We start from the raw sequence: 57,671 nt of genomic DNA, 5'->3' as shown, positions 1-57,671 counted from the left end.
CGACCTTTAATCTGATCGACAATGTAGCACCGCTTGCGGAACGTGGCATTGCCTGTGTTCTGGCAGTTGAGGGAGCAGTGGATATGTTTGATCCTGCACGTTTTGCATTCCGTCCGCTGAAACCAGAACTTTTCATGACATCGGTACTTGCTTGGAAGAAGCTGAGCCCATATGCAGGTGCGGCAGGCAAATTCCTTGAATACATCAAAAGTATACATTCCGAGCATACCAAAGTATGAAATATAAGCATTTTACATATTGAGAAATATATGTTATACTGAGTACAGGACATAAACCTGTACTCTTTTGTTTTTTGCGGAGGTGATCAAATGAAGGTGACAATACCCGAAATAACCAATAAGGAGCTTGCCGACTTACTGAAAAGCTCAGGTATGACAGATGAAGAGGTTGAGTCATTCCTCAAACGCTGTGAGAACAACTGTTGCTGTGCCGAAAAGGTTCGTATCCTGCGTAAAACACGGAAAGCTCTGCTCGATACGATACACAAGGAACAGACTGTGCTTGATAAGCTCGATAACCTCATATGGAACATAGAACACGGAGGTGCTTTATGAATAAGTTGATTTCTATACTTGCATCAACAGTTATCGCTGTATCAGCTATGATGACAACAAGCGGTACGATAAAAACATCAGCAGATGCCGACGCTTTTTCAGCTGCGACAGAAAAGATTACATATACGCTTCATGATGTACGAAATTTGCAGGATTTTATTCTTGCTAAGCCTGTGGAAGAAGATCTGACAGGAAAGCCTTATGATTTGAACGGTGATGACCGCTGGGACGTATATGACCTCTGCATAATGAGGCGTGAAGTCCTGAAAAATCCGAATACCGCTTCTGACAATGATACACTTGTTATCTACTTCTCGCGTACCGGAAACACTGAGAAAATCGCTGAATACCTGATAGACATTACAAATGCAGACAGCTATGTTATCGAGGCGGCTGTGCCTTACAGCGATGCGGACATAAAATATCAGGACGATAACTGCCGCGCCAACAAAGAACAGAACGACAAGTCGGTTCGTCCTGAGATAGCAAACCCGATAGCTTCTATCGACAGCTATGATACTATTTTCCTCGGTTATCCAATTTGGTGGGGACAGGAGCCTCGCATTATTGATACATTCCTTGAAAGTTATGATTTCTCGGATAAGACCGTTATTCCGTTCTGTACATCTGCAAGCAGTGGAATTGCCACAAGTGAGAAAAATATCAAGGCACTTGTGCCAATAGGCAATCAGCTTGAAGGCAGGCGTTTCTCTTCGGGTGCTACAAAAGAAGATGTAAAATCGTGGTATGACACTCTTCATCTGAACAAAGAAAAGTCTGACAATAAGCTGAAAATATCAGTAAATGGTACGGAGCTTACAGCAACTCTTGAAGATAACAGCTCGGCTCAGGCTTTGACAGAACTTTTGAAGCAAGGCAATATTACCGTAGATATGAGCGATTACGGCAATTTTGAAAAGGTCGGTGATCTTCCTCAAAGTTTACCGAAAAATGATGAAAAGATCACAACAGTACCGGGTGACATTATTCTGTATCAGGGCAACAAGATCACAATATATTACGCCGAGAATACATGGGATTTCACAAAGCTTGGTCACATCAATAATATCACACAGGAAGAACTGAAGGCAATATTGGGCGATGGCAATATTACCGTCACGCTCTCAAATTAAAAAAACGGAGGTATTCATCATGTTAGGAAATTTCAGTTATCACAATCCCACAAAGCTCTATTTCGGAGAAGAATCTCTCAATTATCTCAAAGATGAGATGAAAAACTACGGACAGAACGTACTTCTCGTTTATGGAGGCGGTTCTATCAAGAAGAACGGTCTGTATGACGAGATAATAGCAATTCTGAACGAGTGCGGCAAGAATGTTGCAGAGGTATCGGGCGTTATGCCGAACCCGACTTCCGACAAGCTGAACGAGGGCGTAGCTATCGCCCGTGAGAACAAAGCTGATTTTATCCTTGCTGTCGGTGGTGGTTCTGTATGCGACTATTCAAAGGCAGTTTCAGTTTCCGTTAACTGCAACGATGATCCGTGGGAGAAATACTTTATACGCTTTGAAGAGCCCGACTGTGACATCATTCCTGTAGGTTGTGTACTGACTATGACAGGTACAGGCTCGGAAATGAACGGCGGCTCAGTAATCACAAACCACCACACCAAGCAGAAGATCGGTCATGTGTTCGGTGATAATGTGATGCCGAAGTTCTCTATTCTCAATCCTAAATACACCATGACACTTCCGAAATATCAGATGGTCGCAGGCATTTATGATATTTTCAATCACATTTGCGAGCAGTATTTCTCAGGAGAGGACGACAACACCTCCGACTATATCAGCGAGGGACTGATGAGAGGTCTTATACACGCAAGTCGTATCGCTGTGGAGAATCCGCAGAATTATGAAGCACGTTCCAACATTATGTGGACAGCTACATGGGCGCTGAATACGCTTGTCGGCAAAGGCAAGTCCGAGGACTGGATGGTGCATATGCTCGGTCAGGCAGTTGGTGCTTATACAGACGCTACGCACGGTATGACTTTGGCTGCGGTATCTTTGCCGTATTACAGATATATCATGCCTTACGGTATGAAGAAATTCGCACGTTTTGCAACAGAAGTATGGGGCATAATCCGAGAAGGCAAGACAGATGAACAACTTGCAAATGAGGGCCTTTATGCAATGGAAAATTGGATGAAGGAGATAGGGCTCGTGATGAACTTGAAAGACCTCGGTGCAACCGAGAATATGATCGAGGGCATCGCAGATGCAACATTCATTCTCAACGGCGGATATAAGGTTCTTGACCATGATGAAGTGATTCAGATACTGAAAGCAAGTATGGGTTAATAAACGATAATTCTATAAAACGGAGGTAATCACTATGAGTAAAAAATTAGTAGCATATTTCTCAGCAAGCGGCGTTACCGCTAAACTGGCAAAAAATCTCGCAGAAGCAGCAGGGGCAGACATTTATGAAATACGTCCTGAACCCCCCTACACAAACGCTGATCTCAACTGGCAAGACAAGAACAGCAGAAGCTCTGTCGAGATGAAAGACAAGTCCTTCCGTCCTGCTATCGCTGATACAGATACAAATATCGCTGACTACGATACTATCTTCGTTGGTTTCCCGATATGGTGGTATGTTGCGCCTACTATTATCAACACATTCCTTGAAGCCTATGATTTTTCTGGCAAGACGATCATTTTATTTGCAACATCCGGCGGAAGCGGTATGGGCAATTCTGCAAAGGAGCTTCGCCCCAGTGTGTCCGACAGTGCTGTTATCAAGGACGGCAAGCGTTTCAGCGCAAATGCTTCTGTAAGTGAACTGAAAGATTGGGTCAATTCGCTTGGCATCTGATAAAAGGAGCATACAATGAGTATTGTAGTAAATCTAAGATACACAGGCAAAAGCGGCTCTGCCAGAGCTTTTGCAGAGGAGATGACTTCAAGCGGAACAGTTGATGTGATCAGAAATGAGAACGGCAATCTGCGGTATGAATATTATCTTTCATTTGATGATCCGGAAACTGTTCTGCTGAAAGATGAATGGACAGATCAGGCGGCTATCGACCGTCACCACGCATCGCCCATGATGCAGAAGATGGCAGAGCTTCGGGACAAATACGATCTTCACATGACGGTGGAGCGATATGTCAGTGATGAGGGCGGCATACCTGACAAGGACGAGGAATTCATAAGGAAGTAGGTGTCACAATGACTGAAAAGATAGTGCAGACAGCAGGAAGAGAGGCTCTCGGTGAGTTCGCTCACGACTTTGCACATTTCAACGATGATATCCTGTTTGGTGAGAATTGGAACAATACCGATATTGACCTGAAAACGCGGTCTATTATCACAGTGGTAGCCCTCATGTCTCAGGGCGTGACGGATAATTCTATCCGCTATCATATCCAGAACGCTAAGAATCACGGCGTATCGCAGAGAGAAATGGCAGCAGTCATTACTCACACTGCTTTTTATGCTGGCTGGCCTCACGCATGGGCGGTGTTCAATATCGCTAAGGAAGTTTATGCGGATAACGCTCCTGCCGTTTCCGATAAGAACAAGTTCCAAAACGAGATAATATTTCCCATAGGCGAACCGAATCCCTATGGCGATTACTTTGTGGGACAAAGCTATCTTGCGCCTGTTTCCACGGAACAAATACCGATCTACAACGTGACCTTTGAGCCTGCCTGCCGCAATAATTGGCATATCCACCACGCAAAAAGCGGCGGCGGTCAGATGCTGATCTGTGTCGGCGGTCGTGGCTGGTATCAAGAGTATGGCAAGGAAGCAAGAGAATTAAATCCGGGCGATATTGTGAATATCCCTGCCGAGGTCAAGCACTGGCATGGTGCGGCTAAGGACAGTTGGTTTGCACATCTTGCGGTTGAGATTCAGGGCGAGGATTGCAGTACGGAATGGTGCGAGACAGTTTCCGAACAGGATTACAATAAACTGAAATAGTATATGTGAAGGCAGCCGATGGCTGCCTTACTCTTTATAGAAAACAAAAACGAAGCATCAATTTAAGCATTCCTTGTGCTTTTGCTCTTTCAACCCATTCCTTAATACAAGTATAGCTAACGCCATATTTCATTGCTAAAGAGCGAAAGCTACCTTTTCCATCTAAATATTCTTGCACTGCAGCTATTCTTTCTTCATCTGAAAGCTTAACTTTTCTTGTCATAAAAATACCCCCCTTTATTTAGAACACGATTTTTGATATTTTGCGTGTCTACTCTAAGGGGATTATATCAGTTTTGGCTGTGAGGACTCATTGTTATACTCAGATAAACACATTGACGTGAATATCAGAAAACAGCATGCTTTAATTTCTCAAATAGATAAGTAACCTTTTCACGCTAACCGTTACATATGTAACCGTTTAAATGAAACTGCCCGTTGAATTATCAGAATAAATATGCTACAATAAGCACATAAGGAACAGGAGTTACCTAAATCGCAAAGGAGGAACTAATATGAACGCTATCGTTATTTATTTTTCAAGAGCAGATGAAAACTATTTCGGAGGTTCGATGAAGTATGTGGAGGTTGGCAACACTGAGATCGCAGTACAGCACATCACCGAGCTGACAGGCTATGACAGCTTCAAGCTCGAAATGGTGCAGCCTTACTCCGCTGACTATATGACCTGTATCGAAGAAGCAAAGGCTCATCTGAGAGAAAAAGCTCGCCCCGAGCTGAAAGAGATGCCCGATGTTTCCGGCTATGACACGATCATTCTCGCTTATCCCAACTACTGGGGAACGATGCCGATGGCGGTGTTCACGTTCCTCGATAACGCTGATCTGAACGGCAAGACGGTCTACCCGCTCTGCACCAACGAGGGCAGCGGACTTGGCAAAAGCGTTTCGGACATAAAGAAATATGCAAATGTCGGCGAGGGACTTTCTCTCACGGGCAGTGGCGTAAAAGGCGCAAAGTCCACTATTGAAAAGTGGCTTAAAAACAACAAACTTATCTGAGGAGGTATAATTATGCAGACTTACATCACTTTGAATGACGGTACGAAGATCCCGCAGTTCGGACTTGGCGTTTATCAGATTCCGGAGGGAGAAGCTGCTTACAATGCGGTGCTTGACGCGCTGAAAATTGGCGTCCGCCACATCGACACGGCTCACGCTTATCAGAACGAGCGCAGCGTCGGCAAGGCAGTCAGGAACAGCGGCGTTCCCCGTGAAGAAGTGTGGATCACCACAAAGCTCTGGCCGCACGAATACGGCGCGGGCAAGACCGCTGCAGCTATCGACAAGATGCTTGACAGGCTCGGTACCGACTATATCGACCTTCTCCTGCTGCATCAGCAGTTCGGCGATTATCTCGGTGCCTGGAAGGACATGGAGAAGGCTGTTAAGGCAGACAAGGTAAAGTCTATCGGTATCAGCAACTTTGAGAGCGAACGCCTTGAGGAGATCTGCGAAGCGGCTGATATCAAGCCCTCTGTTCTGCAAGTGGAGTGCCACCCTTACTATCAGCAGAACGCATTGAAAAAGCGTATCGAAAAGCACGGTACCGTCATCGAAAGCTGGTATCCGATCGGTCACGGCGATAAGGGGCTTATCGGTGAGGCTGTATTCACGAAACTGGCTCGGAAATATGGCAAGACCAATGTGCAGATAATTTTACGCTGGCATATCCAGGAGGGTACTATCGTATTCCCCAGAACAACAAATCCTCAGCATATGAAAGAGAACTTCGATATTTTTGACTTTGAGCTGACCGCCGATGAAATGGCTGAGATCAGAACACTTGACTGCGGAAAGCGTTTCTTCAACATGACGCTTGAACAGCAGGAGGCAAACCTCGGAGCATGGCATCCGGCTGACTAAAACGGGAGGACTACTATGATACTGACAGGCAGCGAAGATCTCAGAGTACGCAGGACAATAGACTCTATCAAAAGCGTGTTTGAGCAGATGATATGTGAAATGGACTACGGCAAGATCAGGGTAACAGAACTTTGCAGCCGTGCGATGATAAACAAAAAGACCTTTTACGTTTACTATCCCACGCTTGATGATCTGCTTGCAGAACTGCAGTCGGAGTATGCTGCGGAGTACATCGAGCGTATCAAGAATTTCAGGCTGCCTGATGAGCTTGACAAGGTGAACCGTGAGTTTTTCCTGTTTTCAGAGGAAAAAGGATTTGCCTATGAGAAGATCACCTGTGCAGGCAGCGAGTCCTATCACTATATCCGCAGCGGTATGATAAAAGAGGTCAATCACGCAGGCTGGAGCAGTTCAAAGAAATACGGTGCTTTGCCCGAATATCAGCAAAGTATGCTGCTGAACTTTGTCAACAACTCGGTTCTCGGCATTTACAGGCAGTGGGTAGAAGAAGGCAAACAGCAGTCGGTCGAGGAGATCATAGAACTGACGAACAAGCTCGTGCTTGGCGGCGTCAAGGGATTTTTCAAATGAGGCGAGCGTATGAAGACAAGAATACTGCGTGATATTGAAGTTTCTGCTGTTGGAATGGGCTGTATGGCTTTTTCTCACGGCTACGGTAAAATACCGTCCGAGGAATACAGCATTGAAGCAATACAAAACGCTTACCGCCACGGCTGTACCTTTTTTGATACGGCAGAGGTCTACAGCCCAGATCTTTCGGGAATCGGGCATAATGAGCTGATTGTCGGAAAGGCGCTTGAAGATGTGCGTAACTGGGTGCCGCAGCTCTCACGCCGAAACTTGAGAGCAATATGCCAATCGTGGAAATGCTGAGAGAATTTGCAAATAAGAAAAACTCAACGCCTGCACAAATATCTCTTGCGTGGATGCTGCATAAGTATCCGAATGTCGTTCCGATACCGGGTTCAAAGAACAAGGAGCGTATCATTGAGAATCTGACTGCCTCACAGGTTGAGCTGACGGATGATGAATTCACCGCACTTGAAACCGAACTGAACAAGTGCAGGGTTTACGGTCACAGAGGGCTTGGCGGTTTTTAAATCATTATCACAAGACAAAAAAGTCCTCACAGCCGAAACTGTGAAGACTCTGTTGTTTTATTCAGATAGAAATCTTATCATTCTTCATAAAGACTATTAAGACGGATTCCGATTCTTAAACCTTTTCAGTATATCTACTATTTTCAGATACAGATATCCGACTATCAGCAGTACTACAAAAAGGGAAATTATCCACCACGCACAGCCCATGAACGGCAGCTCGTCGGTGAAGCCGAATGCTCCGGCAGAACTTCCCCAGTTGAGGAAGAAGTACGGATAATTATAACCTTCCGCAAACTGCCAGTTTTCGACATATCCAATGCCAGCGTAGACAGCATACAGAATTGGCGGAACTATCACCCAGAACGTGTTACTCTTCTTGATATTGCTGCTGACTCCGACTACAAAAAAGTCAATTATCGCAGCGACAGGAACGACAACGTGAGTCAGTATGTTTTGCAGATTCCACGCCGCATTCCCAAGTGTTGGAGCCAATACAAAACAGAAGACTGCTCCCGTAAGAGTGATTGAAACTGTTCCTACGAATTTTATTACCCACCACAGGTCACTGATGGATTTGTTCCTGAACAGTCCTTTCAGACCTGCCGCACATATTATGGCGATGGCAATATTGGACTGTATCGTGAAGTACATGAAAACACGGCTGCCGCCCATAAAAGAATGCCGTCCTGCATAAGCACTCAGAAAAGTACCAAGTATCGCTGAAAAGATCACTACAATTTTCAGAACACATGAGACTGCCTTTTGTTTCGGCGTAAACGTATTCATAGTTTCACTTCCTTCAGAGCTTTAAAAGTGCCTCTACCTGTGCTTTCTTTTCGTAAAGAACGCAGCCTCCGTCGTGATCGTCAAGCAGGATATCGCCACTTCTGAGAGCTGTAAACAGCGGAGAATGCAAAGCCTCACGAAGTGATGTATCCTTCACATTGATATCAGAATACGGCGAGAACGGACAGGGCTCAGCTCCGCCATGAGAATTGATGTGGAAGAAGCCTCGGCCGGCTGCAACACAGCCTCCCGAACTTTTTTCATCTCCCGGGAATGAGATATAAACCATTTCGGGACGTTCCTCACGCAGATGCTGTATCTTGTTCATCAGGTACTCTCTCTGTACATCGCCCGGAGCAAGCTCGCGACTTTCATCGGTTACAGGAACATACTCCACAAATATGACCGCTTTGCAGCCTTTTTCAGAAAGACTGGCTATAAAAGCATCAGAAGTCACTTCTTTATAGTTATGCGTTGTAACAGTAACAGATGCTCCGAAAACAAGTCCGTGTTTTCTGAACTCGTCCATATTGGAGATAAGTTTATCATAAATTCCGGAGCCGCGCCGTGAATCGGTCTGCTCACGGTTGCCTTCAATGCTCATGACAGGGATAAGGTTGCGGCATTTATCGAAAAGCTCTAAATAGCGTTCGTCCATGAAAGCGCCGTTAGTAAAGATCGGAAAGAGTATATTCTGCTTCTGCCCTGCGGTTTCGATGATATCCCGCCGTAGCATAGGTTCACCGCCTGCGAGAAGGATGAAGCTTATACCCATTTCGTCTGCCTCATCGAATATCCTCAGCCATTCCGCGTCTGTGAGCTGTTTCACAGGCTCGGAATCAACAGTGGCATGATTGCACCGTGAATAACAGCCTGCACAATGAAGATTGCATTTACTTGTGATACTTGCGATGAGGAACGGGGGGATGTGCTCGCCATTATCTTCGGCTTTCCTGCGGCGTTTGGAGGCAACTCGGCTCGCTGCTGCAAATTTCAGCATAAAAGCACTTTCCCTTGGGTTTTTCAGCGTTGCCCTGACAGCTTCGCCTACTATCCGCTCAACACCCTTTGTCAGATATTCCTGAAGTTCAAATTTTTCATTCATAGTCTCACCCAAGCAATTCTTTAACAGACTTGCGCACCTCTGCCATATCAGTTGTAGGCTCAAAGCGTGCGATAACCTTACCTGTTCTGTCAACGAGGAATTTTGTAAAGTTCCACTTGATATACGCTTTATCTCCGAACTTCTTATTATTCATATCAGCAAACTTATTTAGCATTGCATTCTTAATCCCCTTGCCAAAGCCAGCAAATGGCTTTTCTGTGGCAAGATAGGCGAAAAGCGGATCAGCGCTGTCGCCGTTAACATCTATCTTTGCGAACTGTGGGAACTCCGTACCGAATTTGAGCGTGCAGAATTGATGTATCTCGTCCTCGCTGCCGGGAGCCTGATTTGCGAACTGATTGCAAGGAAAATCGAGTATCTCGAAGCCTTTGTCTCGTAATTCCTTGTACATAGTTTCAAGCGGCTCATAATGCGGTGTAAATCCGCATCCCGTAGCTGTATTCACGATAAGCAGCACCTTACCATTATAATCACTGAGACTTACGTCGTTGCCTGCGCGGTCTTTCACCATAAAATCGTACACTGTTTTCATACTTCATGCTCCTTTCAGATAGTCAGATATCATTTTCTTCCAATAATTCATACAGCAGCGAATAGAGCTGCTTTGCCTTTTCGGGACTGAGTTTTACGCACTTTCCAACCTTCACAGGGATATCCTTTGCCTGTTCCTGCAAGGCTCTGCCCTGTTCGGTCAGATAAATGAGGACTGCACGTTCATCGTCCTTACTGTGTATCCTTTCGAGATATCCGAGAGTGCTCATCTTTTTAAGAAGAGGCGAAACCGTACCGTTGTCAAGCATGAGTTTTTTGCATATTTCTCCGACAGTAACGCCGTCCTTCTCCCACAGAACAAGCATGACTATATACTGCGTGTAGGTCAGATTCATCTCCTTCAGATACGGCGTATATAAGCTCGTTACAGTTCTTGCCGCAGCATATAGCGGAAAACAGAGCTGGTTTTCTATCTTCATAGCTTCCTTGTAGTTGTATTCCATTGTTCTGCCTCCTCAATTTATGTTGTTTACAATTATATTGTATCAAATATAAATCTGTTTGTCAAGTACCCTTGCTTTATTTTTGATATTTAACTTCAGACAAAAAAGTCCTCACAGCCAAAACTGTGAGGACTCATTGTTTTTAATCAGATAAACACATTAACGTGAATATCACGCCAACTTAGTATCCTACGCTTCGTAGACTTTGCGTAAAGGTATTCTTTAGCATCGTCCAGATCCAGCGTAAAATAGCCAATCTGAGTATATTTCCGAATTACTTATTTTCGCTTATTGCAGCCTGTGTCGCAACCAGTGAAAAGTGAAGTATCAACAGTAATTGTCTGCTATATTTTTCCTACAGTTAGACAATTTTTTCTGCAAAGGCATTACAAGACAAATCTGCTCAAGCCCTCGAAATATAGGCTCAAAACAGTATTCTGATAAAACCACCAAAACTGTGGAATATCCGTCAGCATAGGCTTGTGGTCCCGAAGACCGTGGGTTCGAATCCCACTACCCACCCTCATGAAATAGGCACTTTCGAGAAATCGGAAGTGCTTTTTTCGTTGCTGTCTAATACAAAAGTCCCCTCAGCTAAGGGGACTTTCTTTATTGTTTTTCTGAACTGACATGAAACTTCGCATTTGAGAGCCCACAGTAGCCCATTTTCACAAATGCCTATAAATAACCAATGCAACCGTGCTTAACAGGATTGTTAACGTCCGTTGACGGATTTCCAGCCACAGTTGGTAGACTTATACGAGCAAAAATGATACTATGGATTCATCAAAGGAACTATCGCTCAGCGATAGAGGGAGGAATCATTTATGAAAAAAAGTATCGTATTGAACCAAAGCTCGGTTGGTCAGAAAAACATCGGAGCATTAAAAACATTCTTAAAAAATATCAGTCCTTTCAATAACAGAACTGATATGCCGTCGGTACTGCTGGTACTGAAAAAAGTGTTCGCTTTCTACCTTTGCTATTGGACAGGTATCTTTCTTGCAGAGGGACTCGTTATCGGCGGACTCTTTGCCTGCGGCAAAAACTTTTTACACGGAGAGATGTTCAGCGACGACATAATGATGCTCATTAAGCTCTACGGCATGATAGTTGTTATCGCCGCAAGCGTCCTCTACTGGAAGCTGATAGAAAAAAGAAAGCTCTCCGAAATGGGCGTCACCAAGAATATCAGCGGCTGGTTCATAGGCGCAGTCGTGGGTATACTGTTGCTTATTGTCTCGGTTTCTGCTATAATGGTAACAGGTACTATAAAGTTCGACGGTGTTTCAACGGATCTCGATATAACAATGCCGCTCATGTTCGGCGGATATGCCGTACAGGGTGCGGCTGAGGAGTTCCTTTCCCGAGGAGTAGTCTTCCACGGACTTAAAGGCAAGGTCTCCATGCCCGTTGCTGTCGGCGCAAACGCCCTTGTGTTCACTCTTCCCCACCTCAGCACACTTGGCGGTTCGGAGCCGCAGTTTATCATCTCAGGAGTGATAAATTTAGCAGTTATTTCATGCTTGTTCTCGTTCATTACACTCCGCACCAAGAGCATATGGGCAGCCTGCGGACTTCATTCGCACTGGAATTTCTGCCTGAGCTGCGTTCTCGGACTTAACCTCAGCGGCAGCGAGGGTACGACATCTGTCATCAATATGCACGCAGAGGCAGCAAATCTCCTTAACGGCGGCATATACGGCATAGAAGCAAGCATTATCACCAACGCAGCAATAGCTGCTGGAGCTGTACTGCTGTGGTATTCATATAAAAAAGACAATACAGAAAGGCAGGCGTGAATTATGGAATTCAATAACAAGCTTTATGAGCTCAGAAAGCAAAAGGGCTTTTCACAGGAGGAGCTCGCCAACCGTCTGAACGTATCGCGTCAGACCGTATCAAAATGGGAAGTCGGCGATTCTACGCCCGATATGGAGAAGCTCGTCGCTATCAGTGACCTTTTCGGCATATCCCTTGACGAGCTTGTTCTGGACAAGGCTCCCGAGCCTGCTCCTGCCCCTCAGACTGCAAAGTCGGAGCTGTATACCGATATAAAAGAGAAAGTCCTTACGGACAAAAACAGAAAAAAAGCCAAAAAAGGCTTGAAAATAGGCGCAATTGCTCTTGGAATATTCCTTGCGATAGATTTGATATCATTCATAATATACGTTGCCCTGAACGGCTTTCCGAAGTAAGCATACAACTTAATAATAAAGCTGAGCCCCTGCAAATCGCAGGGGCTTTCATATTGATATCCAAAACCTATGCTTTTCTTTTTCTGCTCAAAGCAGAAACCGTCGCTGTGCACTAATCGGAGCAGCCTGTTTTGTCTGATATGCCGAAAAATTAACTGCCGTGCAGCAATTCTGCCGTTTTCTGACACTTATTAAGTACAAACCCACGCAAAGGAACTGCGTATTCTTAGTGCTAAGTTACCGAATTTTAATTTAATTGTTATGATATATTCGTTGACTCAGTATAAAAAAAGTGGTATGATATATAAAAACCACGAAAAAAGGAGGCACCTTCCATGAAAAAAACACTATTAGCAGCCGCTCTCGCAAGCACTCTCCTGCTTTCAGCCTGCGGCAGCAAGGCAGAAAACAATACAATATCAGCACTCGACAGAGCTCCGCGCAACGCCGAGGCAGGCGAATACTACAAGAGCGACGACAATGCCGAGCTTGAAACCAATGCTCCGTCCGAGCTTGAAGAGCCTGAGCTTCTCAACGTAGATTACAAGCAGTCCGACGTCAAGGTAATCAACACACAAATGCTGGTCTACTCCTGCAATATGAGCATTGACGTTCTCGACTTCAATAAGGCAGTTGACCAGATACACGAATATATCAAAAGCTACGGCGGTTTTATTGAAAACGAGAGCTACTCAGACGGCGGCGACACAAGCCAGTGGCTCTACAACGACGAGCAGAAATGGAAGAACTTCCATGCTACAATAAGAGTCCCCAGTGCGAAATACGATGATTTCTGCAAATCAGCCGAATCCGTAGGCGATATGCGAAAGAAAAACGCCTCTGTAGACAATCTGACCACGGAATACTCCGACCTCAAGACAACTCTCAGCATTTATGAAGCAAAAGAGGACCGCTACCTCGAAATGCTCAAAGAGATAAAGGACCAGAACAAGGCTATATCCGTCGAGGAGGAGCTCACCAACATACAGATAGAGATAGCAAGGATAAAAACTCGCATGAACAACATCGAAAACGACGTTGCTTATTCATATGTAGACCTCACCCTTAACGAGGTCCGCGAGTATACCGATAAACCTGTTGTGAAAAAGACCGATACCTTCGGTCAGAGACTGAGCAACACCCTTTCAAGCACGTGGAGCACCTTCCTCAGCTTCCTCGAGGGCGCACTCTTTGTAATTATCAGGATACTGCCATATCTGCTTCTCATCGGTATAATCACATTCATCATCGTGAAGATAGTGAAGTTCATCGTAAAGGCAAGCGAAAAGTCCAAGAAAAAGCGCTATGAGGAAATGGTAAAGAGCGGCAAAATAAGCAGCGCTCCCCTCTTCCCAAACGGAAACAATATGCCTATGCAGGGCAATCCGCCTGCTCCCATACCGCCTGCACCTATGCCGAACAATCAGCCGATGCAGGGCGGCGCACCAGCGGCAAATCAGCCTGTGAAGCCAAACAATGCTCCGTCGGCAGCTCCAAACAGCGCACCAAATAATGCTCCTGCGCAGAACAATAACCCCAACCCCAACGAAAACAAGAAATAAATACTGAAAAAGGCGTGACAAAAGTCACGCCTTTTTGCATTATTTCGATAAAAGCTCCTTAACCTTGCCAAGGAGGAATTCCTGTATCCTGAGAGCGTCATTTGATGTGATACCCTCTGTGGACTTATCAACGTCGCCGTTTATCCAGCCCTGCTCTGTTATAGCCTTTTCATCTGTTCCGCCTATACCATATTTATTCGGATTAGCCAGAGCCTGCATGATAAGAACTACGTCAGACATATCAACATTGCCGTCGTTATTTGCGTCGCCTGCCTTTGTAACTGCAGGCTGCGGAGCTGTTGTAGTAGTGGTCTCGGGAGTTGTTGTCGCTGTCGATGTAGTAGTCGATGTTGTGGAGGTAGTTGTAGGAGTCGTAGTCGTTGTGGTGCTTGTTGTAGTTGTGGTGGTGGTGGTAGTAGTAGTTGTTGTTGTGGTAGTTGTAGTGGTCGTAACTACAGGTGCAGAAGCAGCAACATATTTGTCGATAGTATCTGCCCAGAATGTGCCCATTTTCTTATAGCCTGTTCCATTGGGGTGGAGCTTGTCACTGCCGATATCATTCATGCCGTCGAGACAGCCGTGAACGTCCGCAAACTTGACATTCTTGCCCTGACTTGCATAGGACTCAGCCACTTTCTTGACTGTGCTGTTATAGTTTGCAGTTCTTGTGGGATTTCCGCCGTATTCTGTAAACTCAGGGATAGAGCCCATGAACACCACGCTGCCCTCGGGGATATCATTGAGGATATAATCCATGAGAGTGTGGAGGTCCTTCTCGCAGTCGCTCATAGAACGGTTAGCCGTCATATCATTCGTACCGATGATAAGGAGAACGATGTCAGGCTGAGCCTTTTTAACAGCATCCAGATTCTTGAGCTTTTCATAAAGTCCGCTGTCGTTGCTCCAGCTGTTGCGCTGCTGCTTGATAGTAAAGCCGCTGTAGCCTGCGTTATTGTCATCATAGGACATACCGTTGAAGTTAGCGCTGTTCTGTCCCTGAGGACCTACCATGTCTATCTTGGTGTAGCCCTTCTGCTTGAGGTCGTTGTACAGGTACTTTCTGTAGCCGCCTGTTTCGCCCATGCCAAAGGTGATAGAATCGCCGATAGGCATTATCTTTATGGTATCGGTCTTGGAAAGAGCAGTTCCGCCTGTGCTTGAAGTATCGGTGTATACAATCTTATCAGTAACCGTACCCTGTCCCGTTACAACAGCAGAGCTCTTACCTTTCTCTGATACCTGAACTGCGTCGATATAGAAATCGCAGAATTCATCTGAACCCTCGGGAGTTTCGATATAAAGCAGCATATCGCCGCTGTTGTCGGGGATAGTGAACTCAGTATTTTCCAGCTTTGTCCACTCGCCGCTCTTTGCGGTGCAGTCGGCTATCTTAGTGTAGGCAGCACTGTTTCCGTCGCCTTGCTGGAGCGACATCTGCATAGTAACATCATGTCCCGATTTCTGAAGCACAGCCGTACTGAAGCTATATGTAGCGCCGGGTGCAAATGCGGCTGTATCAAGTAAGATACCACAGCCATGCCAATCATTCGCTCTCTCCGAAACATAAAGCGACTTGCTGCCTTCATAGAAGTCTGTAGAAACTATTTCAGCAGAATTTGAACCTCTTGATCCCCAGCCGCCTGCGCCGTTCTCAAATGTGCTTGTTAAATAATCTCCGTTCTGATCGGGCTCTACAGTCTTAACAGGAGTAGTATCGTCTGTCTGCTCACTTGGATCAAACATTCTTCCGTCGGCGTATACTCTTACGCTCTTTACGTTCGCCGAGCCGTTTGACCTGTAGCCCTCGATATTGAGGGATACCTCATAAAGAGTTCCGCTCATGTCAAGACCTGCGTTTGACCATGCGTCAAAGTGCCTGCCGACATGGACAGTACCCTTCATATTATTCTGAGTATTGTTCCTCGAACCGCTGGTCTGACGGACGCTCCAGTACTGCGGGAATGTCTGTGTACCGTCAAGTGACGGCTGATTGTAGCGCATACTCTTGCAGATATCATACTTATTGCCGTCAAGAGTAACTGTTCCCTTTGACTCTACGCCGTTATTTCCCGGCGGACGCCAGTCGCCCCAGCCCTCTACGATGTAGTATTCCATGAGAGGATTCCTTGTCCAGCCGTAAACGCACATATAGGAATTGCCTCTTGGGGTATACTCAACGTCATAGGTCAGAGTTATATCCTCTCCTATCTGCTTGTACCTCTTTTTCTGGCTGTCATAGTTCTTGCCCATACGAGCGAGAAAGTTCTCGATGTTGCTCCACGAGCAGGTAAAGGAACCTGCCGACGGCTTCATGGACACCTGTCCCTGACCGTTCTGGTTCCACATCTCGTAATCATAGCCGCCTATGTTGCCGCGCTCCTGAGCGTCGGCAGCATTTACAGCAGGAACCGAGGGTACGCCTGCTGCCAGCAGCATCGCCGAGATAGTCGTGCTGATAACACGTTTGAAGCCTTTTAAGCCCATAGTATCACTCCTTGCTTGATTTTTTGCCTATTTTTGTTTTGGTTCGGTCTCACGGTGCAGGAGACCTTTCTGCCTATTATGTCGCCTGCCGAATGTTTACAATTATAATATACACCATTTGCAAAGATTTGTAAAGATTATACAGCAAAAAAGTTGAAAAAAACCGCATAATAAAACAAAATGCAAGCGCTCCCGATATCACGGAAGCGCTCACACAGGTTTTACACTTATTTGATCCGCATAGATCACTTATAATTAATCGCAGGATCGGGATAAACTCGGTATGCAGGGCCGTTTTCGCACTTATAGCCGTCTCCTGCCCATATCTCCACCTTGGATGGATCATCGAGCCTATAGACTACCAGCCAGCGTATCAGCTTCAGGCTGCCGCCGTCCTCACGCTTACGGTAAGGCATTTTGACCGGAAAATCGCCATCATTCTTCAAACCCATTTTCATATTAAGATCTTTGCACATTGCATCTACAAAGGTCTTGTATCTCCGGTCAGAATAATTCCATGTTCTGAAAACATTAGTTATGTCATGAGGATTGCTCCAGTCGCCGCCTGTATCATGATTGTAACCGTCAACTCTTGCAACCACGGTAAAGCGATAATTTCCTTCCTGCTCAAGGGGAGATTTGAGATTTGTTATTTTCTTTGAATATGTACTTGAAACACCTTTGTACTCAGTAGTTGTATTCACTATACAACCGTCCTCAGTAGCTTCGTATGCCACCCAGTTGTTCTGCGGAGTATAGAACGACTCCCATGCAGCTTCGTCGGTAGTCAGTGCAAGCATTGCCGACATATAGATAGTTTTTCCGTTCTGAACTGTAGCTTTCTTCTTTGCATTTTCGACATATCCCATTAAAGAAGGTAAGAGCATGGCACCAAGAACGCCGATTATTGCCAGAATAACTATTAATTCTATCAATGTAAAGCCTTTTCTTTTCATCATACTCTTCACCTCCTTTAACAGTTGACCGATTCCGATCTATCAAGTGCCTTTTCGCCCGGCACCTGAATCACTTTCAGATCTATCCTTTTCTATAGTTATATAATACCACAATTTTCAACAAAAATGATGTATATTTTATGAACATTCAACTGTGAAGGTGCTATTTCGGAGTTTTAAACAATCAGAAGCATTACTATTTGTAAAACGTAACAAGTGCCGCAGCATATGTTTTATACATATTGGAATGATATTTCAGCTATAAAAATTATGTATAAATATGCTTGACAGGAAAAACTCTTATCTGCATTGCATCAGCTGTTAATCATATCATAAAGCTCTCCGTAGTGCCTGCCCTCAAACTGTTGAACGTTATCAATACGCCAGTCATTAAATTCAGGATCAAGTATAAGCTTTACTTCCATGCAGACGCAGTTTTCAAAATTATCGACTTCAATATACCACTCAGGAAAATATGCAGTACATGATGTCTCGGTTTTATCAGCGATTATAACAGGATAACTGTCGGAAAAAACGACAGGCAGCTTTCCCCAGCCTCCGTATGGACAATATTGATACAGCTTTCCTCTGTATTCTATCCATTGTTTCATATGCTCCTTGTCTAAAACTTCGTTTTGTTCCAGCTCGTCAAAGCCCGAAGCCATTGAATCTCCAAACAGCCGTTCATAGAGTCCTTCAGACAATACAGACCGCAGATAGCGCCTGATATCCTCAAGGCAGCTGAATCGGCTGTCGGTAACATGAATATAATACGCTATACCTTTTTCTCCTTGATGAGTATCATAACAAGTGCTCCAGATCTCTACTTCGGGATCGGCAGCGAATCTAAGACCGTCTTGAGTATCGACTTCAACGCCCGCTGCGTTTCGCAGCAGATCTATTTCGTCATATTCTTTGAACAGTTCAAGGGCTATATCCCCCAGCTCATTGTCAACATATATATCCTCCGCCGCAGGGGCAACAAACGGCACTGTAGTATACAGCGTAGTTTCAGCAGTTGTCTCTGTTGTCGTCTGAGTTGTCGAAGCTGTATTTGTCACGGAAGTACCTGTACCTGTTGTCGTGATTTCCGTTATATCGGCAGTTGTTGCCGTTACCGCAGGCTGGTCCACACCGCTGCCGTTTCCGCTTTTTGCCTGCCTGTTCAGCATTATTACGCTGCCCAGAACTATCCCTGCCACAAGAACTACCGAAGCCGCTGTTGCTATGGGCGTCAGCCATGCAGGACGTCTTACACGCTCAACTCCGCTGACCTCGTTTTCGGACATAGTTATATCATTATCTTTCTCTGCTCTGTCTTTATCTTTCTTTTTCATTTTGTATTTCCTTTCTGTCACCGCAAGGAGCCTGTCAAGCTCTGCGTCTGTAATCTCGGGACACATATCGGTAAGAATATCCATAGTATCGTCCTCTGCATTGACAAGCTTGTCAAAAATCTCTTTTTCTTTCACAGCTGCTCCCCCTTTCACTCAGTAATACCTATCTCGGCAAGCTTCACCCGAAGCTTTTCCATAGCCCTTGTACATCTCGACCTCACCGACGAAGCCGTCATGGAGACATTTCCGGCTATTTCCTCCGATTTCAGGTTATAATAGTATTTCTGTATCAGGATAGTGGCGTCAGGCTCGCCCAGCTCCCGTATCTTGCTCAGGAGCAGCCTGCGGAGTTCTGAACCCTCGGCATGAGCCTCAACGCTGATATCCGAGGCAAGCCTCTCCATATCCTCATCATCTGTGCTTATAATGTGCTTCTGTGCGGCAGTAAGGCTTCGGAATCTGTCGATAGCGGTGCGCTTTGCCACAGTGCCTATGAGAGCCTTTATGTCGCCCTCCATAAGCTCATTGTCGTCCAGCTTTATGAATATATCGGCAAAAACGTCGCTGAAGCATTCCTCTATATCCTCACGGGTGCCGCAGAGCCTGAGCTTATTGAAAACGATAGAATAGACATATCTGCCGTATTCCTGCATGAGCGCTCTGTGACAGTCTGAAACAGAGGCGTTGTAAAGCGCTTTAAGCTCGCTGCCGTTCATGTTCATTCCCCCTTTGGTTTATGTGATAAGATCGACCTTTCATAAACAACATTCGTGACAGAAAGCGAAAGTGCTGCAAGGTCTGAGAAAATTTTTTCATTTACTATAATATTACCACATTTTTCATTATCCGCCAAGTCCCTATAAAAGTAAAAACGGCTGAAATTTCAGCCGTTTTTACCATGAACACACTTTCTTATATTTCCTTTTCAATCGTAACCTGTTTTAATGCAGACGATATTAATATTCATCAGCCGTTTGCCATTTGAATAATATATTCGTCCATTGTGAGCGGAACTGACTTTATCTTGCCAAGTATGTACTTTCTGAGCACGAGCACGTCAGCAGATGTTACAGCTCCGTCTTTAAGGATATCCGCACTTTCAAGCTGGAGGTCATTGAGCTTAACCTTGCCTGCCAGATACTTGTTGATAGTGATAAGGTCAAAGGAATTTATCTCCTGATCGCCGTTTATATCGCCTGTATCCACGGGCTTGGTCTTATATCTTTCGGGGATATACTCGCCTGAGAGGACTCCGCTCCTGCCGCCGTCGATAGTTACGAAGAGCTGACACCAGTAATACTTATACTGGGTATTGTCATCATAACCGCCGCCAACGCCTATGTGTGTATATTCAGGATTCATTATTGCAGCCCAGTGTGCGGGAGAATTTTTCCACTGTGCAAATGTCTCTTCCGCAGTCGGGAAACCGCCTGCCAGATTCTCGCCAACAACAGCATACGGTACAAGATTGTCGTCTATGATAGTAGCGAAGATGTTATCATTATCGTCGGGCTTGCCGTCCCATCTCGGACGCCAGTGGCTGAACTTAGTCATAGCTTCTCTTGCACGCTCACGCGCCTTGTCATTAAGGTAAGGGAGCGCTGTCATAGGCTCAAGACCTTCTTCCGCTCTTGCTTCATTAACAAGAACTATTATCCTGTCGGATACTTCCTTGATCTCATCGTCTGATAATCTTTTTGCGGCATGAGCTCTGCCAGGATAGCTAAGCAAAGAGCAGCATACCATGACTGCAGCAAGCAATACAGCTGTCAGTTCACACCAGAATTTCTTAACATTACTCATACCTGTACCCCCTTTAAAATGGATTTCTTCTGTAATTATATTTTAGCACAAGTAAATATAAATTTAAAGGGGGTTTAGGGCAAATTAGCAAATTTCACAATGAAATTCTACGTTTTGTACAACAAAAATTATACCGCTCGTATTTTCAGCCTTTGCTTATCCGAAAAATAATTAAGTTTTTTGGCTATATATTGTTAATCTTTATAAATGTTCGCAATTACTTAGCAATTTTATCAGCTATCTGTCCGTAATATTTATCAGTTGCAAGGATATTTATCTTGAGATACTCCTCGATGAGCTCGCATACATCGTCCTTTTTGATGATAGCATTTGTGAGCACGTCAATGTGTCCCTCGGGCTCAACGAACATCTTGCAGGCAAAATTTGCAGGATCGGCGTTGAAGTCGTTTACTAACTTATAAATGTCGGGATCGCCCTGTATAAATGTAGCGATACCTGTGAGAGCAAGGCTGAGTGCTCCGTTCTCCTCGTTGTAATGGATAATGACATAAGGAGTAACTCCCTCAAAGCTCGGGAGCTGTGTGCGGAATCTTATCATATTTCCGTCGTTCTGGTTAAGGTCGTAAGATATTCCGCGCTTGTCAAGTATTTCGCGGAAAGCTGCAATTGCCTTGTTTGTGATCTCGATATTGTTTTCCATGGTTATTTCCTCCAATCATGCATTTTTTGTTTAAAATGCTATAGTAATTATATCATAAAAATATAGAAAAAGCAACATACGCGGAGAAATCTTTCCTTTTGTACGTATAACAGCGCGAAAAAGGGTGCGGCGGCTCGCCGCTTATAGCATATATTTTCAAAAACAGCAAGGAACGCGGCAAAAAACTGCAATTTATTTTTCACGCGAAAAAGTGTCCTGAAAAGGGAAAAAGCGCCCGAATCCGAGCGCTTTGACCTTTAGGGTGGTTTATATGAAAAATGAAGATGTCTTGAACACTATTTTTTCCCTTTTCTGCTGTCCTGACTGTATTATAGAATATGGATATGTGCGTTTTGTGATAGAAAGCTGAATTAAAGAAAAAAACCTCACGGAAAACCAGTGAGATTATGCTTCTGCCATATTATGCTGTAGGGGCTGATGCCCACATCAGCCCGTTAAATTTCTCCAAGACCACGCGGTGCGATGTAGACATCGCATCCTGCACAATAATTCCATGAGCCGCCAATTCTCAATAAAAAAAGCGCACAGTGTGCGCTTTTTTCACTCCAGTCCTGAAACGGAGAAATTTACTTCTACATTTTTCCACTCCGAGAAATCGTCTCTGCTGACTATCTGTGCGGAGTAGCCGCCGTCGTTTATATCGCTGGGAGAGGCATTGTTCCCGTCCTTGAAGAGAGCTCCCTCGGCACATTTTGCGTCCGCAGGCAGACCGTCGTCGCTTACCCATTCGTTGAAGATATTGGCGCGTACAGAGCCGCTTTCCGTGTTGGTGTAGCTCTTCTTTTTCAGCTCGATATCCTTGCCGTCCACCTTGATACCCTTGACAGTGATAACTGCGTTGGGCATGGTCTTTTCCGCGTCGTCGATGATGACAGCCGCAAAGCCAAGTCCCTTAACGACAAATTCGCCGTTTATATCGCCTGTTGTATCATATCTGAAGCCGTTGGTATCTGCGGTAACGCTTACGATGTAGTCGCCGTTGCCCTTGATATGGGCGATACCTGCGTCATATGAGAGCTGATTGCTCTTGTTGTCATCCTTGTCGCCGAGATACTGCACGGTGAAGCCCTCGTCTGCTATAGCAAGGTAGGCGTCTCCCGATACAGCGTCCACAGCGTCGTTGGCGTCAACACCCTCAACGGACTCCGAAACAGTTTCGGAAGCCGCTTTCGGAGTGTTATTAGTGCTGCTTTTCTTTTCCTCTGAGCTGCATGAGGCTGCCGTGCAGAGCATTGCTAAAGCCGCCGCAGCCGCCGTTATTTTTCTGATATCCATGTTTTTCCCCTTCGTATATCATCAGGACAGCTCAAACATTCCCGTGTAGAGCTGATAGTACTTTCCGTGCTGAGCAATGAGCTCGTTGTGGTTTCCGCGCTCGATTATCCTGCCGTGCTCCAGAACCATGATAGCGTGTGAATTGCGTACCGTGGACAGTCTGTGAGCGATAACGAATACCGTTCTGCCCTCCATAAGGGAGTCCATACCCTTTTCAATAAGAGCCTCTGTACGGGTATCGATAGAGCTTGTAGCCTCGTCGAGAATGAGCACGGGCGGATCTGCCACTGCCGCTCTTGCAATTGCAAGGAGCTGTCTCTGTCCCTGCGAGAGATTTGCACCGTCGGCGGTGAGCATGGTGTCATAGCCGTTTTCAAGGTGCCTGATGAAGCTGTCTGCGTTGGCAAGCTTAGCTGCTGCGTAGACCTCCTCGTCGGTAGCGTCCAGTTTACCGTAGCGGATATTGTCCATAACCGTACCTGTAAACAGGTGGGTATCCTGCAATACTATGGACTGTGAACGGCGCAGGTCGTCCTTCTTTATCTTGTTGATGTTTATGCCGTCGTAGCGTATCTTGCCCTCGGGAACATCGTAGAATCGGTTGATAAGATTGATGATAGTGGTCTTTCCCGCACCTGTGGAGCCTACAAAGGCTACCTTCTGTCCCGAATGTGCATAGAGCGAAATGCCGTTGAGAACAGTCTTGTTTGGCTCATAGCCGAATACAACGTCGTCGAACTCCACATTGCCGCGGACTTCCGTATAGGTAACGGTGCCGTCAGCCTTGTGTGGGTGTCTCCATGCCCAGCGGCCTGTGCGCTTGTCGGTCTCCTTTATCTTGCCATTGCGTGATATCTCCGCATTTACAAGAGTTACATAGCCCTCGTCGGACTCGGGCTCCTCGTCAATGACCTTGAAGATACGCTCGGCACCTGCAAGAGCAGTGAGAACTGAGTTGAACTGCTGAGAAACAGTTGTTATGGGGTGAGAGAATGAACGTGTGAATTGCAAATATGATACCACAGTACCTACGGTCATGCCGCCTATGCCCTTTACCGCCATGATACCGCCTGCAATAGCCGTAGCGGCATAGTGGATATAGGACAGGTTGTTCATAATAGGCATGAGAATGTTTGCAAAGGTATTAGCGTGGGTAGCCGCTTTGCAAAGCTCCTCGTTGAGAGCGTCGAACTCCTCGTTTGCCTTGTCCTCGTGGCAGAAGACCTTGACGACCTTCTGTCCGTCTATCATTTCCTCGATGTAGCCGTTTACACTGCCGAGAGCTCTCTGCTGAGCGATGAAGCCCTTGCCGCTCCTTGAGCCTACAAAGCCGATAACTCTGAATATTATGAACAGCATAACTACCACAAGGATAGTGAGTCTCCAGCTGTAGATGACCATGGCGATGAACACGCCGATTATGGTTATAGCGGAGCTTATGAACTGTGAGATACTGTTGCTGAGCATTTCGCGGATAGCGTCGGTATCGTTGGTGTAAAGGCTCATGAGCTCGCCGTGGGTGTGCTTGTCAAAGAAGCGTATAGGAAGCATTTCCATTTTGCAGAAAAGGTCGTTTCTTATACGCATGAGTGTAGTGGTGGATATCTTCATCATCAGGCGCATATACAGGAACGATGACAGCGCACCGCAGGCGTATATGATGACCATTGTCATGAGTATGCCGATGAATTTTCCGTACTTCCAGTCCCCTGTTTTAAGGGCGTCCTCGATGTTGTCGATTATGGGCTTCAGCAGGTAGTTTCCTGCGATGCCTGCTCCCGAGCTGATAAGAATAGCTATGACCACGAATATGAACTGTATCCTGAAGCCGTGCATATAGCTGAATATGCGCTTCAGCGTACCGAAGGTATCCTGCGGCTTAGCCATTGGTCTCTGCGATCCTTTAGGCGGCATTATTCATCAGCTCCTTTCTGCTGTGAGTCGTATACCTCACGGTATATCTCACTTTTCACCATGAGCTCGTCATGTGTGCCCACATCTGTTATCTTTCCGCCGTCCATTACTATAATGCGGTCAGCGTCCATAACAGAGGAGATACGCTGAGCGATGATAATTGTGGTGGTATCGGCAAGATTTTCGCGGAAAGCCTTGCGGATACTGCTGTCCGTAGCCGTATCGACAGCGCTTGTAGAGTCGTCGAGAATGATTATCTTAGGCTTTTTCAGAAGAGCTCTTGCGATACAGAGTCTCTGCTTCTGACCGCCCGATACGTTTACGCCGCCCTGTCCCAGGTCGGTATCGTAGCCGTCGGGGAAGCTCATGATAAAGTCGTGAGCGCAGGCTGATTTGCAAGCCTTTATCATCTCCTCGTCTGTGGCGTTTTCGTCGCCCCAGCGGAGATTATCCCTGATAGTTCCCGAAAAGAGCACGTTCTTCTGCAAAACCATAGCTACCTGGTCACGGAGAGTTTTCAGCGGATAGCTCTTTACGTCTCGTCCGCCTACAAGAACTCTTCCTGCCGTTGCGTCGTAAAGACGTGGGATAAGCTGTACCAGCGAGGTCTTTGACGAGCCCGTACCGCCGATGATACCGATAGTCTCGCCTGACTCGATGCTGAGATTTATGTTGTCGAGGGCGAGGTTGTTCATATCGTCATAGTAGCTGAAGCTTACGTCCTCGAAGATTATAGAGCCGTCATTTGCGGATACCTCGGAATCGTCATTGTCCTTTATGGCAGGCTCTTCAACCAGCACTTCATGGATACGCTGTATGGAAGCTCTCGAAACCACGAACATGATAAAGAGCATCGAAAGCATCATAAGCGACATAAGTATCTGTGTTACATAGGAGATGAAGCTTGAAAGCTGACCTGTAGCGATATCGTGGTTTACAGCCATATTTCCTCCGAAATAGAGGATAGCCGCAATGCTGATGTACATTACCAGCTGCATGATAGGCATACCCATGATGACCAGCTTTTCAGCGGCAAACTGAGCCTTGCGGACTGCCTCGGTGTTCTCCTCGAAGCGCTTCTTCTCGTATTCCTCACGGGCAAAAGCCTTTACTACGCGGATACCTACGAGGTTTTCCTGCACCTTGCCGTTCATGGCGTCGTACTGCTTGAGCATTTTCTCAAAGCGCGGATGTGCCTTTGAGATTATGAATATTATCGACGCGCCAAGAACAGGTATGGCAAACAGGAACACTATGGAGAGCTTTGCGTTCTGCTTTACCGCCATAATAGTGGCGCAGACCAGCATTATGGGTGAACGGAAAGCCATTCGTATGAACATCATGAATGCGTTCTGTACATTTGTAACGTCTGTTGTAAGTCTCGTTGTCAGCGAAGCCGTTGAGAACTTATCCACATTTGCAAAGGAAAAGTCCTGTACTCTGCGGAAAAGTGCGCTTCTGAGATTCTTCGCAAAGCCCATAGCCGCAACTGCGCTGAAACGCGCCGCAAGAGCTCCGAAGCAAAGGGAAAATACGGACATAAGCACCATAAGTCCGCCCATTTTCGCAACATAGCCGATATCTCCCTTTTTGATACCGTTGTCGATTATCAGAGCCATGACCGCAGGTATAAGTACCTCCATAGCGACCTCTCCGATAATGGTCACAGGGCATAATATTGCCTGTTTCTTGTACTTTCCGACGTGTGACAAAACTGTTTTATACATCGGCATTACCCCTTTCTTTCCTTTAAAAATAATCCAACTTCAATTATATCATCTCTGCCCTGCCGTGTCAAATGAGAAGACAGCGAAAATAACGGTATTTCCGACAATTTTTTTAGTTGTTTTTCATACGCCGAGCCTGCACTTTATCCGAAACGAGTCCGCTCAATACTCACGTGAAACAGGAGCCTTCATTCTCCATCCCAAATTAAAGATCAGGCACTTGACAACAATAAGTTACTATAGTAAAATTAATAACGGAGGTGTTCAAAATGCTGAATTACAGACCTAAGATGTTCGACGAAGCCTCAAAATCCCACGCTTCAAAGAATATCTTCATAATTATCCTTATTTTTATAGCAGTTTTTATCATTATAGCCATTCTCGAATCTATAATCCCCGCAGTCGTGAGCGTCAAGCCCCTGCTTGAGGAAATTGCAAAGTCCGACCTTGAAGATACTTCCTCACTGCTTGATCCGTCTGCTACCATGGAATTAGCTACAAAGGTAGCCTCAAAGCCTGCAGTAATGATACCTACCATGTATTCAACAGTGCTCGGCACTATCTGCTCGCTGATATACTGCCGCTGTATCGAGGTAAGAAAAGTAAGCTCCATGGGCGTAAAAAAGGCTAAGTTCTTCCAGAATTATCTCCCAGGAGTCGCTATCGGTCTCGTTCTTATGACCGCCGCTGTGCTTCTCGGAGCATTATTCGGAATCCACACCGTCAAGCTCTCAGACAACATCAATATCGGATTTATAGTCCTTTATTTCATCGGATACATCATACAGGGAATGAGCGAGGAATTCATCTTCCGCGGCTATTTCATGACGACAATAGGCGGAAGCGGCAAGCATACTCTTGTGGCTGTGGTTATAAGCTCCGTTGCATTTTCACTTGCACACGCAACAAATCCCGGCTTCGGACCTCTTCCGTTCTTCAATATCGCTCTTTTCGGAGCATTTGCTGCTCTTTATATGATATTATTCGACAATATCTGGGGAGTATGCGCTATACACTCCATATGGAACTTCATGCAGGGCAATTTCTACGGTATCAGCGTCAGCGGAACAGGCGATACTACGTCGATTTTCCGCACTACAGCAAAGAGCTCATCTTCATTCCTCACTGGAGGTAAGTTCGGTATCGAGGGCAGTATCCTCACAACTATAGTCCTGCTTATTGCTACGGCAGCCGTAGTTTACGGCATATCCAAAAAAGCCGCAGCTCAGCCCGCGGAAGCAGTGGTCAGCGAATAGTTATCAGTGCTCTCAGTAATTAACGGAGTTATTCAATATGCTAAAATACAGACCCAAAATGTTTGAAGAGGCATCAGATATCAATACTTCAAGAGAGCTCATCTTCATACTTATAAGCTTTGTGATAGTATTTATGATAATATTGGCTGTTGAATCCTTTATCCCGTCAGCAGTAAGCGCCAAAACAACGCTCAAAGAATTTATTGACTTAGATACGCTTAACAGCTCGGGGAACAAAAAAATCAACAGTGCGATATACATATACCAAAGCACAGCCGCAAGACCTGCGGTAATGCTGTCTGCCCTTTATTCCACCATATTCGGCACTATCTGCTCGCTGATATACTGCCGCTTTGTCGAAGCGAGACCTGTAAGCTCCATGGGCGTAAAAAAGGCAAAGCTCCTGCCCAATTACATCTTAGGACTTATAGTCGGCATGATACTTATGACCACTATCTCACTTCTCAGCGTATTACTCGGCATAAACAGCATAAAGTTCAGCGGAACTATAAATGCAGGGCTCATAGCCCTGTATTTCTTCGGATTCGTCATACAGGGAATGAGCGAGGAATTCATTTTCCGCGGTTATTTCATGACAACTATAGGCGGAAGCGGCAAGCATACCCTTGTTGCCGTAGGTATAAGCTCCTTAGCCTTTGGTATTGCTCACTCATGCAACACAGGCTTTGGATTCCTGCCATTCCTGAATGTTGTACTTTTCGGCGTATTTGCGGCTTTTTACATGATATTATCCGAGAATATCTGGGGAGTATGCGCGATACACTCAATATGGAACTTCACACAGGGCAATTTCTACGGTATAAGCGTAAGCGGAACAGGCGCCAATCCGTCAGTATTCCGTACAACTGCAAATAACTCCTCCGTGTTATTCACAGGCGGAGAATTCGGCATCGAGGGCAGTATCCTCACAACTATAGTCCTGCTTATTGCTACGGCAGCCGTAGTTTACGGCATATCCAAAAAATCAGCCGCTCAGCAGTCAGAAGCAGCGGTCAGTGAAGTGGTCAATGAATAAGTAGGGGGCGATGCCCACATCGCCCCGCAATTTTTATCGGGCTGATGTAGACATCAGCCCCTACAATTTTAATCGTTAAGCTAAAAACAGGCGTGATAAGATCACGCCTGTTTTTTCTAATCACTAACCACTAATAACTAAAAATTCTTACTCCTTTGTAGTCAATATAAGCAGCACAAGATATATCAGCTGTGCCGAAAATGCAATTATTATTCCCACCGATGTCTTCGCAATGGCGATGCCGCGTCTGGACTGGGCAGGTGTTGAAACAGGCAGCTTGCAGCCCTTTCTGAACATCAGCAGCATTACAAAGCCGATTATGCCGAATGCGATTATCAGAAGCGAAAGCATTCCCATTACCACTTCGTTTTCATTGAATGCAGATATCACAGACACCATAGTGTTTATGAAGATATGCACCACTACCGACGGCACTATGGAGTTGTGCTTCATGTCGATATGTCCCATGAATACGCCGATGAGAAAAGCAAGCATGAACTGCGGAAGATTTCCGTGGGCAAGTCCGAAGAAAACTGCCGAAGCCACGATACCGAAGCGCTGATTGGATTTCGAGAATATCTTCATAAGTGCGCCGCGGAAGAAAAATTCCTCGGTGACAGGCGCGATAATACAGGTGTAAATGGTCAGTATCGCAAATCCGAGCCCCGTTTTGCCGTAATCGTCGTCCATGACCTCAGTCGTGAAGCCGTACTGCGAAACGATGTCCTCGATACCTGTGGAAATATAAGCTGCAGTCACCCATATGAACAGTCCTGCGAGACAGTGCATGACCGCGTCCGAGAAGTGATAATCCCGAGTCTTTATAAGTGACGAGGGCTTTATTTTCGCCCATTTCAGTCCGATAAAGCCGAAGCCCACATTTGCTGTGAGAAAAGTGAGCATATTTATCGCAACAAATATAGCGCCCTTGGTCATGTAATGTGAGATAGCTCCCGAGGAAACGCCCGTGTTCATACCGCTTAGAATAGCGGTCATCAGCAGTATCAGCAGAGTCGCCAGCACATTTGAGCCGAGAAACTGGAACAGCGCCGTAAAGCCGCCGATGTTGTAGAACTTCCTGATAGTGTTCTTTTCCACCTTTGCAGGCTCGAAAGGCACTGAAAACTCGGGCATAGTTATCCACGGCAGTATCTCCGAGTAGTCGTCCCTGTACCAGCGGAATTCCGTAGGATTATCAAAGGGATCGTAGCTGTCCGTCTTTGTGGACTCCCTGAACTCCCGCTCCTTTGCTTCAAGCTGCTTGGTGAGGTTATATATTTCATGGTTGAGCGCGGCATATTCCGCACTGTAGCCCTGTGTTTCGTTCATAAAGGTCTGTTATCCCTGCCTTTCCGAGTATACTTTCCTATTATTTTACCACAAAACTGCCCGAAAGTAAAGAGAAAAGCACAATATTTCATCAGACGGACAAAATAGCCAAGCCCTGAGCACTTTCGGCGGTATAGGACTTATCCGTGCCCGTAACGGAAAGTTTTATCTGTTTTCCGCTGCGTACAGCCTTTATTTTCGCTTCAGCAGCGCCGTTTCTGCCGTATACCACAGTCTCTGCGGTGCAGCCGTCCTCGATGCCATATATAACTATCTTCATGCCGTCGGCGTAGTCGTAGTCCGCAGTATCTCTGAATCTGCCGAAAACTATGACGGAATTGGGCTTTGCATAGAGGGGCAGCCCAAAGTAATCGTACTTTTTCGTGTACCAGCTTCCGCCTGCAAGGCTCTCCCCTGTCTGTATATCCGTCCATGAGCCGCCTGTGGGCAGATAGAAGCTGCATTCGCCGTCCTCGCTGAAAACAGGAGCCACAAGGAGAGAGTCTCCCAGCATATACTGAGTATCCACGGTAAGGGCGCTGCGGTCATAGCCGAAGTCCACAGCCATAGCCCTCATCACGGGGACTCCCGTAAGGTGAGCCTTTACTGCATTTGCCCAGATATAGGGCATGAGCCTGCCCTTGAGCTCCACGAAATGCTTTGCAACCTCGCAGCTCTCCTCGTCGAAATGCCACGGTACGCGGTAGGAAGAGTTGCCGTGATAGCGCGAATGAGTGGACATAAGTCCGAATGCCGTCCAGTGCTTGTACAGGTCGGGAGTTCCCGTCGCTTCAAAACCGCTGATATCGTGGGAGAAAAAGCCGAAGCCCGACATACACAGGGACAGTCCGCCGCGGAGAGTCTCTCCCATTGATTCATATGAGGAGAAGCAGTCTCCGCCCCAGTGTACGGGGAACTGCTGACAGCCTGCCGTTGCCGCACGGGCAAAGAGACAAGCACTGCCGTTGGCAGCTTTAAGAGCCTCAAAAACCGTCTTATTGTAGATATAGGCGTAGTAATTGTGCATTTTATAGGGATCGGAGCCGTCAAAATACTTCACATCTGTGGGGATACGCTCGCCGAAGTCGGTTTTTATGGCGTCCACGCCCATTTTTGCAAGGTGCTGTATCTTATCCGCGAACCAGCTTCGCGCCTTGGGATTTGTGAAGTCGATTATGCCCATGCCCGGCTGCCACATATCGCACTGGAACACCGAGCCGTCCTTATTTTTCAGCAGATAGCCCCTGTCAAGGCACTCCCTGAACGCAGGTGAACGCTGTCCGATATAAGGGTTTATCCAAACGCATATCCTTACGCCCTTGGCTTTCAGACGCTCTATCATTGCCTTGGGCTCGGCGAATTTCCTGTCGTCCCATTCAAAGCCGCACCACTGGAATTCCTTCATCCAGAAGCAGTCGAAATGGAAAACGTCAAGTGGGATATTTCTCTGCTTCATCTCGTCAATGAAGAAGCTGACTGTCTTTTCGTCATATTCCGTGGTGAACGACGTGGACAGCCACAGTCCGAATGACCACGGGGGCGGCAGAGCAGGTCTGCCTGTGAGGGCGGTGTACCGCTCGATGACCTCCGCTATAGACTCGCCGCCGAAGAGGAAGTATTCAAGGCGCTCGCCCTGTACCGAAAAGGCTGTTTTCGACACAGTCTCGCTGCCTACCTCGAAGCTGACGCGCTCGGGGTGATTGACAAAAACGCCGTAATTGCGCGACGAAACAAAGAACGGAACGGACTTGTAGCTCTGCTCGGTGCAGGTGCCGCCGTCGTTGTTCCAGACCTCAACGGTCTGCCCGTTTTTCACAAATGAGGTGAACTTTTCGCCGAAGCCGTAGATGTACTCCCCTACTGCAAGGTTGAGCATTTCGCGGATATAGGTATTGCCGCCGTTGTCCCACTTATCGAAGAAACGGCGGTCAGCCTCTGCGGACTCACGGGCTTTTCTGTGCCACCGCTCCTCCTCGATGATAGAGGTGGTGCGCCAGCCCGACTTAGTGAGGAGCCTGTCCCCGTAATGGTAGGAGATGTCCCACTCCTTTTTGCTTTTGCCGATACGCACTGATGTTTTGCCCGAGATAAGCTCCCAGCCACTGCGGTGCTTCTTTATCACGGGCTTGAAGCCCTTGTCCTCGTTGAGAGCGAAGGCAGGGCTGCTCTTTCTTTCGCCGCTGAAATGCTCTATAGTGACCTTTATGCTGTTTTCGAGAGTAGATGTGAACCTGACCGTAAAAACAGGACCGCCCAGCGTCATGCCTCTGTTTGCGATAAACTGGGACGAAGCATAGACCGTTATGGAGCCCTCATCGGCTTCCGTGTCGTAAATCTGCACCGCCCAGTGGACATTGTAGCCCGTCTTACTGAGCCAGTATCCGTCGGATATCTTCATTCTCTCAGCTCCTTTGTTGATGTTGTACTAATCATAACATTTTTTTCGTTCAATTTCAATGGAAATCAGTTTTTATATTCAAAAAATCCACCTGTTCGTTTTTCTACAAATGGTAATTCGAAAATTATATTTTCCAGTGCGGATATGACTGTTTATGCTATAAATCGTCATTTTTGACAATAGCCTTAAATTTGCGGAAATACAGGGAATATCCGCAATTCTCCACAAAAGTTGTTATGTCTTAGTGTGCATTTATTATAACATATTATGCAAAATAATACAAATTTCAGGCAGTTGTGGTTTTATGCTAAAAATAGTAACTTGTTTACCGCAATTTTAAGAAAGTGCGCAATTTTTGGGCATTTCCTGCGTTTTGTACACCTAATCGTTATTTTTTAGGTTGCAATCTTTAATATATTAGGGTACAATGGGAGTAACAGCATAAAATGATATAAAATATATCATGACGTTGAACGAAAATATACATTATTAATGAGGAGGAGAATGTAAATGAAAGTAAAAAAACTGGTTGCAAGCCTGACGGCTGCAAGCTGCCTTTCAGGGGTATTGTCCGTAATGCCTGACGTAGTGATGCACACTTATGCTGCAGAGATCGTTGCAAATGATTTCGAGTGCAGCTACGAAGGCTGGTACAATGAAGCTGATTACACTGACCTTATCGCAGAGGTCGGAGGCGGCGTTGATTCTTCACGAGGCATGAAGATCACAGGCCGTCTCAACAAGGAGGACGGTGTAGCCTCTTCAAAGGGACTTTACCTCTTCGGCGGCGATAAGTACACCTACAGTGTTAAGGTATACAGTGAGACCGCTCAGAAGTTCCACTTCACACTTCTTACTATCGACGATAAAACAGGCGAAGAAAGAACTGTTGAACTGGATTCCAAGAAGGTAAAGGCAGGCGAGTGGACCGAGCTCAAGGGTACTGACACAGCTTCCGAGGCAAGCTACGAGTACAAGCTCAGGATCTATACAGATTCTACTGACGACTTCTATTTCGATGATTTCCTTATCACAGGCGACAAGGCAGCTAATGAGGCACACGCTGCTCCTGCTGGCAAGGGACTCAAGGACGAATTCGGCGCATATTTCCGCGTAGGTAATATCCTCAACGGCGGTACTGTAAAAAACAGCGGTATCACAGGTATTATCCTGAAGGATCACAACGCTATCGAGTGCGAGAACGAGACAAAGCCTGATGCTACTATCGTTCAGAACGGCTCAACAGATACAAACGTTAAGGTTTCTCTCAGCCGCTGCGCTGCTATCTGTGACTTTGCTTCAAAGAACAACATCGCATTCAGAGGTCATACTCTCGTATGGCACAGCCAGACTCCTGACTGGTTCTTCAAGACAAACTTCAACAACAACGGTTCATGGGTAAATTCTTCAACCATGGATCAGCGTATGGAAAGCTACATCAAGAATATGTTTGCAGCTTACAAGTCGCAGTATCCTCAGCTCAACCTCTTTGCATACGACGTTTGTAACGAGGTAATCAACGACGGTACTGCTAACCAGGGCGGCGTAAGACCTTCAAACGGAAACGGAAGCTCAAAGTGGGCAATGGTTTACGGCGGCAACAGCTTCGTTGAGAAGGCTTTCACATATGCAAGAAAGTACGCTCCCGATGGCTGTCAGCTCTTCTACAACGACTATAACGAGTTCGCTAACGACAAGCAGAACTGTATCATCAATACTATCCTCAAGCCTCTCAAGGCTAAGGGACTCATCGACGGTATGGGTATGCAGTCTCACCTCAACTGTGCTGCAAGCAACGCATGGGGCGATACAAACTCTTACCTCGCTGCTATGGATAAGTACCTCAACCTCGGTCTCGATGTTCAGGTAACAGAGCTCGACCTCTCAACTGAGGGCGGCAAGTACTCAATGGCAGACCAGGCTAACAAGTACAAGGCTATCTTCAAGCACGCTATGGACTGGAATAAAAACCATCCAAACGGACCTTTCGTATCACTCGTTCAGGTCTGGGGACCAAACGACAACAACTCATGGGTCGGTACAGATAAGTCAAGCGGCAGAAGCAACGCTCCTCTCCTGTACAACGGAAGCAACCAGCCTAAGGAAGCTTACAACGCTATAACAAGCCTCGTTTCCGACAGCCAGTGGACAACAGGTATCCCATACACAGGTCCAAGAGCTAACGGCGGCGGCACATATACTCCACCACCTCCGCCGGAGAAGGACTCTAACGGCTACTGGTTCCACAGCACATTCGAGGGCAGCACAGACAGCTGGAACGGCAGAGGTTCAGCTTCAGTTGATACAAGCAGCTCTGCTAAGTATGCAGGCAGCAAGTCACTCTACTGCTCAGGCCGTGAGGCTTCATGGAACGGTGCTTCATATTCACTTGATTCAAGCGTATTCGAGCCAGGCAAGTCTTACAGCTTCTCTGTAAACGCTATGACTCAGGAGGGTGACTCTACAACAGAGTTCAAGTTCACTCTCCAGTATTCAGACGGTTCTGAAACAAAGTATTCAGAGATCGCTACAGGTACAGCTCCTAAGGGCGAGTGGGTACAGCTTGCAAATACAAGCTATACTATCCCATCAGGCGCTTCTGATATGCAGATCTATGTTGAAACTACAGACGAGAACAACACTGTAAGCTTCTTCGTTGACGAGGCTATCGGTGCTGACGGCGGCACAAAGCTCCCGGGCGCAGGACAGCCTGAGCTCCCAAGCAGCGGTCAGAATACAAATCCTGACACACCTACATCCAATACAGTTCGTCAGGGCGACATCAACTTTGACGGCGTTATCAACTCTTTCGACCTCGTTGCAGCAAGAAAGGGCCTCATCGCTGGCGGATTCAACGATTCAAAGGTTCAGAAGGCAGCAGACGTAGACCAGAGCACAGCTTTTGAAATGGCTGACCTCGTTCTCCTTCAGAATTTCGTTATCGGCAAGATCAGCGAATTCCCTGTAAACAAGCCGGCAGTTGAAACACTTGATCCTTCAAAGTATGAGGGCAAGTTCAGCGGTCTTTCACTGGCAGAAAGCTTCAAGAAGGAAAGCGAGAACAATCCGCTTTACACTCAGCGTTTCGGCGCAGACCCCGGCTGGCTCGTATATGACGGCAGACTTTATGTTTATACAACAGCCGATCAGTTTGCATACAAGAACAACCAGATGATTGAAAACGATTATTCTTCAGGCTATATCAACTGCTTATCATCAGCAGACCTCGTAAACTGGACAGACCACGGTCAGATCCCAGTTGCAAAGACAAGAGTAAACGGCACACCTATTGCAAAATGGGCTAACAACGCTTGGGCTCCTGATGCTGCATGGAAGAAGATCAACGGTCAGGACAAGTTCTTCCTTTACTTCGCAAACAATGGTTCAGGTATCGGCGTTATCACAGCTGATGACCCGACATTCACAAAGAATGTAAAGGATCCTCTCGGACACGAAATCATTTCAAGAAATACACCTAACAGTAACGTAACATGGCTCTTCGATCCAGGCGTTTACTATGATCCTAATACAGACACAGGTATCATCGCATACGGCGGCGGTGTTCCAAGCGGACAGGCTGCTCAGACAAAGCAGGGACGTATCGCTAAGCTCGGCTCTGACATGATCTCTATCTCAGGTACACCTATCGATCCCGGTACACCTTACCTCTTTGAGGACTCAAGCATGATCAAGATCGGCAACACATGGTATTATTCATTCTGCCACAACTGGAATGTTCCAGGTGGTACAAGTGTAAACGGTAATTCCTTCAGCAATGCTGATATCGGTTACATGACATCAACAAATCCTCTCAGCGGATACCAGTACCAGGGCGTTGTATTCAAGAACACAGGTACACAGAGACTTGATAACGGCGGTAACAACCACCACTCAATTATCGAATTCAAGGGCAGCTACTATGTACTTTATCACTCACGTCAGCTTGAAATGCGTATGGGCGTTAACGGCGGCAAGGGTCTTAACTACAGATCACCCTGTATCGATAAGGCAACTTTAAGCAACGGAAAGATCACATGTAACGGTTCACAGAAGGGTGTAAGCCAGATCGAGAACCTCAACGCATACGAGACTGTACAGGCTGAGACAATGTCTAACCAGTCCAAGAACATAAGCATAAGCGGCGTTGGCAACACAACTGTCAAGGCTAAGAAGGGCGATTGGATCAAGGTCAGCGGCGTTGACCTCAGCAATGGCGTATCTTCTATCACAGTCAAGGGCAGCGGCAACGCAGTAGTTAAGTTCTGTGTAGGTTCTGCTACAGGTACTTGCATCGGTTACGGCGAGCTCAACGGCAGCGAGAACGAACTCGCAGCTGCAGAGAACAACGTATCAGGCGTTAAGGATATCTACATGGTATTCAGCGGCGACTGCGAATTTGATTACTGGAAGTTCTCATAATCATAATTCTTTTCGATGTTGATCTGTGCGGTGCTTCTGCACAAATGCGCCGCACAGATTGATATAATTCCAAAACTTTATTGTAAGGGACAAATCAGAACAGGAAAGCCGTGCTTAGGCAGCACGGCTTTCTTGTTGCTATATGAAAAATGAGACGTCGTCCCTACAGCTATGAACAATGCGGACTGCCAAAGGCAGCCCCTACAATGTGTCATTTGCACCAACGGGACGTCGAGGACGCCGTCCCCTACAATGGGACAACGTAATTTCATCATAACTCTCGGGAGCCCGTGGGCGGGCTCCCCTACAAGCTAACGGCTGAAAAAAGGAGACCAAAGGTCTCCTTTTTTCATAGTATAAAGCAAATAAGCCCGGAGCAGCCCTCGTTTATCACACGTTCAAGAGTCTCCTGAAGCTTCATTCGCGCGTCCACAGGCATTTTGAAAAGCTTGCTGTGAAGCCCCTCGTTGACCAGCTCGTGGAGAGACTTCCCGAAAATGTTGCTTTCCCATATCTTCTTGGGATCGTCGTCAAAGCCGTCCAGCAGATACATCACCAGCTCCTCGGACTGGCGCTCCGTACCGACGATAGGACTGATAGTGGTATTGATGTTGGCTTTCATCAGGTGTATGGACGGCGCGGAGGCTTTCAGCTTTACCCCATATTTGCCGCCCTGACGGATAATTTTCGGCTCCTCAAGGGACATTTCCTCAAGCTCGGGCATTACGATACCGTAGCCCGTGGCTTCCACCTCGGCAAGGGCAGGCTCTATGCGCTTGTACTTGCGGCGTATCTCGTTGAGCTCCGACAGCAGGGGCATGAGGTCGCTTTCGCTCTCTATCTCGATACCCGTGGTTTCCCCGAGAATCTTGTAGAACAGGCTGTTGTCCAGCTCCGCGGTGATAGTCACCGAGCCCTTTCCCAAGTCTATGGAGGTTATCTCCGCCTTTACCACGTTGGGACACTCCCCCATTGCCGCGGCAGCCTCCTCAGCTTCGCGGACCAGCCGTATATCCTTGGCGGCATTTCGTATGCAGTCCAGTATCTCACTTTTCAGCCAGTGCCCCTTGTCAAGGGTGTTTATCCAGCGAGCGGTACGGATATTTATCTCCTTTATGGGGAACGAGAAGAGTATCTCCCGCATTATTCCGCGGATATCCTCCTCTGTAAGGTCAAGGCAGTTCACGGGGATGACCTTTGCGTCATAGCGCTCCGTGAGCTGCTCCGCAAGCGCTCTTGCCTCGGGAGAGCTTGGATCGACGGTGTTGAGTATGACAACGAATGGCTTGCCCAGCTCCCTAAGCTCGCGGATAACGCGCTCCTCGCACTCGGCGTACTCCTCACGGGGGATATCCGTGACCGTACCGTCAGTGGTGATGACAAGCCCTATTGTGGAGTGCTCCGTAATGACCTTCTGCGTGCCTATCTCAGCCGCCATATTGAAGGGTATCTCCTCGTCGAACCACGATGTCATCACCATTCGCGGCTGTTCGTTCTCGATATAGCCAAGGGAGCTCGGGACGATGTAGCCCACGCAGTCTATCATACGGACATTGAATGCCGCTCCGTCGCCAAGGTCTATGCGGACTGCCTCCTCGGGGATAAACTTTGGCTCGGTAGTCATAATAGTCTTGCCTGCGGCAGACTGTGGCAGCTCGTCGATAGCCCGTTCGCGCTTGAACTCGCTGGCGATATTGGGTATCACAAGGGACTCCATAAAACGCTTGATAAAGGTGGATTTGCCCGTGCGCACAGGTCCCACCACGCCTATGTAGATATCGCCGCCCGTGCGCTGGGCGATATTGGTGTATATATCTTTAGTCATAAATTACTCCTTTTTTATCAGAACTAAGACCTAAGATCTAAGAACTAAGATATGTAAACTGATATTTCTTAGTTCTAATTCTATAATTCTTAGCTCTTAGTTCTTAATTCTTAGCTCTAATCTTTAAGATACTATAGGGATAAGCAGCATTCCGCCGTTTTCAAGGCGCTCGCCGCTGAGCTCGTTCTCCTCCATGATAGCCTCAACGCTGGTGCTGTAGCGCTTGGCGATATCCCAGACGTTCTCATTCTCGATACCGAAATACAGCTTGATAGCGTAATCGCCGTCGCGCTCCTTTTTGGCGGAGTCATCAATAACGATATTTGTCACTGCCTTTATGCTGTCCGAGCTGTACACTGACAGCTTCACGGCAATATCAGCCCTTGCGTTGAGGATTCCCTCTGCGGAGATATCATAGGCGGTCTCCTTTACGCTGACCTCTGCCGAGACATAGGCGCCGCTGATATCATCGGGAAGTCCGATAGTTTCCTCAAAAGCTTCGTCACGGTCAGGCATGACCACCATGCCTGCGTTATCCTTAGCCGCCATTGAATAGGACAGCATACCGCTGATGACTACGGAGCGCCCGTCGTCGCCGATACGGGTATTGATGTTCTTGGGCTCGCTCCACATGGCATAGATAGTCTGGGGCACAGCGTCGCCCTCCGCAAGCCTTGCACTGTGGCGGAAGCTCTCGTCGTATACCAAGGGTATCTGCTCGGCTTTTATCTCCGACATTTCAACATTGCATGGGTAGACTGTTGAAAAGGCGTCCTCAGCTATCATGGCAGTAGCAGTCTTTACCGCACGGCAGCCCAGTCTTATCTCGGTCTCACAGCGGAGTATCCTGTTATTGCCGTCGCCGTCCGCAGCCGCCGTAACATTGCAGCTGACCACCTCGGGCATAACTGCGCACTCAAAGCTGTCGTCGATACCCTCCACGTCGATTATCTGGCTGTAGCTTAGAGAAAAGCTCATATGCTCCACAGCGCCCTCGCTGCCCGAGTAAAGAAGCTCCGTCTGCACCTCGCCCTTGGCAAGGAGCTTTCCCGAGATAAGCTTTATCTCGCAGTCCCCTGCCCTGCACCGACAGCTCAGTACACTGGATATATCGGGCTGTGCAGGTGTGAGCTCCATGTCCTCCTCAATACGGACGTTTTTCACGGCGTTTATCCTCTGCGCCGCAAACTTTACGGGAGCCTTTTTCAGCTGGATATTCATGCCGAATGCGTCGGATATGACCTCCTGCTCCTGCTGTCCCGTCACGTTTATCTTAACGGAGACTGCTCCACGCAGGTCGAGCCTGCGCTTATTCACGGCGCGGTAGTTCACATGGTCGGTCTTGGGTACAAGCCTTACCTCGGCGGAATCCGCCGTCCTGCCAAGCTCCACCGTCCGCGTAAAGCTCCTGTGCTGGTCAACGGACTGCACCGCCGAGCCCTCCTCGCCGCAGTAGAGTATATGTATATCGCACATCAGCTCATAGGTGAGCCTGTCACCGCTTATCGACCAGTCGGTGATAACGGGAGTGGTGTCACAGCGGATAAGCCTGAAAATGTCAGGGCAGTAATCGGGAAGAATGTAATCCATTTCGAGAGCCTGCTCCTGTACGCCGTCGTATATAGTTTCCGCCGCAGGAACGGTCTCTCTGTTGAGTTTTAATTCCATAAGGTCGACCTCCTTGAAGTTTTGCTTTGTGTAATATATATTCACGGGCAAGTACAAGTATTCCTGCATTTTTATTTTTGAAAAAAGGGCTAAAGCTCCCTGATTGTGCAAAATTGATAAAAATCACAAAAAATCTTTCTATAGAGTTGCTTTATTATAAAAAATATGATATAATAGTATCAACAATACAAAAGCAGAGCTTAGCCTGCTTTTATTCTGCCCGAAATATGGGGCAAGAAAGGATAATATATGCTTCACGAGAAATCATGCGGCGCGATTGTCTACAGGAAATACCACGGCAATACGGAAATTCTGCTGATAAAGCATATCAACAGCGGTCACTGGTCCTTCCCAAAGGGACACGTTGAAAAGGGCGAGACCGAGGTCGAGACTGCTCGTCGTGAGATAATGGAAGAAACGTCTATCGACGTGATAATTGATCCGACATTCAGAGAAACTGTGACCTATTCACCGAAAAAAGACACCGTCAAGGTTGTCGTATATTTTCTTGCAAAGGCAAAAAACGTGGATTTTACACCGCAGGCAGGCGAAATAGCCGAGATACGCTGGGTGGACATATCCTACGCAGGCAATATCCTGTCCTATGAAAACGACAGGACTATCGTTGCCAAGGCAAAGACCGCTATCAAAGAGAATCATTAAAAAAGGAGACCTTACGGTCTCCTTTTTTAGTTATTAGTGATTAGTAGGGGCGCACAGTGTGCGCCCGTTAGTAAGCAGAAACGGCGGTCATTGACTGCCTTTGTATTTGCGCATTAAAGCGTAACAGGCAGTCCGTTTATCTCGATAGTGGGATCGTCAATGTCGATAAGGAGACATCTTCTGCCCTCGACTACGCTGGTGCGGACCTTATCAGCCGCGGAGGGCTTGATATTTACGGTTATGCCCGGAGAAGTCAGCACGGTCTTGGTCTCAACAAGATTAGCCGCCGTGAGAGGCGCATTGCCGCAGACCTTTTCGTATACGGGCTCAACCATGTTCACGCGCTCCTCGGGAAGTCCCACATCAACGAGGATATCCTTGAGCCTTGCATTGTCGATAACGACTCTGTCGGTGTCCTCCTTGTTGTCCTCAACGACCTCCTGAATCTTCTCGTTTACGGTCTTGATGAGCATATAGTCAAGGTCATCGCCTACGACGTTCTTGAGTATGCTCTGGAAGCTGTTCTTCTCGCTCTCGGCAGACATAACAAAGGTACAGCCGAGAACGTTCTCAACAACGGAAACATTAGGCGACTTGATATTCTTGGTGTAGTACATAACGTGGTTGATATCGGAGCTCCTGTTGCTGAATACAGGGTAAAGGAAGCCGTCCGACGGTGCCTTGCTGATAATGAGCTCGGTGTTGACCTTTTTGGTTATCTCATTGCCCACGCTGTCGAACACAAAGCCGTCCTTGCTTGTATTTACGGGACAGATAGCCGTGAGGATATAACGGTACATCTCGTCCTCGCCCTCTGCGAACTCGTCGTTCTTGTCCTTTTTGCGGATAGTGTATGTACAGTAAGCTGTAATTACAGCAAAAGGTCCTGTATACGCGATATTATTTGCGATATGGTTGAGGAAGTCCTCACAGGCGGTCTCGTCTTTCAGCTCGGAAGTGAGAAGTGTATAGAGGATATTCTGCGGCTGTCCCTCATCGTAAGCCTCGTTCGGGAACTCGTACTCCACAAAAGCCTTGCCCACATTGGTGTTGAGGACCTTTTTCAGCGTCTCGTCGTATACGTCGTGCTCCTCAACAGGCATGGTGAGACATGAGCTGACATTATGGTAGCGGAGGTTCTTCTCTGCGTCGATAAATGCTGTGAGAACGCGCTCCATAATGAAAAAGCCGCTCTTATCGGAAAAATTCTTCTTTATTTCTGCTGTTTCTTTTTTATTCATTGTGTTTTCCCTTTCCTGTGTAAAATGGAGCTGTGACTAACATCACAGCTCCTTGTGTATTATCATCTAACAGTGATAGTACCGCCTGTCATATGAGTAAAGGCGTATTTCTCAAATGCAAGGTCTACCTCAAGGTCGCGGAACATATCAGATGCATTCTCATCAGACTTATAATAAAATCCCAATTTATACACCGTACCTATCTTGGCATCATCAGGAACTTTAATGAAAAATGTAGCTATATCTCCATCTCCGCCCTTAGTATCCATAAATACAGTCGTAAAAAAGAAGGAACACTGATGCTCTCTGACAAGCTCCTCGTCGAGATTCTCACGCCAGTCCATAGCAATAAAAGCTGAATTACCGGCAACAGCATCGCCAAGCTCATACTTTATACTATTATTTTCTGCATTTTCCAATTGGCATTCCAATACCTCAGGATAGGTAACATGAATACCGCAAGTATTCCATTTGTCCTTAGCACCATTTACCGATACAGTCACCTTGGCGATCTCGCCCGGCTTTGCGTAGGTATCGCTTATTTTAAACTCAGGACCGCTTGTAAGGTCCGGAACGTCCGCATATTTCAGCTTTATGAGCTCAATGCTCTCGGAGACGAACTCGCCATTGGGCGTAGAGTCATTCCCTGCGGCTGAAGTAGTCACGGCAGTTTCTGTGCTTTTATTCGAGGAAAAGGGCTGCTTTTTCTCCATACAGCCCGTAAGACCTGCGGCAGCCATAGCAGCAGCCATAACAGCCGCAGTAAACTTATGCTTCATTTTTTGCTTTCTCCTTTCTGCCCTTAACGACAAGCTCGCCGTCCTTGGCAGATATCTCTATCTTTCCTATCTCGGAAGCCTTTTCGATGATGATATCGGCTACCTTATCCTCAATTTCCTGACGGATAACACGACGGATATCTCTTGCGCCGTAGGGCTTTCCGAAGGACTTCTCGGCAATGAGCTCCAGAGCAGCGTCTGAATAGCTGAGAGTGATGTCCTTCTCTGCAAGAGGCTCCTTCATCTCGTCAAGGTTGAGGGCAGCTATCTTAGCATAGTCCTCCTTGGTGAGGTCCTTGAATACAACTATCTCGTCGATACGGCTGATGAACTCGGGACGCAGGAAATCGCGGAGTCCCTTCATAGCCTTATCCTTGGTTATATCGTTGGCGGTACGGTTGAAGCCCACACCTATGCTCTTGTCTGTAGAACCTGCATTAGATGTCATACAGATTATGGTATTTGCAAAGTTTACGGCTCTTCCGTGGGCGTCGTCCACCTTGCCCTCGTCAAGTATCTGCATAAGGATATTCATAACGTCGGGGTGAGCCTTTTCTATCTCGTCGAAGAGTATTACGGAGTATGGCTTGCGGCGCACCTTTTCGGTGAGCTGTCCTGCCTCCTCATAGCCTACATAGCCGGGAGGCGAGCCTATCATACGTGCAACGGAGTGCTTCTCCATATACTCGGTCATGTCAAGTCTGATAAGCGGATCGGGTGAATCGAAAAGCTCCTCTGAGAGTACCTTTACCAGCTCTGTCTTACCCACGCCTGTAGGTCCTACGAATATGAACGATGCAGGTCTGCGGCGCTTGCTGAGCTGTACTCTTGTGCGCTTGATAGCCTTTGTGAGTACGCCTACAGCCTCATCCTGACCGATAACGCGCTTTTTGAGGGACTCCTCAAGTCTTGCTATCTTCAGGAACTCGTTCTCGGCTATCTTGCTTGCAGGGATACCCGTCCAGCGCTCGATGACCTTGGTAACGTCGGATTCCTCGACATTTACATTGTCAGCCTTTTCTTTCAGCTCCGCCTCTTTTTCACGGGCGTGAATGAGCTTGCCCTTTATCTCGGCAAGAGCCTGATAGTCTATCTCCTCCTGCTCGGATATGGACGTTTCCATATCCTCCATTACCTTTATTTCCTTTTTGAACTTCTCATACTCGCCTATCTCGGGTGAGCGTATAGAAGCGTATGCACAGCTCTCGTCCAGCAGGTCTATAGCCTTATCGGGCAGGAAACGGTCTGTGATGTATCTCTCTGAGAGTACAGCGCATACCCTTACCAGATAGTCGGAGATATGAACTCTGTGGAATTCCTCATAGTATTTCTTGATTCCTACAAGGACATTCACTGTGTCCTCGATAGTTGGCTCGTTTACGGTAACGGGCTGGAAACGGCGCTCCAGCGCTGAGTCCTTTTCGATATACTTGCGGTATTCGCCGAAGGTAGTAGCGCCTATGACCTGTACCTCGCCTCTTGAAAGGGCAGGCTTCAGGATATTTGCGGCGTTCATCGAGCCCTCGGAGTCTCCTGCACCCACGAGATTATGAACCTCGTCGATGAAGAGTATGATATTGCCCTCGCGCTTTACCTCGTCAACGAGTCCCTTTACACGGCTCTCGAACTGTCCGCGGAACTGAGTTCCCGCAACAAGAGCGGTAAGGTCAAGGAGGTATATCTTCTTATCCGCAAGGTTGAAGGGCACATTGCCCTCGTTTATGCGCAGAGCTATGCCCTCTGCGATAGCTGTCTTACCTACACCGGGTTCACCGATAAGACATGGATTGTTCTTTGTACGTCTTGAAAGTATCTGGATAACTCTTGCTATCTCGTCATCTCTGCCGATGATAGCGTCCAGCTTGCCGTCAGCGGCTTTCTGAGAAAGATTGGTGCAGTAGCTTCCGAGGAACTTGGGTTCCTTTGGCTTTTTGTCCTTTTTTCCGAAGATACTGCTCTTTTTGTCCTTGCTGCCCGATGACTTATCATCATCTGAACTGCCGCGCGGACTGCCGAAAAAGCTTCTCGGATCAAATCCGCCCTTGCTTGCGTCGTCACCTGAGCTGTCTCCGTCATTTCCCCCGAACATATTAGTGATAAAATCAGGAAGTACGCCTGAACCGCCCATTTCAAAGCTGTCGCCGTCCAGCATACCCATCATCTGGTCTGAGAGCTGATCCAGCTCCTCGTCGGTTATACCCAGCTTATCCATGTATTCCTTTATCTGAGGGATATTCTGCGATCTTGCACATGAGAGGCAGAGTCCCTCGTTTTTCTTTTCGCTTCCCTGAACAGAGGTGATGAACACCACCGCAGGCCTTTTTTTGCATTTACTGCACATTATCATCAGGCAGTTCCTCCTGTAAGTTATTCAATGATAGTCCACCCCCCAAGGCAGACCTTTCAGGGCTTATCAGAGCCCTGAGATAAACTCATAGAAATACTTGAATGCATAAGTATTTTCTATAGCCTCGTGATTGAAGAACAACATCTTGTCGCTTCCCATCACTACATACAAACGTATCATCAATGCTATGAATATGATGATAGTTACGCTTATCGCGATACCAAGGATACCGCTTATAACAGCTTCTACAAATCCGCCCATAGGACCGTGCTTGCGTCCTGTGTAAATACTTACGGCAACTGTTATTATAGCTCCCACTGCGAAAATGAGGACCATTGCCAAAAGCTTGGTCTGCGTCATATACGGCTTTTTGAGGAAATTATCGGTCAGATACTGCGCCGCAGGACGCTTTGTATCCAGATCGTCAAGAAGTTTCGAGAACTCATACGCCTTTTCGGGGTGCTTTCTCATTTCCTCTGCGGCACATTCAGCAGAATATGCATTCATTCTCTTTGCAACATAATTGCTGATAATAACAGCATAGCTTTCGTGGAGCTTATTGATAAAGAGGCTTTCTTCATCGACTTTCTTATTATTTATATTATTGACGTATTCGTATATTTTCTGTTCGGGCTCTATTTCATCATATAAGGCTTCTCTCAGCTCGTTGTCATCTATTCTGATATTATAGCCGAGATTTTCAAGCTGATTTCCAAGGTCGTCGACAAAGTCCAAAGTTTCCAGAGTAAGATCGAATTTTTTGATATTGCTGCCTTTTTCCGACTGTTCATACATAAGCTCTGCAATAGGACCGCCTGCTGAAAAGGCGATGACGGCAGAAAGAACAAATCCTGTCAAAGCAGCTATTGTTTTGATAAGTCCCTTACGGACTGAAAGGAAAATGCTGACGAGTATCACAGCAACTGCGATAACATCGTAAAACCACCAGAATTGTACACCCATACTAATTGCGCCTGTCAAGAGGACGGCGCAGCCTCCCTTCGAGAATTAGAATATTCACAGTGCAAGGTCAGCTTTCATAGTCTATACGGTCTATTTTATTATAGCCCTTCAGGAAAATATGCTCTTCATTACGAACAAAGCCTGTATAGGAATCGCTTACCTCCGCAATAGAGCGCAGTCCGCCATTGAAGTCATAGGCTTTGATATTTCCCTGACACATTACATATGCAAGGTCCTCGTATATGGCAACATCTACCGAAGGCTCGCTGAGCTCTACGATAAGGGGTTCAGAATCACAACCCGTGAACAATGCCATAACATACTTTCTTCTGTCCTCGTTGTTTACGATGACTGCTGAGTTTCCGTTTTCGCTGGCACCTGCAACAAGCTCGCCGTCATATGAGTAAAACGAGCTTATCTGACCGCTTTTGTCAACATATCCGCAAGCGTCTGCGCCAAAGACGAAAGCTCCGCTGCCGAAGCCGTAAACGTCAAGACCGACAGTATTCAAACCGGGAGAGGTCCAATGCTCTCCTTTTTCGGTGAAGCCAATTTCCTGAACATTTGTAACGAGCTGACCGTTTTCAGCTGAGATATAACTCAGCACGCAGCCTTTGCTTCCGTTTATGAAGCTAAGGTCGCTGACCTTTTCGATACACTGTCTTTTGTATATGCCATTTCCCCTTTTGTCATATACCTCCAGCTCACAGCTGTAGTTCTCCGAAGTGGTGACTACGGCTGTATAGCCTTCGTCGCTGATCCTGACAAACAGGATCTGCTTGTCGGCGAAAGTCTTAGTGTAGAGGACCTTTTCCTCGTCCTCAACGCTGAATTCATTTCCGCCCTGTTCATACAGCAGAGCCTTTCCGCCTGCTGCACGAAGCACCGTATTGGTGTAAGTATGCTGACGGCGCTTCAATAGATTTCCGTCAGTATCATAAAAGTAGGTGTATGTATCGCTGAGTACGATCATCTTCTTGCCTGATGAGACAAGCTGATAATCTCCACCGCCGCTGACCTCTATCGGGAAGTTTCCCTCTGCCAGCTGACCTGTGTTTACAATAGTCCTGTACTGTTCACCTATTCCCCTTAACTTATTATACCACTTGTCACGGGTAAAATAAAGCCCCGTTCCAAGAGCTGCTGCCAGCAGTATCGTCAAAAAACGTTTCAGCCTTTTCCGCCGCCTTTTCCGATTCTTCTGATCGACAATGTCGTCGGCGTCGTACATTTTAGGCACTCTCGGCACCTCCTTATCCTTGTTCCTTTTTATTTATCTTTCAGAAGCTCCTCCTCGCTGTAGAACACGCGGTTCAGATACAGCCCGTGAGCCATTGCAGTTCTGCCTGCTTTAAGGCGGTCTCTTGCCTCAAGGATAGCAGGTATATCATCGGGAGCGATACGCTTCTCGCTGACATCTAAAAGAGTGCCTGCCATTATCCTAATCATATTATACAAAAAACCGTTGCCTTTTACAAGCATTATCACAGAATCTCCACTATTTTCTATTCTGAAGGAATAAATCGTCCTCACAGTGGTTGAAACATTTGTGCAGTCGGCACAAAACGAAGAGAAATCATGTGTTCCCACAAAATACTGAGAAGCTCTTCTTGCAGCCTCTATATCGAATTTTCTCCTGTAATGCAGCATAAGGTCTGCTGCAAAGGGATTTTTCGACTCGCTGCAATGTATCTTATAGACATACTCCTTTCCTTTGCAGTCGAACCGCGCATGGAAATCAAGAGGCACGTCCTCGCAGCTGAGAATGGATATATCGTCGGGAAGCTCGCCGTTTACGCCCCTGCAAAAGCCGAGACAGTTTATTTTGCTGCTGGTTTTTACATTAAAGCAGAACATATTGGCGTGTACTCCCGTATCCGTCCGCGAGCAGCCTGTTATGGTCACAGGCTCGTTGAGCACCTTTGAAAGCTTGGCTTCGAGAGTTTCCTGCACGGTCACGGCATTGCTCTGCCGCTGAAAACCGTGGTACTTAGTGCCTCTGTAGGCTATCATCACTTTCAGATTGCGCATTATCCGCCTCCTTTTCAGCCGTTTCGCTGCCGTCATAGAGCACTACCTCGGAATCCTCAACCCGTCCGATAATATCCATAGGATCGGGGATACCAAGCTGGTCATAGATAGCAGCTCCCTGCCTGTAGGGATTTTCCTCCTGCTCTGCTGCTGCCTGAGCCGCCGCAGCTTCCGCTGCCAGCGCCTGTCGGCGTATCCTGCGTCTGCGGTCACAGATGATACAGAATACGAACAGCACAAAGCTGAGTAAAGATATAGTAACACCCAGAGGGAAGCCCTCGGGAGTATACTTCAGTTCGATATCGTGCCTGCCTGCGGAGACTCTTACGCCCAGCACAGCCTGCAAAAGCTTGAAGGTCTCTGCCTTTTTGCCGTCGATATATACGCTCCAGCCCTTTTCATAGGGTATCGACAGGAACATTATCCCGTCGCGCTTTGCTTCAACAGAGCCCAGTATATCGGTATCCTTGAAGCGCTTTATGCGGAGCTGTTCATCTGCAACAGCACAGTAGGCTTTTTCAAAGGTATCCTGACTCAAAGCGTATACCATTATCTTGAAATTGCCCGACTTATGCTTCTCGTTGGAAATTATCTTAACTGTGGAGCTCTCGCCGCCCTGTCCGTTTCCCATCGGGAAAACTATGGGGTAGCTGTCAATGAGCTTGCCCGAGTCTATGAGGACGTCGCCGCACTTTATCTCAAGCGAGTCGCAGGTGCCGCCCGTACCGTTTGCATAGCCGTAGAGGTAGCTGCCGTCGATACAGTCAAAGGTATAGGTGGCACTGCCTGTAGGCTGGTCGCTGTCATTCTGGAAGGTGTAGTTTCCGTAGCCGTTTTTGGTGATGTCAAGTCCGTCATACTCTGCAAGAGCAACGGGCTGGGCTACGAAAAGCTTTTCCTCAACGCCCGTAGCGCATCTGATAAGCTCGTTCTGGTACTCAAAGGGATTGGCGCCGCTGTTATCCACCATATTGAGGATATTCTCGTCCACCATGAATCCCAGCGACAGCGGATAGCGGTTCTCATAGAGATTCGTTGTGTCCGCAGTCTGTATCTTTTCGAGCACCCATTCCTCGGAATTGAGCTCGCCGTCCTTTTTGATGATGTATTTTATTCCCATAAGGGAATTCACCACGGGAGTTGACGTTCTGTAGTAGTATCTGTTGCCAGCCTCGGAAGCGTAAAGTCCCAAGCGCTTGCACAGGGTGGTAACGGAAACGTTAGCCGACGATGAGAACTGCGACAGACCGCGGTACCCGTAGAGTGCGCTGTCATTGAGAGTGTAGGTCTGGGACATCTCGGTGCGATAGAACAGAGACTTGTCCGTTTTTCTCGTACATTCGAGAAGCTCCTCTACCTCCTCATATCTTGTAGGATAATCGTTATAGCTTGTATTATCAACAGTTTTTGCGCCTATCTGCGCATTGCTTACAAACTCGCTGAATACTGCCGCCGCAAGTGCCAGCGTCATCATGGCGTTGCGCATTTTCGGCGTCTTGAAGGGGAATATCTTCGCCGCTATGAATATGAGCCAGAATGCTCCCGTTATGATAATGGAGCTTCTCAGTGCACCGTCAAACTCGAATTTCTTCCCTGCTGCGTAGTAATTGAGCACGACAACTGCCGCAGGAGCTATGACCATAAGCACAAGCTGATATATCTTTATGCCCCTTGAAAGTATGATGTCGTAGGCTCTGAATGCCGCCGCCGCCAGCACAAAGCTGAATATAAAGGCGAATCGGTATGGTATCTGGTTGGTGAAGTGAAAACCGTGCCAGATAAAGTTGAGGATATTCATATTGCAGCTCACGGCGATTATCGCCAGCATGAGCAGCGATGATATCTTTTCTCTTATCTTTATGCCGAATGAGAAGAGGAATACTCCGAAAAGGAGCACCGCTAACATTCCGCAGGCAAAGTTCGGCAGTCCGTCCACCTTTGTGGGCGCGTCATAGGAGAGAAGATGTGCGAATATCTTTCTCCAATCCTCGTAAAAGGATATATCCCTCGGCATGGTGTTGTTGGCGCTGTAGGTCAGCTTCAGACCGAAGTACGCAGGCAGCAGCATGAAGCCGCCGAGACCTACTCCGATGATAGATGAGCGTATCATCAGCAAAAGCTTTCTGAACCAGTCCTTTATGCCCTTACACTCTATTATGCTCGCAGAAGCAAACATAAATACCGAGAAAATACAGGTGAAATAGCCGATGTAGTAATTAGCCACCAGCGAAAGCATGAGCGCTAAGGTGAAGACCTTCCACTTTCCCTCGCGGCAGAGCGCTACGATACCCAGCATTACCAGCGGGAAAAGCGCCACTGTGTCGAACCACATAACGTTCCAGTAATAGCCCAGAGTATAGCTGCAAAGGGCATACATCACCGAGAACATACATATTGAAAAATCCTTGCGCTTGTAGGTATACCGCAGGAATGTGCTGAAAAACGCTCCTGCGAAGCCTATCTTGCAGCTCAGGATAAATGTCATTGCGTCGCGGACGTGGTCGTCGTCAAAGAATACCGACAGCCAGTTCAGCGGACTTGCTGCATAGTACGAAATAAGGGAAAGGAAATTGGTGCCCAGTCCGTTTTCCCATGAGTAGAAGAACGAACCGCCGTTTATCAGCTTTTCGCGCACTACGCGAAAAAACGGGTAATACTGATGCCACAGGTCAACTACAAGTATCTGTCTGTCTCCGAAGGGGTGTATCCCGTAGCTCCCGAAAGCATACCAGAGTATGCTGAAAGGGATAAGGAATGACAGAATAAAATACAGTATGCCTTTTTCATATAGTATTTCGTAGAATTTTCCCTTTCTGAACCTCTCCCAGCGCATTCGGGAAGAGATCCTTTTTTCTTTTTGTTTCATTTCTAACCTTTCTTGTTTTTATCTGTGATATATTCTCAAAAGCTGTTAATCCAGTATCTTTCCTATAACTATCACTCCTGCAAGGAAAAGAACGGTTATGGCAAGTGCGATATAGTCTCTCGGAGCAGATTTGAGCTGTCTCAGTCTTGTTCTGCCCTCACCGCCGTGATAGCAGCGGCACTCCATAGCTGTGGCAAGCTCGTCCGCACGTCTGAATGCGGATATGAACAGGGGCACAAGTATGGATATGAGGTTCTTTGCTCTCGTCGTGAAGCTTCCTGTGTCTATTTCGGCTCCACGGGCTTTCTGTGCCGACATTATCTTGTCAGTTTCCTCGATGAGCGTTGGTATGAATCTGAGCGCAATGGACATCATCATAGCCAGCTCATGTACGGGAAATTTTATCTTTCTCAGCGGCGAGAGCAGCCGCTCGATAGCGTCTGTAAGTGTTATAGGGGACGTTGTATAGGTCAGCAGGGAGCTTCCCATAATGAGGAGCACTATCCTGATGACCATGAATACGCTGGTATTCAGTCCGTTTTCGGTTATTTTAAGGAATTTCCACTGCCAAATCACCTCTCCCGTACCCATGAGCAGCAGATTCAGCGTTGCTGTTATGAGCAGAAACGGCAAAAGGGGCTTTACGCTCTTCCAGAACATCTTCATGGGTATGCCCGAAAGGAGTATAGCTCCGAAGGTATACACAGCTCCTATAAGGAGACAGATGTAGTGTCCTCCCGAAAAGAGCATGATGATGTAGAGCAGGGTTATTACTATCTTGAATCGGGGATCAAGCCTGTGGATAATGCTGTTCCCCGGGAAGTACTGTCCTATGGTGATATCTCTCAGCATCAGCGTACCTCCCTGTCCTTCAGGTGCTTCAGAAGCAGGTCGCGGGCATAGCCCACTGTGTAGACCTCTTTGCCGAAGTCCAGACCTCTGCGTCTCAGCTCTCCGAAGACCTTTGTTATCTGTGGTACGTCAAGACCGATATCTGATATCTCATCGGCTCTTGCGAAGACATTTACAGTCTCATCGTAGCAGAAGAGCTTAGCCTTGCTCATGACAAGTATCTTGTCCGCAAATGTGGCAATGTCCTCCATGCTGTGAGAAACTATGAGTATTGTATTCTTGGTGCGCTCGTGATAGCGCCTGATGTGGTCGAGTATCTTGTCTCGTCCCGCAGGATCAAGACCTGCGGTGGGCTCGTCCAGTATGAGCACCTTGGGCTCCATAGCCATTACGCCTGCGATAGCAACGCGGCGCTTCTGACCGCCCGAGAGCTCAAAGGGTGAGCGTTCGAGGAGTTCCTCTTTGAGACCGATATCATGGGCTGTCTCATATACGCGGCGCTTTATCTCGGCTTCATCAAGTCCCATATTCTTGGGACCGAAGGCGATGTCCTTGTAGACGGTCTCCTCGAATATCTGATACTCGGGGTACTGGAAAACAAGTCCCACCTTGAAGCGGACGTCACGTATCTTTTCCTTGTCAGCCCAGATGTCCTTGCCCTCAAGGAGCACCTTGCCCGACGTAGGCTTGAGAAGTCCGTTGAAATGCTGTATAAGCGTGGATTTGCCTGATCCTGTGTGCCCCATGACGCCTACCATTTCGCCCTCTTCTATTTTAAGGCTCACATGGTCTACAGCGGTCTTTTCAAAGGGTGTACCCACGCTGTAGGTGTATGTAAGCTCCTGTGTTTCAAGGATAGCCAATTCTATTCTCCTTTTCTTTCCTGTGCGAGTACCATGTACTCAGTTGCCAAACAGCTTTTCTATCGCCGCAACGCAGTCCTTTTCCGTGATTATCTCGGGAGAGATATCACAGCCTGCCTTGCGGAGCTCCCAGACAAGCTCAGTTACCTGCGGTACGTCAAGCCCGATAGCCTTGAGCTTTTCCACCTGTGAGAAGACCTTCTCGGGGACGTTGTCAAGAACTACCTGTCCCTTGTCCATGACCACAACGCGGTCACAGTCCGCAGCCTCGTCCATATAGTGTGTGATGAGGACTATGGTTATGCCCTGTTCGCGGTTCATGCGGTGTATGGTGGCAAGGACTTCCTTTCGTCCCTGCGGATCCAGCATAGCAGTGGGCTCGTCGAGGATTATGCACTTAGGCTGCATGGCGATTATGCCTGCGATAGCCACTCGCTGCTTCTGTCCGCCCGAGAGCTGACTTGGCGAGTGGAGCCTGTAATCGTACATACCCACGGCTTTAAGGCTCTCGTCCACTCGTCGGCGCATTTCCTCATAGGGTACGCCGAGGTTTTCAAGGGCAAATGCCACGTCCTCCTCAACAACAGACGAAACTATCTGGTTGTCGGGATTCTGGAACACCATTCCTGCCCTCTGACGGAGCTCGAAAAGCTTGTCCTCGTCCTTTGTGTCTATGCCGTCCACTATGACAGTTCCCTCAGTGGGGAGCAGTATAGCGTTCAGATGTTTGGCAAGGGTGGATTTTCCGCAGCCGTTGTGCCCGAGCACCGCTACGAACTCCCCCTGCTTTATGTCAAGGTCTATGCCCTTGAGGACTTCAACGGACTTCTTTTCCTCGTCGTCGGCGTCATAGGCAAAGTGCAGACCTTTTATTTCGATTATATTTTCCATATTTTCCCTTTATTTCTTCAATGCTTTTATCTCGTCAGGGGACGAGATCACAGGTTTGCCGTCCTTGTCAAGCATTACCGTAAGACCGCCTGTATTTGCCCATGCGTGATACATATAATTTACCCCTGTTACAGTATCAACAAGTATTTCGGTCGATCTTAATGCGGTTCTCTGACTGTATATCCTTACAAATCTTTCTTCTTTTCCCATTTTTTCTCCTATATCATAAAAACATTGTTTCGGACGCCCAATATTCGTCCCTACAATTGATACATAATATCATTTCATCATTCTCGGGAGCCCGAGGGCGGGCTCCCCTACAGTTGGTCATTAAAAATTACATCGTTACTCTCGGGCGAACATTGTTCGCCCCTACATATCATTAAGTGCTGTAAGCGATGTAAGATCATCGTTTTTTATAACAGTAAGCGAGTTTACGAGCGTCAACGTAGAAGCGGTCAAGCTGGCTCAGCTTGCCAGATCGCGGTGGAGCCGCAGGGCAAGGTCATTCCCGTTGACTTTACGGGAAGTCCTATCTCGTCGAAGCTTACGCTTCCGCCGAATCTGTCCGTGAGGACTGTTCCCAGTATATAGCCCATTACCGAGGGTGAAAGTCCAGTGGTATAGCTGTTTATCAGGAAGAAAAGCGGATCGTCGGAGAGAACTCCCGAGCATAGCTTCACAAGGTCGTAAACGCAGTTTTCAAGCTTCCAGACCTCGCCTCCCGGACCTCTGCCGTAGCTTGGAGGATCCATGACGACCGCGTCGTACTTTCTGCCGCGGCGTATCTCACGGGCGATGAACTTCTCGCAGTCGTCCACTATCCAGCGGATAGGCTTTTCGGTAAGTCCCGAAGCCGCCGCGTTGTCACGCGCCCACTGCACCATGCCCTTTGAAGCGTCAACATGGCATACGGAAGCTCCTGCTGCTGCACAGGCAAGGGTAGCTCCCCCTGTGTAAGCGAACAGGTTCAGCACGTTTATCTCGCGGCCTGCATTCCTTATCTTATCCGCCATGAAATCCCAGTTCACAGCCTGCTCGGGGAAAAGTCCCGTGTGCTTGAAGCCTGTGGGACGGATATTGAAGGTAAGGTCGCCGTAGCTTATATTCCAAGACTCGGACAGTCTTTTGCGGAACTCCCACTTGCCGCCGCCCTGATTTGAGCGGTGATAGTGTCCGTCGGCTGTTTTCCACAGGGGATCGGTGCGCTCGGTCTTCCAGATTATCTGGGGATCGGGGCGCACAAGGCTTACGCCGCCCCATGTTTCCAGCTTTTCGCCGTCCGATGTATCTAATATCTTATAGTCCTTCCAGTTATTTGCTGTTCTCAAAATAAATGCTCCTTATATTTCATCGCGCTCATGCTCTGAACGCGCAGCTTTCCTTTATACGCTGAGCTATCTCAACTGCCATATCGTTTATGCGCCCGAAGTCTTTCCCCTCGGTCATTATACGGACTATTGGCTCTTTTCCGCTTTCACGCACCAGTATCCTGCCCTCGCTGCCAAGCTCCTGTTCGTACTCCTCAATGAGGTCGGTAACAGTCTTTTCGTTTTTCCAGAGCTCCTTGTAGTGCGTGGGTATCTTGACGTTGAGCTTCACCTGCGGATATGCAGGCATATCGCCTGCAAGCTCGCTGAGCTTCATGCCGCTTTGCTTCATTATGCTCAGCAGCCGTGCACCTGCCAGCTGTCCGTCGCCTGTGCCTGCGTCGTCAAGGAAGATGATATGTCCGTTGGGCTCGCCGCCCAGCTTGTAGCCGCCCTCCAGCATACGCTCCAGCACGTAGCGGATGCCTGCTCCCGAGCTGACCAGCCTTATATCGTTGGCTGCGGCGTATTTCCGCAGTCCGAGGCAGCTCATGGGCGTAACTACCGCCGCATTATTGTCAAGCTTGTCATGGGCTTTCATGCTTCGGGCGAATATGGCGATAAGCCTGTCGCCGTCTATCATGAGTCCCTGCTCGTCAACGGCTATACAGCGGTCTGCGTCACCGTCAAAGGCAAGTCCGCAGTCGCAGCCCTTTTCCGCAACGTACTCCATAAGGTGATGTACGTGGGTACTGCCGCAGTCCTTATTTATGTTGTGACCGTCAGGCTTGTCGGCTATGACAAGAACCTCTGCTCCAAGAGCGGTAAACAGCTTCTCGGCGGTATACGCCGCACAGCCGTTTGCACAGTCCAGAGCAACTTTAAATCCGCTGAGGTCGTCGGAGATTATCTCCTTTATATGGCTGATGTATTCGCCTATGGCGTTTTCACAGTGTATGACTCTGCCCACATCTTCATGGGAGCTGAGCTTTATCTCTTCGGGGGCGTATAGTACAAGATGTTCTATCTCGTCCTCAGCCTCCTCCATAATCTTATGTCCCTTTGAGGAAAATATCTTTATGCCGTTGAATTCGGCACTGTTATGGCTGCCCGATATCATAATGCCGCCATCTGCCTCGTGGGTACCTATGAGGTGAGCCACAGCAGGGGTAGGCACTACGCCTAAAAGCTCGGCGTCAGCACCGACGGAGCATATCCCTGCACAGACAGCCGCTTCAAGGGCGTCTGAGGATAGTCTCGTATCCTTGCCGATGAGTATTTTAGTTTTTCCGCCGCCCTTTTTCGCAAGCACCAGTGCAGCGGCTCTTCCCGTCTGCATGGCAAGCTCGCAGGTGAGGTCGGTCACCGCAATACCTCTCGGACCGTCGGTCCCGAACAATTTTGCCATTGAATAGTCTCCTTATTTTATCTTGTATATGGCTATCGGAGGACGCTTTCCTGCTATTTCCTCCACATTTGCGCATAAATACGTGGTATCCACGTTGTTGTAGCGGTTATAGACCTTTATTCCCCCTGCGGTCTTTACGCAGAACACCGTGTGGATAGACGACAGAAAGGGCTGCTTTGTCCAGAAAGTGATTATGAACGCCTCTGCGCCGTCAATGCTCTTTATACGGGGACACAGCGCCTCGAAATGCGCCAGAGCCCTGCCCAGCATATACACATTGCAGCCGAAAAAGCCCATGAGCAGGCGGAAACGCTCCATATAGAAGGCTACCTCCGTAAGCTTCTGCGGCATATTCAGGTAAACCAGAGCATTATGCACGGCTATGACCTCACAGCCGTTGAAGCTCATGGGACAAATGCCGTAGCGAAGCTTTGAGACCAGCCCCATGCCCTGTCCGTTTATCATTTTTCCGAATTCGGGCTGCTGTACCCGTTCTGTGTTGTATTTCAGATTGTATTTCCATGAAGCCAGACCAAACATAAATACTCATCTCCCCAAATGAGAGAAGCTTCAGAAGCTCATCTGCCCCTCATCGGCAGCCGCAGTCTGCTCGGGAGCAGCTATGCCAAGATGCTCATAAGCAAGACGGGTAGCAACTCTGCCGCGGGGAGTTCTCCCTAAGAATCCCAGCTGCATGAGGAAAGGCTCGCATATATCCTCAAGGGTAACGCTTTCCTCGTTTATTGCCGAAGCGAGAGTTTCAAGTCCGACAGGTCCGCCGCCGTAGCCCTTGATTATCATTTCAAGCATACGCCTGTCAAGACCGTCAAGCCCCAATGCGTCGATATCCAGTCGGCTGAGAGCTATAGAAGCTATCTCCTGTGTTATCTGTCCGTTGCCCATTACATCTGCAAAGTCCCTGACTCTTTTGAGAAGTCGGTTCGCTATACGCGGCGTGCCTCTCGCCCTGCCTGCTATCTCTGCCGCACCGTCAGCGGTACAGGGTATACCCAGTATCATGGAGCTCCTGCGGACGATATCCGTGAGCTGCTCCTTGGTATACAGCTCCAAGCGCTGTATAACGCCAAAACGGTCACGGAGAGGCGCCGAGAGCTGTCCTGCTCTGGTGGTAGCTCCGATAAGGG

At 47.5% G+C, this 57,671-nt stretch carries 52 protein-coding genes (2 of these 52 cut by a window edge); 19 read left to right on the top strand and 33 right to left on the bottom strand.

Annotation, left to right across the window (positions count from 1 at the left end):
• The 7 genes from T497_RS0102585 to T497_RS0102555 all read left to right on the top strand — a co-directional run.
• Positions 1 to 239, top strand: partial view of a LysR family transcriptional regulator gene (locus tag T497_RS0102585; RefSeq protein WP_028514282.1) — the 3' portion only. The gene continues 649 nt to the left of window position 1, outside the view; only the last 239 of its 888 coding nucleotides appear in the window; its start codon lies beyond the left edge, outside the window; the stop codon is at positions 237 to 239.
• A gap of 90 nt (positions 240 to 329) precedes the next feature.
• Entirely contained in the window at positions 330 to 575 is a 246-nt protein-coding gene (locus T497_RS0102580) for a hypothetical protein (RefSeq protein WP_028514281.1), read from the top strand.
• The gene (locus tag T497_RS17260; protein WP_051530470.1) at positions 572 to 1,708 is read left to right on the top strand and encodes a flavodoxin; all 1,137 of its coding nucleotides are present in this window, start codon (positions 572 to 574) and stop codon (positions 1,706 to 1,708) included. Before T497_RS0102580 ends, T497_RS17260 begins: the two co-directional genes overlap by 4 nt.
• Before the next feature lie 19 nt (positions 1,709 to 1,727).
• Entirely contained in the window at positions 1,728 to 2,897 is a 1,170-nt protein-coding gene (locus tag T497_RS0102570; protein WP_028514280.1) for an iron-containing alcohol dehydrogenase, read from the top strand.
• A 34-nt stretch (positions 2,898 to 2,931) separates the two neighbouring features.
• Entirely contained in the window at positions 2,932 to 3,414 is a 483-nt protein-coding gene (locus T497_RS0102565; protein WP_028514279.1) for a flavodoxin, read from the top strand.
• Positions 3,415 to 3,429: 15 nt separating this feature from the next.
• On the top strand, positions 3,430 to 3,762 hold the full coding sequence (locus tag T497_RS0102560; protein WP_028514278.1) for a putative quinol monooxygenase: 333 nt from the start codon (positions 3,430 to 3,432) through the stop codon (positions 3,760 to 3,762).
• Between the two features lie 8 nt (positions 3,763 to 3,770).
• Positions 3,771 to 4,526 (top strand): carboxymuconolactone decarboxylase family protein, encoded by a 756-nt coding sequence (locus T497_RS0102555; protein ID WP_028514277.1) that lies wholly within the window; start codon positions 3,771 to 3,773, stop codon positions 4,524 to 4,526.
• A gap of 34 nt (positions 4,527 to 4,560) precedes the next feature.
• On the opposite strand, the gene T497_RS0102550 is transcribed toward T497_RS0102555, so the two are convergent.
• Positions 4,561 to 4,749, bottom strand: coding sequence for a helix-turn-helix domain-containing protein (locus tag T497_RS0102550; RefSeq protein WP_028514276.1), 189 nt, complete (start codon positions 4,747 to 4,749; stop codon positions 4,561 to 4,563).
• 292 nt (positions 4,750 to 5,041) lie between these two features.
• Here T497_RS0102550 and T497_RS0102545 point away from each other — a divergent pair, with 292 nt between their 5' ends.
• Genes T497_RS0102545 through T497_RS18730 form a run of 5 tightly spaced genes read left to right on the top strand, consistent with a single transcriptional unit; the run spans position 5,042 to position 7,533 of the window.
• Entirely contained in the window at positions 5,042 to 5,548 is a 507-nt protein-coding gene (locus T497_RS0102545) for a flavodoxin (protein WP_028514275.1), read from the top strand.
• Positions 5,549 to 5,560: 12 nt separating this feature from the next.
• Positions 5,561 to 6,412 (top strand): aldo/keto reductase, encoded by an 852-nt coding sequence (locus tag T497_RS0102540; protein WP_207640324.1) that lies wholly within the window; start codon positions 5,561 to 5,563, stop codon positions 6,410 to 6,412.
• Between the two features lie 15 nt (positions 6,413 to 6,427).
• Positions 6,428 to 7,003: a TetR/AcrR family transcriptional regulator gene (locus tag T497_RS0102535; protein WP_028514273.1), complete on the top strand. Its 576-nt coding sequence runs from the start codon at positions 6,428 to 6,430 to the stop codon at positions 7,001 to 7,003.
• Positions 7,004 to 7,012: 9 nt separating this feature from the next.
• Positions 7,013 to 7,306, top strand: coding sequence for an aldo/keto reductase (locus T497_RS18735; protein ID WP_028514272.1), 294 nt, complete (start codon positions 7,013 to 7,015; stop codon positions 7,304 to 7,306).
• Positions 7,285 to 7,533 (top strand): aldo/keto reductase, encoded by a 249-nt coding sequence (locus T497_RS18730; RefSeq protein ID WP_028514271.1) that lies wholly within the window; start codon positions 7,285 to 7,287, stop codon positions 7,531 to 7,533. The genes T497_RS18735 and T497_RS18730 overlap by 22 nt, the downstream gene beginning before the upstream one ends.
• Before the next feature lie 96 nt (positions 7,534 to 7,629).
• On the opposite strand, the gene T497_RS0102520 is transcribed toward T497_RS18730, so the two are convergent.
• The 4 genes from T497_RS0102520 to T497_RS0102505 are packed head-to-tail and all read right to left on the bottom strand — an operon-like array spanning position 7,630 to position 10,443.
• Complete coding sequence (locus T497_RS0102520; protein WP_028514270.1) at positions 7,630 to 8,322, bottom strand: Pr6Pr family membrane protein; 693 nt, start codon at positions 8,320 to 8,322, stop codon at positions 7,630 to 7,632.
• Positions 8,323 to 8,335: 13 nt separating this feature from the next.
• Positions 8,336 to 9,427 carry a radical SAM protein gene (locus T497_RS0102515; RefSeq protein ID WP_028514269.1) on the bottom strand — a complete coding sequence of 364 codons (1,092 nt, stop codon included), beginning with the start codon at positions 9,425 to 9,427 and terminating at the stop codon, positions 8,336 to 8,338.
• A 4-nt stretch (positions 9,428 to 9,431) separates the two neighbouring features.
• Positions 9,432 to 9,980: a glutathione peroxidase gene (locus T497_RS0102510; RefSeq protein WP_028514268.1), complete on the bottom strand. Its 549-nt coding sequence runs from the start codon at positions 9,978 to 9,980 to the stop codon at positions 9,432 to 9,434.
• 22 nt (positions 9,981 to 10,002) lie between these two features.
• Positions 10,003 to 10,443, bottom strand: a complete 441-nt coding sequence (locus T497_RS0102505) for a MarR family winged helix-turn-helix transcriptional regulator (RefSeq protein ID WP_028514267.1) — start codon at positions 10,441 to 10,443, stop codon at positions 10,003 to 10,005.
• Between the two features lie 827 nt (positions 10,444 to 11,270).
• Between T497_RS0102505 and T497_RS0102500 the strand changes: the two genes are divergently transcribed.
• From T497_RS0102500 to T497_RS0102490, 3 genes are all read left to right on the top strand, one after another.
• Positions 11,271 to 12,245, top strand: a complete 975-nt coding sequence (locus T497_RS0102500; RefSeq protein WP_028514266.1) for a CPBP family intramembrane glutamic endopeptidase — start codon at positions 11,271 to 11,273, stop codon at positions 12,243 to 12,245.
• Positions 12,246 to 12,248: 3 nt separating this feature from the next.
• A complete protein-coding gene (locus tag T497_RS0102495) occupies positions 12,249 to 12,641 on the top strand; it encodes a helix-turn-helix domain-containing protein (RefSeq protein WP_028514265.1) in 393 nt (130 codons plus the stop codon).
• Positions 12,642 to 12,976: 335 nt separating this feature from the next.
• Positions 12,977 to 14,203, top strand: coding sequence for a DUF4349 domain-containing protein (locus tag T497_RS0102490; RefSeq protein WP_028514264.1), 1,227 nt, complete (start codon positions 12,977 to 12,979; stop codon positions 14,201 to 14,203).
• A gap of 39 nt (positions 14,204 to 14,242) precedes the next feature.
• Here the strand turns inward: T497_RS0102490 and T497_RS17255 are convergent, their stop codons facing one another.
• The 9 genes from T497_RS17255 to T497_RS0102445 all read right to left on the bottom strand — a co-directional run bounded on the left by T497_RS17255 (position 14,243) and on the right by T497_RS0102445 (position 26,381).
• A complete protein-coding gene (locus tag T497_RS17255) occupies positions 14,243 to 16,687 on the bottom strand; it encodes a glycoside hydrolase family 11 protein (RefSeq protein WP_051530468.1) in 2,445 nt (814 codons plus the stop codon).
• A gap of 245 nt (positions 16,688 to 16,932) precedes the next feature.
• Complete coding sequence (locus T497_RS17250) at positions 16,933 to 17,646, bottom strand: type II secretion system protein (RefSeq protein WP_051530466.1); 714 nt, start codon at positions 17,644 to 17,646, stop codon at positions 16,933 to 16,935.
• Positions 17,647 to 17,957: 311 nt separating this feature from the next.
• Positions 17,958 to 19,115, bottom strand: a complete 1,158-nt coding sequence (locus T497_RS0102475) for a hypothetical protein (protein ID WP_028514263.1) — start codon at positions 19,113 to 19,115, stop codon at positions 17,958 to 17,960.
• Positions 19,116 to 19,129: 14 nt separating this feature from the next.
• Positions 19,130 to 19,696: an RNA polymerase sigma factor gene (locus tag T497_RS0102470; protein ID WP_028514262.1), complete on the bottom strand. Its 567-nt coding sequence runs from the start codon at positions 19,694 to 19,696 to the stop codon at positions 19,130 to 19,132.
• A gap of 250 nt (positions 19,697 to 19,946) precedes the next feature.
• Positions 19,947 to 20,783 carry a CAP domain-containing protein gene (locus T497_RS0102465; protein ID WP_028514261.1) on the bottom strand — a complete coding sequence of 279 codons (837 nt, stop codon included), beginning with the start codon at positions 20,781 to 20,783 and terminating at the stop codon, positions 19,947 to 19,949.
• A gap of 217 nt (positions 20,784 to 21,000) precedes the next feature.
• Positions 21,001 to 21,444, bottom strand: coding sequence for a hypothetical protein (locus tag T497_RS0102460; protein WP_028514260.1), 444 nt, complete (start codon positions 21,442 to 21,444; stop codon positions 21,001 to 21,003).
• Between the two features lie 561 nt (positions 21,445 to 22,005).
• Positions 22,006 to 22,740: a hypothetical protein gene (locus T497_RS0102455; protein WP_028514259.1), complete on the bottom strand. Its 735-nt coding sequence runs from the start codon at positions 22,738 to 22,740 to the stop codon at positions 22,006 to 22,008.
• Between the two features lie 21 nt (positions 22,741 to 22,761).
• Positions 22,762 to 24,654 (bottom strand): ABC transporter ATP-binding protein, encoded by a 1,893-nt coding sequence (locus T497_RS0102450; RefSeq protein ID WP_028514258.1) that lies wholly within the window; start codon positions 24,652 to 24,654, stop codon positions 22,762 to 22,764.
• Positions 24,654 to 26,381 carry an ABC transporter ATP-binding protein gene (locus T497_RS0102445; protein ID WP_028514257.1) on the bottom strand — a complete coding sequence of 576 codons (1,728 nt, stop codon included), beginning with the start codon at positions 26,379 to 26,381 and terminating at the stop codon, positions 24,654 to 24,656. The genes T497_RS0102450 and T497_RS0102445 overlap by 1 nt, the downstream gene beginning before the upstream one ends.
• A 269-nt stretch (positions 26,382 to 26,650) precedes the next feature.
• Here T497_RS0102445 and T497_RS17245 point away from each other — a divergent pair, with 269 nt between their 5' ends.
• Positions 26,651 to 27,637, top strand: a complete 987-nt coding sequence (locus T497_RS17245; RefSeq protein ID WP_051530465.1) for a CPBP family intramembrane glutamic endopeptidase — start codon at positions 26,651 to 26,653, stop codon at positions 27,635 to 27,637.
• A 37-nt stretch (positions 27,638 to 27,674) separates the two neighbouring features.
• Positions 27,675 to 28,673 carry a CPBP family intramembrane glutamic endopeptidase gene (locus T497_RS17240; protein ID WP_028514256.1) on the top strand — a complete coding sequence of 333 codons (999 nt, stop codon included), beginning with the start codon at positions 27,675 to 27,677 and terminating at the stop codon, positions 28,671 to 28,673.
• A gap of 147 nt (positions 28,674 to 28,820) precedes the next feature.
• On the opposite strand, the gene T497_RS0102430 is transcribed toward T497_RS17240, so the two are convergent.
• Both T497_RS0102430 and yicI read right to left on the bottom strand, forming a co-directional pair.
• Positions 28,821 to 30,002 carry a CPBP family intramembrane glutamic endopeptidase gene (locus T497_RS0102430; protein WP_028514255.1) on the bottom strand — a complete coding sequence of 394 codons (1,182 nt, stop codon included), beginning with the start codon at positions 30,000 to 30,002 and terminating at the stop codon, positions 28,821 to 28,823.
• 91 nt (positions 30,003 to 30,093) lie between these two features.
• Positions 30,094 to 32,400 (bottom strand): alpha-xylosidase, encoded by a 2,307-nt coding sequence (gene yicI, locus T497_RS0102425; protein WP_028514254.1) that lies wholly within the window; start codon positions 32,398 to 32,400, stop codon positions 30,094 to 30,096.
• Positions 32,401 to 32,910: 510 nt separating this feature from the next.
• Between yicI and T497_RS0102420 the strand changes: the two genes are divergently transcribed.
• On the top strand, positions 32,911 to 36,819 hold the full coding sequence (locus T497_RS0102420) for an endo-1,4-beta-xylanase (RefSeq protein WP_028514253.1): 3,909 nt from the start codon (positions 32,911 to 32,913) through the stop codon (positions 36,817 to 36,819).
• A 349-nt stretch (positions 36,820 to 37,168) separates the two neighbouring features.
• Here the strand turns inward: T497_RS0102420 and spoIVA are convergent, their stop codons facing one another.
• Positions 37,169 to 38,644 (bottom strand): stage IV sporulation protein A, encoded by a 1,476-nt coding sequence (gene spoIVA / locus T497_RS0102415; RefSeq protein ID WP_028514252.1) that lies wholly within the window; start codon positions 38,642 to 38,644, stop codon positions 37,169 to 37,171.
• A 123-nt stretch (positions 38,645 to 38,767) separates the two neighbouring features.
• Positions 38,768 to 40,312 carry a DUF3794 and LysM peptidoglycan-binding domain-containing protein gene (locus T497_RS0102410; RefSeq protein ID WP_028514251.1) on the bottom strand — a complete coding sequence of 515 codons (1,545 nt, stop codon included), beginning with the start codon at positions 40,310 to 40,312 and terminating at the stop codon, positions 38,768 to 38,770.
• A gap of 249 nt (positions 40,313 to 40,561) precedes the next feature.
• Here T497_RS0102410 and T497_RS0102405 point away from each other — a divergent pair, with 249 nt between their 5' ends.
• Positions 40,562 to 40,975, top strand: coding sequence for a bis(5'-nucleosyl)-tetraphosphatase (locus T497_RS0102405; RefSeq protein ID WP_028514250.1), 414 nt, complete (start codon positions 40,562 to 40,564; stop codon positions 40,973 to 40,975).
• 113 nt (positions 40,976 to 41,088) lie between these two features.
• On the opposite strand, the gene T497_RS0102400 is transcribed toward T497_RS0102405, so the two are convergent.
• The 15 genes from T497_RS0102400 to ruvB form a co-directional block, all read right to left on the bottom strand.
• Positions 41,089 to 42,216 carry a DUF4317 domain-containing protein gene (locus tag T497_RS0102400; protein ID WP_028514249.1) on the bottom strand — a complete coding sequence of 376 codons (1,128 nt, stop codon included), beginning with the start codon at positions 42,214 to 42,216 and terminating at the stop codon, positions 41,089 to 41,091.
• 62 nt (positions 42,217 to 42,278) lie between these two features.
• Positions 42,279 to 42,995, bottom strand: a complete 717-nt coding sequence (locus T497_RS0102395; RefSeq protein WP_028514248.1) for a hypothetical protein — start codon at positions 42,993 to 42,995, stop codon at positions 42,279 to 42,281.
• Positions 42,985 to 45,342 carry an ATP-dependent Clp protease ATP-binding subunit gene (locus T497_RS0102390; protein WP_196243004.1) on the bottom strand — a complete coding sequence of 786 codons (2,358 nt, stop codon included), beginning with the start codon at positions 45,340 to 45,342 and terminating at the stop codon, positions 42,985 to 42,987. The genes T497_RS0102395 and T497_RS0102390 overlap by 11 nt, the downstream gene beginning before the upstream one ends.
• A 66-nt stretch (positions 45,343 to 45,408) precedes the next feature.
• Entirely contained in the window at positions 45,409 to 46,305 is an 897-nt protein-coding gene (locus T497_RS0102385) for a CvpA family protein (RefSeq protein ID WP_028514246.1), read from the bottom strand.
• 67 nt (positions 46,306 to 46,372) lie between these two features.
• Complete coding sequence (locus T497_RS0102380; protein ID WP_242839960.1) at positions 46,373 to 47,536, bottom strand: DUF5711 family protein; 1,164 nt, start codon at positions 47,534 to 47,536, stop codon at positions 46,373 to 46,375.
• Between the two features lie 38 nt (positions 47,537 to 47,574).
• Complete coding sequence (gene truA, locus T497_RS0102375) at positions 47,575 to 48,336, bottom strand: tRNA pseudouridine(38-40) synthase TruA (RefSeq protein ID WP_028514244.1); 762 nt, start codon at positions 48,334 to 48,336, stop codon at positions 47,575 to 47,577.
• The gene (locus T497_RS0102370) at positions 48,296 to 51,202 is read right to left on the bottom strand and encodes a YfhO family protein (RefSeq protein ID WP_080693269.1); all 2,907 of its coding nucleotides are present in this window, start codon (positions 51,200 to 51,202) and stop codon (positions 48,296 to 48,298) included. The genes truA and T497_RS0102370 overlap by 41 nt, the downstream gene beginning before the upstream one ends.
• 45 nt (positions 51,203 to 51,247) lie before the next feature.
• Positions 51,248 to 52,054 carry an energy-coupling factor transporter transmembrane component T family protein gene (locus T497_RS0102365; RefSeq protein WP_028514242.1) on the bottom strand — a complete coding sequence of 269 codons (807 nt, stop codon included), beginning with the start codon at positions 52,052 to 52,054 and terminating at the stop codon, positions 51,248 to 51,250.
• A complete protein-coding gene (locus T497_RS0102360) occupies positions 52,054 to 52,917 on the bottom strand; it encodes an energy-coupling factor transporter ATPase (RefSeq protein WP_028514241.1) in 864 nt (287 codons plus the stop codon). Before T497_RS0102360 ends, T497_RS0102365 begins: the two co-directional genes overlap by 1 nt.
• A gap of 39 nt (positions 52,918 to 52,956) precedes the next feature.
• Positions 52,957 to 53,808: an energy-coupling factor transporter ATPase gene (locus T497_RS0102355; protein WP_028514240.1), complete on the bottom strand. Its 852-nt coding sequence runs from the start codon at positions 53,806 to 53,808 to the stop codon at positions 52,957 to 52,959.
• A 9-nt stretch (positions 53,809 to 53,817) separates the two neighbouring features.
• Positions 53,818 to 54,018 (bottom strand): DUF6440 family protein, encoded by a 201-nt coding sequence (locus T497_RS0102350; protein ID WP_028514239.1) that lies wholly within the window; start codon positions 54,016 to 54,018, stop codon positions 53,818 to 53,820.
• Between the two features lie 248 nt (positions 54,019 to 54,266).
• Positions 54,267 to 55,139 (bottom strand): class I SAM-dependent methyltransferase, encoded by an 873-nt coding sequence (locus T497_RS0102345; RefSeq protein ID WP_028514238.1) that lies wholly within the window; start codon positions 55,137 to 55,139, stop codon positions 54,267 to 54,269.
• A 28-nt stretch (positions 55,140 to 55,167) separates the two neighbouring features.
• Complete coding sequence (gene glmM, locus T497_RS0102340) at positions 55,168 to 56,526, bottom strand: phosphoglucosamine mutase (RefSeq protein WP_028514237.1); 1,359 nt, start codon at positions 56,524 to 56,526, stop codon at positions 55,168 to 55,170.
• A 12-nt stretch (positions 56,527 to 56,538) separates the two neighbouring features.
• The gene (locus tag T497_RS0102335; RefSeq protein ID WP_028514236.1) at positions 56,539 to 57,066 is read right to left on the bottom strand and encodes a hypothetical protein; all 528 of its coding nucleotides are present in this window, start codon (positions 57,064 to 57,066) and stop codon (positions 56,539 to 56,541) included.
• A 30-nt stretch (positions 57,067 to 57,096) separates the two neighbouring features.
• On the bottom strand, positions 57,097 to 57,671 hold the 3' portion of the coding sequence (ruvB, locus tag T497_RS0102330) for a Holliday junction branch migration DNA helicase RuvB (protein WP_037324326.1). The gene runs 466 nt beyond the window's last position; 575 of the gene's 1,041 nt are visible here — the last part of the coding sequence; its start codon lies beyond the right edge, outside the window — the gene reads right to left on this strand; the stop codon is at positions 57,097 to 57,099.

The organism is Ruminococcus flavefaciens MA2007, assembly GCF_000621845.1.
Lineage (GTDB): Bacteria > Bacillota > Clostridia > Oscillospirales > Ruminococcaceae > Ruminococcus > Ruminococcus flavefaciens_E.
Note: the sequence above shows the minus strand (reverse complement) of the source record. Positions and strands in the feature narration are given on the sequence as shown.

Coding starts and splice junctions, on each gene's coding strand:
- T497_RS0102580 (WP_028514281.1), top strand. CDS start 330: ATGAAGGTGACAATACCCGAAATAACCAATAAGGAGCTTGCCGACTTA.
- T497_RS17260 (WP_051530470.1), top strand. CDS start 572: ATGAATAAGTTGATTTCTATACTTGCATCAACAGTTATCGCTGTATCA.
- T497_RS0102570 (WP_028514280.1), top strand. CDS start 1,728: ATGTTAGGAAATTTCAGTTATCACAATCCCACAAAGCTCTATTTCGGA.
- T497_RS0102565 (WP_028514279.1), top strand. CDS start 2,932: ATGAGTAAAAAATTAGTAGCATATTTCTCAGCAAGCGGCGTTACCGCT.
- T497_RS0102560 (WP_028514278.1), top strand. CDS start 3,430: ATGAGTATTGTAGTAAATCTAAGATACACAGGCAAAAGCGGCTCTGCC.
- T497_RS0102555 (WP_028514277.1), top strand. CDS start 3,771: ATGACTGAAAAGATAGTGCAGACAGCAGGAAGAGAGGCTCTCGGTGAG.
- T497_RS0102550 (WP_028514276.1), bottom strand. CDS start 4,749: ATGACAAGAAAAGTTAAGCTTTCAGATGAAGAAAGAATAGCTGCAGTG.
- T497_RS0102545 (WP_028514275.1), top strand. CDS start 5,042: ATGAACGCTATCGTTATTTATTTTTCAAGAGCAGATGAAAACTATTTC.
- T497_RS0102540 (WP_207640324.1), top strand. CDS start 5,561: ATGCAGACTTACATCACTTTGAATGACGGTACGAAGATCCCGCAGTTC.
- T497_RS0102535 (WP_028514273.1), top strand. CDS start 6,428: ATGATACTGACAGGCAGCGAAGATCTCAGAGTACGCAGGACAATAGAC.
- T497_RS18735 (WP_028514272.1), top strand. CDS start 7,013: ATGAAGACAAGAATACTGCGTGATATTGAAGTTTCTGCTGTTGGAATG.
- T497_RS18730 (WP_028514271.1), top strand. CDS start 7,285: ATGCCAATCGTGGAAATGCTGAGAGAATTTGCAAATAAGAAAAACTCA.
- T497_RS0102520 (WP_028514270.1), bottom strand. CDS start 8,322: ATGAATACGTTTACGCCGAAACAAAAGGCAGTCTCATGTGTTCTGAAA.
- T497_RS0102515 (WP_028514269.1), bottom strand. CDS start 9,427: ATGAATGAAAAATTTGAACTTCAGGAATATCTGACAAAGGGTGTTGAG.
- T497_RS0102510 (WP_028514268.1), bottom strand. CDS start 9,980: ATGAAAACAGTGTACGATTTTATGGTGAAAGACCGCGCAGGCAACGAC.
- T497_RS0102505 (WP_028514267.1), bottom strand. CDS start 10,443: ATGGAATACAACTACAAGGAAGCTATGAAGATAGAAAACCAGCTCTGT.
- T497_RS0102500 (WP_028514266.1), top strand. CDS start 11,271: ATGAAAAAAAGTATCGTATTGAACCAAAGCTCGGTTGGTCAGAAAAAC.
- T497_RS0102495 (WP_028514265.1), top strand. CDS start 12,249: ATGGAATTCAATAACAAGCTTTATGAGCTCAGAAAGCAAAAGGGCTTT.
- T497_RS0102490 (WP_028514264.1), top strand. CDS start 12,977: ATGAAAAAAACACTATTAGCAGCCGCTCTCGCAAGCACTCTCCTGCTT.
- T497_RS17255 (WP_051530468.1), bottom strand. CDS start 16,687: ATGGGCTTAAAAGGCTTCAAACGTGTTATCAGCACGACTATCTCGGCG.
- T497_RS17250 (WP_051530466.1), bottom strand. CDS start 17,646: ATGATGAAAAGAAAAGGCTTTACATTGATAGAATTAATAGTTATTCTG.
- T497_RS0102470 (WP_028514262.1), bottom strand. CDS start 19,696: ATGAACGGCAGCGAGCTTAAAGCGCTTTACAACGCCTCTGTTTCAGAC.
- T497_RS0102465 (WP_028514261.1), bottom strand. CDS start 20,783: ATGAGTAATGTTAAGAAATTCTGGTGTGAACTGACAGCTGTATTGCTT.
- T497_RS0102460 (WP_028514260.1), bottom strand. CDS start 21,444: ATGGAAAACAATATCGAGATCACAAACAAGGCAATTGCAGCTTTCCGC.
- T497_RS0102455 (WP_028514259.1), bottom strand. CDS start 22,740: ATGGATATCAGAAAAATAACGGCGGCTGCGGCGGCTTTAGCAATGCTC.
- T497_RS0102450 (WP_028514258.1), bottom strand. CDS start 24,654: ATGCCGCCTAAAGGATCGCAGAGACCAATGGCTAAGCCGCAGGATACC.
- T497_RS0102445 (WP_028514257.1), bottom strand. CDS start 26,381: ATGTATAAAACAGTTTTGTCACACGTCGGAAAGTACAAGAAACAGGCA.
- T497_RS17245 (WP_051530465.1), top strand. CDS start 26,651: ATGCTGAATTACAGACCTAAGATGTTCGACGAAGCCTCAAAATCCCAC.
- T497_RS17240 (WP_028514256.1), top strand. CDS start 27,675: ATGCTAAAATACAGACCCAAAATGTTTGAAGAGGCATCAGATATCAAT.
- T497_RS0102430 (WP_028514255.1), bottom strand. CDS start 30,002: ATGAACGAAACACAGGGCTACAGTGCGGAATATGCCGCGCTCAACCAT.
- yicI (WP_028514254.1), bottom strand. CDS start 32,400: ATGAAGATATCCGACGGATACTGGCTCAGTAAGACGGGCTACAATGTC.
- T497_RS0102420 (WP_028514253.1), top strand. CDS start 32,911: ATGAAAGTAAAAAAACTGGTTGCAAGCCTGACGGCTGCAAGCTGCCTT.
- spoIVA (WP_028514252.1), bottom strand. CDS start 38,644: ATGACTAAAGATATATACACCAATATCGCCCAGCGCACGGGCGGCGAT.
- T497_RS0102410 (WP_028514251.1), bottom strand. CDS start 40,312: ATGGAATTAAAACTCAACAGAGAGACCGTTCCTGCGGCGGAAACTATA.
- T497_RS0102405 (WP_028514250.1), top strand. CDS start 40,562: ATGCTTCACGAGAAATCATGCGGCGCGATTGTCTACAGGAAATACCAC.
- T497_RS0102400 (WP_028514249.1), bottom strand. CDS start 42,216: ATGAATAAAAAAGAAACAGCAGAAATAAAGAAGAATTTTTCCGATAAG.
- T497_RS0102395 (WP_028514248.1), bottom strand. CDS start 42,995: ATGAAGCATAAGTTTACTGCGGCTGTTATGGCTGCTGCTATGGCTGCC.
- T497_RS0102390 (WP_196243004.1), bottom strand. CDS start 45,342: ATGATAATGTGCAGTAAATGCAAAAAAAGGCCTGCGGTGGTGTTCATC.
- T497_RS0102385 (WP_028514246.1), bottom strand. CDS start 46,305: ATGGGTGTACAATTCTGGTGGTTTTACGATGTTATCGCAGTTGCTGTG.
- T497_RS0102380 (WP_242839960.1), bottom strand. CDS start 47,536: ATGTACGACGCCGACGACATTGTCGATCAGAAGAATCGGAAAAGGCGG.
- truA (WP_028514244.1), bottom strand. CDS start 48,336: ATGCGCAATCTGAAAGTGATGATAGCCTACAGAGGCACTAAGTACCAC.
- T497_RS0102370 (WP_080693269.1), bottom strand. CDS start 51,202: ATGAAACAAAAAGAAAAAAGGATCTCTTCCCGAATGCGCTGGGAGAGG.
- T497_RS0102365 (WP_028514242.1), bottom strand. CDS start 52,054: ATGCTGAGAGATATCACCATAGGACAGTACTTCCCGGGGAACAGCATT.
- T497_RS0102355 (WP_028514240.1), bottom strand. CDS start 53,808: ATGGAAAATATAATCGAAATAAAAGGTCTGCACTTTGCCTATGACGCC.
- T497_RS0102350 (WP_028514239.1), bottom strand. CDS start 54,018: ATGGGAAAAGAAGAAAGATTTGTAAGGATATACAGTCAGAGAACCGCA.
- glmM (WP_028514237.1), bottom strand. CDS start 56,526: ATGGCAAAATTGTTCGGGACCGACGGTCCGAGAGGTATTGCGGTGACC.
- T497_RS0102335 (WP_028514236.1), bottom strand. CDS start 57,066: ATGTTTGGTCTGGCTTCATGGAAATACAATCTGAAATACAACACAGAA.